We start from the raw sequence: 57,671 nt of genomic DNA, 5'->3' as shown, positions 1-57,671 counted from the left end.
CAGAAACCGGGCTCGGCCGGGGGCGTGACGTTCATGACGATCGAGGACGAGACCGATGTGGCAAACCTCGTCATCTGGCCATCTCTGTTTGAGAAGCAGCGGCGCTTGATCCTCTCGTCCGGAATGATCGCTTGCCGCGGCCGTGTGCAGAAGGAGGGCCTGGTCATTCACGTGGTGGCGGAGCACATGCTTGATCTTTCCGATCTCCTTAGGAGCGTCGGTAATCGCGAGGAGCCTTTCCCCTTGCGGCATGGACGCGGCGATGAAACCAAACACGGCAACCGCCCTAATCCTAGTGAGGCACCGGCATTGAGGCATAAACCGAGGGATGTTCATGTCCCTGACTTAGGTTTGAGCAGCGATATCAAGATAAAGACACGAGACTTTCGATAATTAGCCCTCCTGGCAGGTGCCACCCGCTCTGCAATACCTTATTTGCTGGTCGAAACCCTGGCACGGGAGGCGTCAAAGCGGCATTTTAGACAAGGGGCAAAGAGGCGAGCCATGGCAAGGCGCAGCATCCGAGCAAAATCCAACAGCGACGATTTCGAAGCTTTCCACAAAAGGTCGCGGCCCATGCTGAAGTGGCGCCGTGGGGAGATCAGGCGGATCAAGACCGCGTTCTGGCGCCGGCTGCGGGCGAAGCTTAGGAGTCAGGATAGCAGGGACCAGGATTGAGTTGCTCAGGAGGCGCCCTTGCGGCGTATTCTCTTAGGTCTGCGTTCCAGGTTCTCTCTGGCTCGTCTGATTGATTCCTGCCGCCGTTCCCCGGCCGCTAGCTCCTCGGCCGCTTCGATCCCTGTCCTCCCAGCCTGCTCATATCGCGCCGCGGCTTGGGCATCTCTGAGCTTAGGAGGCACGGCATTAGCCCAGGTCTCGATCTGCCAGCGGTGATACCGTACTACGTGTGCCCCCATATCGACCGGCGGCACCGGACAGACCTTCCTGAAGGTTTCCAATCCGATCCCAAGATATGCGCAGACCTGCTCCTAGCTGAGCAGGAGCGGCCATGCGTCGGGAATCCAGTTTAGTGCAGGACGTTTCATACCTCTCTGGTAGCCGATCTAAAGCTTAGGCCGCAGACTCATTAACGCGTAGCCAGATACGGACTGATGCGAGCTTGATGGCGGCCAGGAAGTTGTCCGGGTTCCTGTCGTATCGCGTGGCAATGCCGCGGAATTGTTTGAGCTTGTTGAAGAAGCGCTCGACCAGATTAGCAATGCGGAAGCTTGCTAACGCTCGGCCCGTACCAAAAGCGTCTATGATGAAGGTGCCGATCCGATTTGGGCGCCTGCCCCGGTGAAGCGGATGCTGCTTGGAAGCGGTAAACCAAACCCAAGGTGCTCGAATGAATAGCGAAAAACGAAATCATCTGTTTCTTGACGATCTGCATGTCGGCCAGACCTTCACGAGCCCGTCGCACCACCTTGATGCCGAGCAGATCAAACGTTTCGCGCAAGAGTTCGATCCGCAATCCTTCCACCTCGACGAGAATGCCGCCGCCCGATCGCTGTTCGCCGGTCTTGCCGCCAGCGGCTGGCACACGGCCGCTCTCACGATGCGGCTGCTCGTGAACGGCGGGGCGCCGATCGCCGGGGGTATCATTGGCGCAGCGGTTGAGATCGCTTGGCCGAAGCCCACTCGTCCCGGCGACGAGCTGCATGTCGTCAGTGAGGTCGCGGAGATCGTACCATCGCGCTCAAAGCCGGATCGGGGTATCGTGGTTTTGCGGAGCGAGACCCGCAATCAGCGCGGCGAAGTCGTTCAGGTGCTTACGTCGAAGCTCGTGGTCCCACGCCGCCAGTCCGACGCCGAGAAGTTACAGCGATAAGTGCCAAGCTCGGCCACGCGATGGTCTGCTCGCCGCGGAAAGTGCAGACACCCTCCGGTAGACCCAGTTGGGACAGCTTCCCAGACCGATTGGCTAAGGCAACACCTAGCCACCCGGTCAGTACCCGAAAAAGGCGTTTACCGGCAGGATGAGCCATGACGTGCAAAGGAGGGTATGTCATGTCCAGTCCATCATCTGACCTCTCCCTCGATGCAATTTCGAACCGGGCTGCCGATCTCCTTGACGGTGTCGCGCCAAGGCTCGTGGCGATCCATGGCCCCAGACGCAGGTCGTCGACCGGCATCATCTGGCGTCCCGGACTTGTCCTCACCGCAGAAGAGACGTTGGAGGCGGACGAGGACATTCTGCTCACTCGCCCGGATGGGAGTCGAGCGCCCGCATCCCTCGTCGGCCGCGATCCAAGCACGGACATCGCCCTCCTGCGCACCGAGGAACGACCCATTGCCGAGGTTCCCTTCAGAGAGACATCCGGGCTCCGGGTCGGGCATCTCGTTCTTGCCGCCGGCCGTCAGCCTGATGGCTTGAGTGCTGCCCTCGGCATTGTGGCTCTTGCAGGTGGCCCATGGAGGAGCCTGCGCGGCGGCCATATCGATCGCAGGCTCCATCTGGACCTCAGGCTCGATGCCCGATCCGAGGGCGGGGCCGCTCTCGATGTCAGTGGGGAGATCATCGGAATGACGGTGCTCGGGCCTCGAGGGCGCGTTCTGGTCATCCCGTCAGAGACCATCGAACGCGTGGCCCAGCAATTGCTGGAGCACGGAAGGATCGCCCGCGGCTATCTGGGACTAGGCCTTCAGCCTGTGTCGATCGATCAGACCATTGCTGATGCGGCGGGGCTCGCTGAACCGAGAGGACTGATCGTCATCAGCGTGGATTCCAATGGCCCCGGACAGAAAGCCGGAATCAAGCAAGGCGATGTTCTGATCCGATGGAATGCCGATCCCTTGTATTCGGTCCGTCGCGTTTACGCGCTCCTTGGACCTGAGAGCGTTGGTCAATCAGTTGTGCTTGGAATGTTGCGATCCGGAAAGCAGATATCACTTACCGTCGAGATTGCGGAACGCTCCAACCCTCAAGAGTGAAGCATTGCAACGCGTGGCCCTACACATCGAAGATCCAGACCTGCTCGACCGCGTCGGCACGATGTTGGCCAGCGAGCCGAACAGGGTTGAACTCGATCCAAGGGAACCTGATGTGGTGATCGCCGACCACCTGCCCGTTCGCGAAGAGGCACCAACGATCATTCTCGAAGCCCCCGTGAATGCGCTTGCGGCCCTGAGCGCTGGAGCAAGCGGAGTGCTGCCCCGCAATGTGACCATCGCGGATCTGCTGCTGGCCATGGATGCCGTGGCCCGCGGTTTCGTGATCCTCCCGCGTCATGTCCCCGGTCCGGAATTGCCCGGCGGCACACTGAGCCACCTTCCGGACAATCCCAATGACGTCCACCGCGGTTATGCGCTCACCGTGCGGGAGCTTGAAGTCCTGCGATTGCTGGCGGAGGGAGCCTCAAACAAAGTCATTGCCCGAAGGCTCGGGATCTCGTTCCACACGGCCAAGTTCCATGTTGCCTCGATCGCCGCGAAGCTTGACGCCACCGGCCGAACGGATGCCGTCGCACAGGCTGTACGCCTCGGACTCATTCTGTTGTGAGCATTGGCGGAGGCTCCGCTTTCTTGGATCAGGACCCAGCCGCCACCACATAAGACAGAACGATATAGTCATCGGAGCTTTCCATGCTCGATCGCACACCGATCTATCTTCTCAATAAAGATGATCCGCCCTCAGGGCAGCAACCGCACTCTCCTCCTCACGACGAAGTCCTGCTCGATGCCTATTCGCAGGCGGTCACCAGCGTTGTCGACCGTGTCGGTCCCGCCGTGGTCCGGGTCGAGCCACAGATTTCGGGGCGCGTAGCCGGAATGGGCTCCGGCGTTTTCATCTCCCCGGATGGTCTCCTGCTCACCAACAGCCATGTCATGCAGGGATCCCGAGAGGCCAGGTTGGTCGGCCATGATGGGCGCCCGATTCACGCGCGGATGATTGGCGACGACCCCGACACGGATCTTGCCCTGTTACGGGCGAATGGCGATAGGCTGCCATTCGCAGCCCTCGGCGACTCCAAGCGTTTGAGGCGGGGCCAAATCGCCATCGCAATCGGCAACCCGCTCGGGTTCGAGTCCACGGTCACAGCCGGGGTGATTTCAGCCCTCGGGCGAAGCCTGCGCGCGAAATCAGGGCGGCTTATCGACGACGTGATCCAGACCGACGCGGCCCTGAACCCGGGCAATTCCGGTGGACCACTCGTCGCAACCTCCGGCGAGGTCATCGGCATCAATACGGCTGTGATCATGGGCGCCCAAGGCATCTGCTTTGCCGTGGCCAGCAACACGGCAAGCTTTGTCGTCACAGAACTGATCCGTCACGGACGTGTCCGGCGGGCCTCGATCGGTGTCGCGGGTCAGACGGTGCCGCTTCCGCGGCGTGTCGCCTACGCAGCAGGATTGCCATTCAACTCCGGGGTCGTCATCGCGGCTGTCGAGCCTGACAGCCCGGCAGCAGACGCGCATCTCGAACCGGGCGACGTGATCCTCTCGCTCAATGGCGAACCAGTTGGAGGGGTGGACGATCTCGTACGGCTGCTGAACGGCGACTGTATCGGACAGACCATGGAGGTTGTGGTTCTCCGGCGCGGCGAAATGCGCTCCGTGGCGGTCACTCCGGTAGAACGCAAGATAGCGTCTGTCCGACTGAAATAACGGAAGAGAGAAACAGGCAATCCGGGATCGCATTCCCGGCATTGTTCACGACAGGGCTTGAGCCGCCGACGGATCTCCTCAAGTCCTGTCGTTGTCCATAGACTCAGGATCAAGGGTAAAGAGTTCCTGCGGCCGCTCGACACCTCTCAACGCATACCGGCCAACCGACACGAGAGCCGCCCGATCATCCTCCGACGCCGCCGAGAAGAAGGCCGAGGAGGCCAGAACGTCTCTCTCGACTGAGCGGCAAAGGGCGGCGATCCGGCTGACCTCATTCACCGCAGGACCGACAACGGTGAAATCCAGACGATCCTGACTGCCGATATTTCCATAGAAGACCTCGCCGATGTGGAGAGCAAGATAAGCATTGGTCACCGGCAGATTGCATGACGCGCGATTTTCGTTGAGCGAGCGGATACGGGCGCGCATCCGTTTTTCAGCCTCAAGAGCGCATCGGCAGGCTTGTGCAGGGTCCTCTGCTGCAAAAATGGCGAGGATACCATCCCCAATCAGCTTCAGCACATCGCCGCCGGCATCGTGTATCGATGAGACGATTGCTTCTGCATAGTCGTTCAGGAAAGGAATGATCTGCTCGGGTCCGGTGGTCTCGGTCACACGAGTGAAGCCGTGCAGGTCACTGAACCATAGAACGGCCTGGATCCTATCCGCAACGCCGCGCGCGATCCGGCCGCTCAGAACCCGACGGCCTGCATCCCGACCGAGATAGGTTGTCACGAGGGTTTCGGTGATGCGCGCGAGCGACGCACATTTCATGGCAAGAGCCAGAGGCAGCGCCAGATCGCGTAGAAGCGATACATGATCGTCCGAAAAACCGGAATCCACATCCGTCGTCCATGACGAGTAGACGCAATCCATCTCGCCAATGGAGCCCTCGGCCGCGAAACGGTGCGCGAGAGCCAGATAGTCCGTCTGTCCCTCCTCGCGCAGCTCATCCAGAACGACGAAGTCGACCGGATGCTCCGGGCCTATCCTGCGCCGGAGCATGTCGTCACCCGTGTGAAAAAGATGATAATAGGTGCTACGGCGCCAGTTCTCGGCGGCCTCGCCTTCGTTGGTGCGACCGTACTCGACTACCGGTTCGATTTCCGCCCGGTTCTTCCGCCAACGGAAGGCACGCCCCTCATAGACGGGATGCAGCGTGTCTATGATCATGTTCACCCGATTGACAGGCAGGCCCGCCTCAACCAAGCGGTCGCAGAACCCGTGCAGGATCTCCGGCTCCGTCATGCCGTTCAGCCCTGCCTCCATGACCCATCTCGTCAGGCTTGCTACTCGTGCTGCATCCACGAAAAACCTCCGTTATGTCTCGACGGCCCCAGCATCAGCGCAGGCGCGATCGTTCCATTCGCACTGTCTCCACGGCTCTGACGTCTCCCTCTCCTATTCGGCGGCAGACGGCTGAGCCCCCATCGTGCGGGATGTTTCCGGAATGGGGCGCCTGAACACCCGCAGCACGAAGAGCCGCAGGGTGACATAGAACACGGGGGTCAGGAATAGCCCGAACAGGGTCACGCCGAGCATCCCGAAAAACACGGCTGTCCCCAGCGCCTGCCGCATCTCGGCCCCTGGCCCTGTTGCGATCACGAGCGGCAGCACGCCGAGGATGAAGGCAAAGGCCGTCATCAGGATGGGGCGCAGCCTCAACCGACACGCCTCAACGACCGCTTCCACCGGTGTCCTCCCTTCGAACTCCGCCTGCTTGGCGAACTCGACGATAAGGATGGCGTTCTTGGCCGCCAATCCGACGAGAACGACGAGGCCGATCTGAGTCAGGATGTTGTTATCCTGCCCTCGCAGCATCACGCCGAGAAGGGCGGAGAGAACGCTCATCGGAACAATGAGAATGATGGCGATAGGCAAGGACCAGCTTTCATACTGCGCAGCAAGAACAAGGAACACGAAGAGCACGGACAGGGCGAAGATGAACACCGCCGTGTTGCCGGTCTGCCGCTCCTGGAAGGCCAGCTCCGTCCACTCGAAGCCCATGCCGGGCGAGAGGTTTTGACGAACCAGCGCCTCCATGGCATCGAGCGCATCCTCTGAAGACACACCCGGGGCCGCATTGCCCTGCAGCGCTACCGAGGTGAACATGTTGTAGCGCTGGATCAGGTCGGGACCGGAGACCTCCCGCATCTCGACCAGCGTGCCCATGGGCACGAGGGCGCCCATGGAGGAGCGCACCCGCAGCCGGTTGATATCCTCCTGATCGATACGAAAACGCTGATCGGCCTGAGCGCGAACCTGATAGACGCGGCCGAACGCATTGAAGTCGTTCACGTACGCCGTGCCGAGATTGATCCGGAGTGTTTCGAAGATGTTAGGGATCGGCACGTTCAGCATGCTGGCCTTCTGCCGGTCGATCTCGAGATAGACCTGCGGAGAATTGGCCGAGAATGTCGTAAAGACGCCAGCGAGGTTCGGGTTCTGCTGGGCCTGCCCCATCAGCTGGAAGGTGGCCGCGAGGATGCCGCGCACATCGTCGCCGGTCCGGTTCTGGATCTGAACCTTGAAGCCGCCCGAATTGCCGAGGCCACGCACGGGCGGTGGCGGGATGGCTATGATGAACGCCTCCTCGATCGGCTGCATGCGGGCGAAGAGATCCTCAACGATCTTGCTACCGGAATCCCCGGTCTCGATACGCTCTTCGAAAGGCTTGAAGACAGCAAAGATCGCCGCAGCGTTAGTCGCATTGGTGAAGGTGGCACCAGAGAAGCCAGAAAAGGCCGACACGCTCTGAACACCCGGCGCTTCCTGAATGATCTTGGAAGCCCTTTGCACCACCGCATCGGTGCGCGATAGGGAGGATCCATCCGGCAGCTGAACGACGACGATGGCATAGCCCTGATCCAAGGTCGGAATAAAGCCGCGCGGCACGTGGTTGACAATCCACACGGTCCCGGCAAGCAGGCCGACATAAATTGACAGTACGATCAGTTTGTGTTGCGCGACGACCTCAACCACTCTGGCATAACCATTGGACGTCGCATCGAAGCCTCGGTTGAAGCCGTTCGCCAGTGCTCTCCCAAACCGGGCAATCGGATTCCCGGAGTGCTCGTGGCTGTGCGGCTTCAACAGCATTGCGGCGAGAGCCGGTGACAGGGTGAGAGAGTTGAAGGCCGAGATCAGCGTCGACACGGCAATGGTCAGCGCGAATTGCCGGTAGAACTGGCCGGAGATGCCGGGAATGAAGGCGGTCGGCACGAAGACCGCAGCCAAGACCAGCGCGATGGCGACAAGAGCAGTGCCCACCTCGTCCATGGTGATATGGGATGCATCCCGCGGCGAGAGCCCGAGCGCAATGTTGCGCTCTACGTTCTCGACGACAACGATGGCGTCATCGACCACGATGCCGATGGCCAGCACCATGCCGAAGAGGGTCAGCGTGTTTACGGAAAAGCCAAGAGCCGCCATGAAGGCGAAGGTGCCGACCAACGAAATTGGGATCGCCACGATCGGGATGATGGCCGAGCGCCAGCTCTGCAGAAACACGAACACCACAATCACCACGAGGACTGTGGCCTCGATCAGCGTCTTGTAGACCTCGTTCACGCTCGCGGCGATGAACTCCGTGGGGTTGTAGACGATCTTGTACTCGATCCCGGGCGGGAAATTGGCCTTGAGCTGCTCCATGCTCGCGATAATCTGGTCTGCCGTCGCGAGCGCGTTGGTGCCGGGCCGGTGGAAGATGCCGAGCGCAACCGCCGGCTTTCCGTCGAGGTAGGAATTCGTCACGTAATCCTGAGCGCCAAGCTCAATGCGGGCGACATCCTGGAGCCGGACCAGACGCCCCTCGCGCGTGGCTTGCACGATGACCGACCGGAACTGGCGCGGATCCTCGAAGCGGCCCTGCGTGGTGACCGTCAGCTGAAAGGCCGCATCTGAAAGCGTCGGCTCCTGCCCGAGCGCTCCGCCCGAGACTTGGACGTTCTGCTCCTGAATGGCGCGGACCACATCGCTGGACGTCATGCCGTAAGCTGCGAGCTTCTCGGGGTCGAGCCAAATGCGTATGGAATATTGCCGCTCTCCCCAGATGATGAGATCCCCCACGCCATCGAGGCGCAGCAGGATGTCGCGCACATAGTTGCGGGCATAATTCGAGACATAGAGCTGGTCGTACGAGTCATCCGGCGAGAGCATGTGCACGACCATCATCAGGTCGGGTGAACTCTTGAGGGTTGTGACACCAAGGCGTCGCACTTCTTCGGGAAGCCGCGGCGTCGCGATGGCGACGCGGTTCTGGACAAGCACCTGGGCTTTGTCCAGATCCGTTCCCAGCTTGAACGTGATCGTCAAGGCCATGGCGCCGTCACCGGTGGAGTAGGAGGACATGTACAGCATGTCCTCGACACCGTTGATCTGCTGCTCCAGCGGGGTCGCCACCGTAGCCGCGACCGTCTGCGCATCGGCTCCCGGATAGCTGGTCCGGACCACGACTGTGGGTGGCGTGATTTCCGGATACTGCGCCACCGGCAGCGTCACGTAGGCAATGCCGCCGACGATCAGGAAAATCGCCGACAGAACGGTGGCGAAGATGGGACGATCGACGAAAAAATGAGCCATTCGCATGGGAGCGTCCTCTTGGTGAGGAATCAGGTGCCGTTCCGTTCCCGTGTCGGGGGCAACGTCGTCATCTGCGGCGTGATCGGCGCTCCGGGCCGCACCCGGACAAGGCCGTTCACGACCACCGTCTCATCGCCGGTCAGGCCGTCCCGGATGACCCTGTAGCCGTCGATCCTCGGGCCGACGCGGACTGGCTTGAGGTTGACGACATTGTTGTCGCCGACAACGTAAACCACGCGCCGGTCCTGATCGCTGCCGATCGCCTCGTCGGGCAGGAGAATGCCCCTGTAGGGATCTGAGGCTCCGACCGTCACGCGCCCGAACAAGCCGGGCGTCAGCAACATATCCTTGTTGTCGAAGACAGCTCGGGCGCGGATCGTGCCGCTTGCCTCATCCAGCCGGTTATCGACAAAATCGAGCTGCCCCTTGCGCTGTCCGAGGCGTTCGTCCGTCAAGGTGAGTAGAACTTCGTTGGTCTCCCCATTGACGGTGGTCTTCGTTCCTCCGTGGGTCTGGCGCGAAAAGGCCAGAAACGAACGCTCGTCGACGTCGAAATAGAAGTGGATCGGTTGGAGTGAGAGGACATTCGTCAGGACTGTTTCGTTGGCATTGACGAGGTTGCCCTCGGAGACGATCTTGCGGGAGATCTTCCCCGACAAGGGAGATTTTATCTCCGTGAATTCCAGATCGAGCTGGGCCTGTCGCAAGGCTGCCTGTGCACGATCGAGCTCGGCCTTCGCAGTCAGGAATGACTGCCGCCGCTGGTCATGGAGCTGGTCGGTGATATTGCCGGTGCGGCGCAGCTGCTCGGCCCGGTCGAGGTCGCTCTGCGCGAATTCCATGCGGACCTGGGAGGAGGTAACCGCAGCCCGCGCCTGCTCCAGAGCATTTCGGTAAGGCCGCGGATCGATGGTGAAGAGGAGGTCTCCCGTCTTGACGAAGGTCCCGTCCTGGAAATGCACCTTGTCGAGATAACCCGAGACCCGCGCTCGAATATCGACCTGATCGATGGCCTCGAACCGTCCGATAAAATCAGTTCGCTCGACAATGTTCCTAACTACCGGCTTCGCAACAGTCACAGGCGGTGCTTGCGCCGGCCCCCCTTGAGCGAGAACCGGGCTGAAGACAGCCAGCCATCCAATGACGATACCCAGAACAACCACAGACCGGAGACAACGCATGCAAACCTCCTGATCGGCATTATCAATGCAGCATTATACGTCCACTTTTGTTCGTGGCTTATCGCAATGGGGAGAAGACGAGCTTCACTTACCTTACATTGTCATACCATGCATTTTCGTGACGGCGGAAGGTAACGCAATGATCGTGCGCATCTATAGCGCAATCAAACGTTTACCTTGCGCCAGGAAGCTGAGCAGGAGAACCAGCCGAAACGTTGTTGTTGATAATAGAGCCCTGCCTGATGCCAGTCACCTGCTCAATTGGCTAGGGTTTTCAATAGGGCCGCTCTCCATTTGCTCGACGGCGGGTCATAGAGCTTTGTCGCCGGCGGGCTTGCGACCCAGCACTCCGTCCTGGTGGTGAATGTCCTTCTTCGCGCCAAGATTCACATTGTGAACTTGTGTAAGCTAGCGGAGTTACAAGTCGACAAGCTTCGCTTCGCGTCAGGCTGCAAAAGCTCCCTGCCCTCTTCAAAGGTCCACTTACCGCCCGCAAGCTGATCAAGGCGCAAGGTCCGGGAAGTGCCGTCAGGAAACCTTTCGGCTTCACATCGTTCGTCGCGCTGAGCCCCGGCGGCTTACACGTGGAATTCGGGGGACGGCTATGAACTTTCAACCAGGTACGGGCCACGGCCTCCGCCGCCACACCAGAGGATCACACAAAGGATTCTGCTTGGCAGGAACAATCAAATGGATAAGGATGCCATCCGAATGGGAAAATGATCTACAATGACGATCCTGCCGCAATTCGAACAATTGCTTCTCGTTTATGCTGCCTATGCCATCGCGACAGCTAGCCCTGGTCCGAGCAATATGGCGATCATGGGAGTTGCCATGAGCCGTGGCCGGGCACCCGCTGTTGTTCTCGCAGCAGGGATTGTCACCGGCTCCCTCTTCTGGGCCATCCTCGCAGCAACCGGCATCTCTGCCATTCTGTCGGCTTATGCTGGCGCTCTGTTCGCCCTCAAGATCGCAGGCGGGTTGTATCTGCTGTATTTGGCCTACAAGGCCGCCCGCTCGGCTTTGTCTGCGAAAGAGCCTCAAGCCTTGTCCGTTGCCGATGGCGCGCGGGCTAACTACAGCGCCGTCTATCGTCGCGGGGTCCTGCTGCATCTGACCAATCCGAAGGCCATCCTGGCTTGGATCGCAATCATGAGCTTAGGTCTAAAGCCTGACGCATCCCCCTATGTTCTCCCGGCGATCCTTGCTGGGTGCCTCATGCTCGGCGTTATCGTTTTTGGCGGATACGCGCTGATCTTTTCTACAGGCCCTATGATTTACGCCTATCAGAAATCCAGGCGCTGGATCGACGGAACCCTGGCCGTCTTCTTCGGATTTGCCGGGATCCGTCTGCTATCCTCAAGATAGCGCCACCCCTGTTCAATCTGTCCCGTTGTCTGAGAGGGTCAGCATCGGGTCAAACTCCGAAATTGCCCTGCCCGTCAGGAACGTCCGGCGATTCCTCGTAATTCGTACTTGTCGTCCCGTTTGACCTGAGAATTGATGTAACGCGCGAGACCGAGCCGGGGCCCACCAGCGGCAGACGAGCGGAGTGCCGGGCTTGGGTTGCCAGGGCTTACGAGCGCTTTGTGCGTGATCCTGCGAGGAAACTCCAGTCGCCGAACGGACCTGGAACGTGTCTACAGTTCAAGCCGAGGTCCCACCCGACAGGTTCGGGGCGAGATACCGTGAAGGTAGAGTGGCGAGATGTCCGATCCGTCCCCAAAGGGGGGACGGTATTCTGTGAAGAGGATCTCGGCAGCGTTTGGAAGAGAAGTCCCTGAACATGCGCCCTCCGGTTCGCGAAAAGCTTGGTCAGACGCGAGAGCAGAAATAGGACGAATAGCGTCACCAACAACCCATTGTCCCGCAGGAACCGCTGCCCAAGCCTGACCTCACTCTCTGAACCTGTCAGAGGTGGTAGCGCCGCGCGCATCAGGGGCGCCGCATCTGCGACGGTTAAGAGCAGCCTGAGACCCGCTTGGTTGCAATTTCACGGAGCCGCGCCGTTGCATAAAAATCGCTCGAATGCACTGCTTCAGGTCATCTCCTGAGTTTCCCCGGCCCATATTGAATATCCGCTTTGCCACTGCAAGCAGACCTTTACGCTCAACCGTTTGAAGGTCCACTTACCCGCACGAGTTTGGACGTTCTGCCAGCTACCGCTCAGTGCGATCGACCGACTCCGCTGCCGAGATCCGAGGAAGGGTGTCGGGACTATTGCGACGCGCGACAAATCCGCCACTAATCCCCGTTGTCCAAACGACGCTCTTGTGCTGCGACAAGCCGCGCCATCTTTCGAAGGTCCTGCTCGGCTAAATTCATCGCAGCCTCAAGCCAGATATCGACAACATCCCGCAGTTCCTCATGCGTCACGGGGTCGATGCGTCTCTTGGAACGGTAAATGGCCTTATGGGCATTATACTTTCGCCTGTTACGAGCGATGTAGTCCCTTACCGCGTTCTCTCCTTGGCCGTCTTCGGCGAGCACGTCAACGACGCCGAGATGATGCAGTTCCTCAGCCGTATAGACCGTTCCGCTCATAATGAGCCTCTCAGCCGCAGCTGTGCCGATCTTACGAGAAAGGAAGCTATAGGCTCCCATTCCCGGAAAGAGGTTGAACAGCACCTCGGGCAGACCCATCTTCGCGCTCTTCTCCGCAACAAGAACATCAAAAGAGAGCGCGCATTCAAATCCGCCGCCCAGTGCATCGCCTTGAACGAGCGCGATTGTAATCAAAGGAGTGTGAAACGCCATTGCGTTTCCGTACACCACATCGATGCACGCATAGGCATATTCCCGCAGGCCTACATGATCTTTGCGCCTGATGCAGTCCGCAAAGTAAGCTAAGTTACCGCCAAAATTATACACGCCCGGCGTCTGAGACGCGGCGACGAAGTACTCCAGGTGCTGACGCTGCTCGCGATTTCCCTCCTCTATGACCGCGCGAACGGATTCCTGCACACACATCATGTCCCGCAGGAGTTCCATCGTGATCATTGGGTGCTGGCTCGGTCGCATAGCCGCCCAATAGATCTTCTGCTCGAAATCGAGCTTAACATCAATGTAGGGCAGAAGGAGGTTTGTCTGGTTTGGCTGCGCCGGCCCATGCAGTGGCTCCGCCGGCAGAGCTGCAGGAGATGGCACTTCCCGGTAGTCGACGGATTGAACGTCAGAATAGATACGGTCATCGGATTTGACCAACGGGGATAGCATCCTGCTCTCCATCATAGAGAATTCATGTACGCAACGAGCCTAATCTCATCGCGGAACGCGTCGTTCTTTAAGGATAATGATCCTTTAACATCGATAGGGATAGTACCTCACAAGCTCTGGTGTGCGACTTGGTTAATGAAGCCACGGCTCGCTGGTCGAAAATAGCCGTAACTCACCTGACGATGGCCTCCCGCAGATTTCGCTGTCCCAGGCAAGAACCGTGGATTAACCACAATCATAAAAACATGAAGCAATATGGCATGCAGCACCTACGTTATTGCGGTATGAACGGTGCGTTCAATGCGAACGCCATACGATATTTCTCCAGGTTCGATGACAATATGTGGTGGCGTTATCTCTGCGAACGAACAGATGGTCTCAAACGAGGAACAATAACGGCGCTTTGCGTCAGGACACACCGCACGACCCGCAGAATGCCAGCAACGAAGCAGGTCCAACGCCAGAGGCGGCAACTGAGCGAACTCAGTTACGCCAGAGAATCGACGTCGCTGTAAGGCCGGGGGATGCCGGGGGGCAACATATGGCAGTTATTCTGATCCTCGATGATAAAAGCACGAACCGCAATATATACTCCCGGTTGGCCCAGACGATCGAAGACGGCGCGGTAGTGCAAGCGTTTGCCTCGCCATGTGAGGCTATCGAGTGGCTCAACGGCAACTGCCCCGATCTGATCGTGACCGACTTTCGAATGCCCGGCATGGACGGAGCGGAGTTCACCAAGCATGTCCGGAACACCGCCAATGGTGTCGATGTTCCGATCATCGTGATAACTGCCTACGATGACAGAGCCTTCCGGCTTCGCGCCTTGGAAGGCGGAGCTACGGATTTTCTGAGATCCCCTGTCGATCAATATGAGTTCATCACTCGCGCACGCAATCTCCTCAAGCTGCAACGCCAGCAGCAACAAATCAAAGGCCGCGCGCAGGCCTTGGAGCAGCAGCTTCGCATCAGCGAACGCTCTCAGGAAGAATTAGTCCGCAGCAGCCGAGAGGCACTGGCGCAGGTGATTGACACAGTGCCGGCAATGATTAGCGCAACCGACAAAGACAGTCGCATCGTGTTCGTGAATGCGTACTTTGCAGAGTTCGTCAACTCCACCCCCGAAGCTCTGACAGGAAAGTACCTGAGTGACGTCGTTAGAAGCAATAAATCGGAGTTCAGCGGGCAGGTTCAAAAATCGATCCTGAAGAACCAGCGAGCCTCTGTGAGCTTCGAAGAAAACATCACTGATGGCTCTGGTTCAGAGCGGGCGTTCATGACAACAAAGACGTCCATGCGCGAGTTTGCAGGTACTGCGACAAGTGTTCTGACGACGTCAATCGATATCAGTGAACGAAAGCAGGCGGAAGTCACATTGCGGCATATCGCGCTGCATGACACGCTGACCGATCTTCCCAATCGAAGAATGCTCAACGATTGGATCCAGAACGAGCTCTCGGACGAAAAATCCAAGTTTGCAGTGCTTTTGATCGATCTTGATCGCTTCAAAGCGGTCAACGACGCCCTCGGCCATGCTGGCGGCGACCGTATCCTCCAGCAGGTGACGAGCCGCCTGCTTGGAACCGTTTCAAGCACCGACCTCGTCGCGAGAATGTCTGGAGACGAGTTTGTTGTTGTAAAGGCAAACCTGGAAGCCACAGACGATGTCGAGAGCCTGGCGCGCAAGATCATCGACTCCCTGTCCGCACCGTTCCTGCTTGAGGGGAATGATATAAGGATAGGCTGTACCATTGGAGTAGCATTGGCTCCTCGCGATAGCCGAAGCGCTGAGAAGCTCCTGAGATACGCTGATTTGGCGATGTACCAAGCAAAGGCTGAAGGAAGGAATACGCTTCGCTTCTACTCACCTGAGATGGATACCATCTCGTGGAACAACATCGGCTTGGAGGCCGATCTCCGCAAGGCGATTGCCCAGGAGCAGTTTGTGCTTCATTATCAACCCCAGATAGATTTGGAGACAGGATCTATCGTAGGGGCTGAAGCGCTATTGCGATGGATCAGGCCGGAGTTCGGTCCTACCTCCCCGAACGTCTTCATTGACGTTGCCGAAGAAACGGGACTGATCAATGAACTCGGCGCCTGGGTTCTTGGAAAGGCCTGCACACAAGCGGCAGCTTGGCAGAACCTCGGGTACGGACCGCTACGGATCGCCGTCAACCTGTCACCCGTTCAGTTCTTGCGCCAAGATATCGTACAGCTTGTTGAAGACACCCTTAGGACAACTGGCCTGAGACCAGAGTGCCTTGAACTTGAACTCACTGAGGGCAGCCTTCTCAAGGACGTCGAACGAACCAAGCTGATACTCCAGAATGTCAAGAAACTTGGGGTGAGAGTAGCCATCGATGACTTCGGGGTGGGCTTTTCTTCCCTTAGCTATCTGAAGAACTTTGCGGTCGACACGTTGAAGATTGACCGATCATTCATCTCGAGTCTCTTGGCTGGAAGCCGTGACGAGGCAATTGTCAGAGCAATCATCTCCTTGGGAAAAAGCCTTGACCTGAGAGTGGTTGCGGAGGGCGTTGAGTCCAGCCCTCAGCTTGCGTGCTTGCTCAGTCATTACTGCGACGAGGCACAGGGATATCTGTTCAGCCGGCCTGTACCGCACGACGTATTTGAGGCTCTGCTCAAAGAGAGCCCACGATATCTGCTACCTAAACAGAGCGTACCAGCTCAGAAGGTACAGGGCTTGTGATCGTCAGAATTCTATCGCGTCTGAAGAGCAGTCCCGATCGTGAGCATGAGATGAGCCTCAACAGGCTCATCTTTCTGAGCTTAATCGCGGCTTACACTTTCTGGATCAACCCTTCCGTGCCACGCGAGGCACTGATCAGCGCAACGATCTTCGCAATCATTTCGATTGGAATCGTCGTCCACATTCTACTGAGGCCTCATCAATCAACAGTCCGGCGGATTATCGCCATCGTAAGCGACCTTGCCACCGCGTCGTTTCAGCTCCACTACGTCGGCGAGACCTCATCTGTTCTTTTTCTGCTGTATCTATGGATCACATTTGGAAACGGATTCCGCTTCGGAGTGCGCTTTCTGTATGTTGCTATGGCGGTCTCGGTCACATGCTTCATAGTTGTGATCTTCACGACACCGAAATGGCACAACGATCTCTATCTGTCCGCAAGCCTGTTGCTGAGTCTGATTGTTCTTCCCCTCTATGCAAGCACGTTGATCCGCAAACTTTCCAATGCCAAGGCACAAGCGGAGGCTGCCAATCGGGCAAAGACGCTTTTTCTTGCGAGCGTGAGTCATGAACTGAGAACTCCGCTGAACGCGATCATCGGTCTGTCGAGCCTCATGTCTGGTACGAATCTCGACGCAGAGCAGCGTGGCATCGTTCATACGATTAGCTCTGCTGGTACATCCTTGCTCAGGCAGATCAACAGTATCTTGAACCTATCCCGCATTGAAGCGGGAAAGATGCCAATAGATCAGATCGACTTCGACTTATCGGAAGTGCTGTCCACCGCCCGAGCGATGGTCCTGACGCAAGCGCTCCAGAAAAGCCTCCGGCTGACAATTCATATCGCTCCGCAAACACCTTTACGACTTCACGGCCCAAAGCATTATCTTGAAGAGATCCTGCTCAACCTTCTCGGTAACGCAGTCAAATTCACAGACAAGGGATATGTCACGCTCGTGGCGCATCTCATGACTGGGAATGACAAAACCTATATTCGTTTTGTCGTATCTGACACCGGCATTGGCATTGCGCCACACGCGATCGGGAAAATTTTCGATAGCTTCACCCAGGCAGACGAAACCATCATCAATCGCTATGGCGGAACCGGGCTCGGCCTCTCGATCTGCCGACAATTAATAGAAGCCATCGGTGGCAAGCTCGGGGTCGACAGTCGAGAAGGTTACGGCAGTTCCTTTTGGTTCACCCTTCCGGTGAGTCCCTTGAATCAGAACGGCTCGGACCAGCATTTGCCATATCCATTCCAACCTCTTCTGGTTTGCTCTGATCCAGGTCTTGCAGATCTTATCGCACCCCGCCTTGGCAAGGATGGCGATGTTCCCGTCACCAAAGCTCTATCCGATGCGAATAACTGGACGCAGCAACACAGCAACGTGCAACCGATTCTGTTCTACTACAGCGATTTACAGGAGGATCTCCTCGCTGCGGAGATCGAGAGAGCAGACCTGCCTGTCACTCCAGTTCTGATCCGGCCGGATAAGTCTCGGAACGTTGCGGCATCAGGATTGATTCATGTCTCCAGCAGCGTGCTGCCCCTCGATTTCACGCGAGAGGAGGCAAGAACCGCCTCCATTGCAGCGGCCTCGCAAACGTCCTGGGCTCGGTCTCTATGGGGCGAGCCAGCCGAAATCGAGCTTCCTAAGGCATCTCGGCCTCTCTCGATCCTTGTAGCGGACGACAACTCGACAAACCGCTTGGTGATATCGAAGATTCTGGAGCGTGGAGGGCACACCGCCCGTTGCGTATCCAATGGAGAGGAGGCACTCAACGCACTTGAGATGGAACCATTCGACCTGGTCATCATGGACGTCAACATGCCCGTGATGACTGGCATCGAGGCAGCCGAGCTGTTCAGATTTACCGAACCGCAGGGTACCCGCACCCCTATCATCGCCTTGACGGCCGACGTGACGCCAGACGTTGCTGCCCGAACCCGCGAGGCAGGTATGGATGTCTGCCTGACTAAGCCGGTGCAACCTGCGGCGCTTCTCATTGCTGTCGAGGAGCACACTAGCCGCCGCCCAACCAATGTATCAGTCGCCGACAGCTTGAACCTTGCCAGTCCCTCGAGCGAACCTGGTTTAGCGATAGACGTGTCCCTGCTCTCAGAACTGGAGCAATTGGGAGGGAGAGATTTTGTACTGAATTTGGTTGATGAGTTTTTCTCAGATGCCAATCATCTCTTGGACGAACTACGGGATGCGGCAGCCGTGGGAGATTCTCAAAGGTTCCGTCTCGAGGCTCATGGATTGCAGAGCGCATCGGCCAATGTTGGAGCGAAGACAGTGCATGATATCTGCGTCAGCTGGAGAAAAATCACGAGCGCTGATCTTGTGCGGAACGGAACAGGGCAGATTGAGTATCTGGCACAAGAGCTCGAACGAACTCATAGCGTTCTGAAGAAGCATCTCTCGAAGGAACCCGAGAAGCCAACGCCGGTCCTTAACATCCTGAACTAGCGCATCGTGCGGAAAAGTGGACCGGTTTTCCGCACCATGCGCTCATCATAGAGGAGAGCATTGGACCCAAGAGTGCCCTCCACTTTTGGGTCCAATGCTCTATAAAATGAGCGGCGCCCTCGACCCCACAGCGCACTAATCTACCTTTTCGACAGTTCTTCTCAGAAGGCCTTTCGGTCGAGGGCTGCGCCGCCTTTCGGTCGATCGGAAGTCCGCAGCTCCTATGGCCAAGCCTGCGGACTTACGGGCAGCTATGTAGGTGGAGCGATGCCGAAATCCGAGAGGGACTCAGGGAGCCAGGAATTGGCACCCGGCACGCGGCGGTCTCGAGCGACCATGCGACTGCGGAATATGTGGCTGTCCTTGAGCCCAGCGGCGACCTCGCCCTCGGCTTGGCCGATATGGCGATCTTCGACACCTTCACCCCGTCCCCGTTGCATCGGGTCTGGTCCGAGGTGTCGGCCTCTTGGATCTTCGCTAATTGCAACCCGCCGTCACAGCCCGTGCATGAGCGCGTCAAGGCTCATCCTACTCTTCCCGAGCTTGGCCTGGACACTAGCGCGGATTGCTGAAAAATGTGTCCTCGGCCGCCAAGTCAGAGATCAGACGTGCCAAGGCTCGGGTGGCGGAGAGTAACTCCTGTTTCTCTTTCTCAGTCAGTTTTCCAATGGGAGCGCTCCACCGCCGGTCAGACTGGTGGTTCTCGATTTCCGCAGTCTGCAGTTCAGACCCATCCTCGTCCCAACTCACCGTAAGCTTGGGCATTGGCAGTCTCCTGATCGAGCCGTTCTGTCGAAGACAGCTTAGAAGCATACACGATGCGGAAGCGATCCTTAACAGCTCACGAGTGATGCTTGTCGGAAAACTTGGCGAAGTAATCCCTCCGAAAGATCGCCGGATGCAGCTGGAGTGATCTTCCGGCGTCACGATGTCTGGACAGGCTCCCAGGCGCTGGACCTCCCGGATCGGAAGAGTGCATCGGAAACCCGTATGCTCATGATCGCATCGCCTTGGCGCCGATACTGGGCCGCCGGGGCAAACTTAACTGTCTCGACCCCTCCCCGAGCAGATCCCGTCCCTCGTCGAAGATAAGGCGTGTCGGCCAATCGCGCCTGGCACTGTGCAGAGGCCTTTCGCTACGCCGAGCGCTGATTATCGCTCGTCCACGGAACCTCTTCAGAATTGACAAGGATGAGAGTGCTTCGACGGGATGCTCATCATATTTGCATTGTCTTGATGCAGAAGCGCGTGTCACTGTTCTCCTTGAGAAAGCGAGAGCATGACGAGGACCCACGTGGCAGATTTGATTTATGTTCCTGAGCAGATACTGGATGCGAGGACCTTTGATGCCCTGCGCGATGCCGGTGCGGATGAGAACTCGGCACGGGCGGCCACACGTGCCATGCTCCACGCATCGCGCCTTGGAGTCGACAGCCATGGCGTCCGCCTCACATCCCATTATGCGAAGGTTCTCCGCGGCGGGCGTGTGAATCCGACACCTCGGATGGAGACGCGCCGCACGGCTGCCGGCTCCGCCATTCTCGATGCCGACAATGCTCTTGGTCATGCGGCAGCCTATGCCGCCATGGACCTTGCCTGTGACATGGCGAAGGAAGCCGGCGTTGCCGCTGTCGGAGTCGTCAACTCCTCGCATTATGGAGCGGCCGGGGCCTATGCTCTTGCCGGAGCCGAAGCTGGTCTAATCGCCATATCGATGACGAACACCGACTCCGTTGTTGCCTTGCACGGAGGAGCGCAGCGTTTCCACGGCACTAATCCCATTGCGGTCGGTGCTCCCGTGCCGGGTCAGAGGCCCTGGCTGTTGGACATGGCGACCTCTTCCATTCCGTTCAACCGGGTTCTGCTCTACAGAACACTTGGCTGGGCTCTGCCGGAAGGGGTTGCCGCTGATCAGTCAGGTCAGCCGACACAAGACCCCAACGAGGTCGAAATGTTGATGCCTCTCGGCGGCATCGACTTCGGTTTCAAGGGAGCGGCCCTGGCAGGCCTCGTGACCCTTCTGGCAGCCGTCCTGACCGGCAGCACCCTGGATCACCTGATGATCCGAATGGCCGAGACCGATGATTTCGCAACGCCCCGGCAGATGGGACACTTCTGCCTTGCCATCGATCCGGATCGGTTCGCGGGCCGGGCCCTCTATGACGCGGCAATCACGCGCTACCTGGCTGATCTCCGGGCGAGTGCAACCCGTCAGGGACAGAGCGTCATGCCCCCCGGAGACAGGGAATGGGCTGTCGAGGCCGAGCGCCAGTGCACCGGCATTCCAGTGGATTCGGAAACCGCAAAATTTCTTGGTGTCGGGTAGGTCCTCTGCCCCGGGTCAGGTGCACACAGGCATGCCGATCCGCTCATCGCGCTGGCGCAGCCAGGAGATGACCGGAATGCTGAGGATCACCATCCAAGCTTTGCCGATGATCTGAGGCAGCAGGAACTGGAGGCTCCCGAAGGCCAGGAACAGGAACACCATGCTGTCGATGACCAAGCCTACGACGCTGCTCGCGACCACCGCAAGGACGAGGCCACGCTTCTGCAGAGGCGTGTAGACTGCCAGATCGGTCATTTCGGACAGCAGGAAGGCCGCCGTCGACGCGAGAATGAGAGACGGCGGAGCAAACACTACGGATAGGATTGCCCCGATACCAATGGCAGCCAGAGCCCAGTAGCGCCCCAAGCGGCGCTGCACGAGGTCGCGCAGAACGAGCGCGAGACCGACCACGAGCACGCCGCTAGGGGCCGAGATACCCGGTGCGACAGGGATAAGACAGGGACCATCCGGAACGCAGGTCGTGCCGACATTGCCGATAAGCCAGTTTGCTGCCGGAATACAGGCGGCAAAACCTATCAGAACGGCAATTCCCTCGATCCTGCGGCGCCTATCCGGAGTCATGGTTAGGGTCATCCCCGTGTGAGTTCACAATAAGCGGTTCGAAGTGACAGTTTATCACCTTAATGCGCCAGCACCGAGCGCCCCTCATCTGCCAAGGTCGAGGTATTGAGTGTCGGCTCGGCCGGATGCTGCATGGGACGCACGATCTGTGTCGGCTCGAACGCCTGCACGGCGAAACGCGGCCTGTTGCGCAAATCCATGAGAGCGCGCAATTCGGTAGCCGGAAGATCCATCGGCTTTGCATCACGCCAGCGCCGGCGGAACTTGGGCTGCCGGGAAAAGAGGCTCCAGCCGCTCTTCACCTCTTCTTCGACCTGCAAGATGATCCGTCCGGAAAAGGATTTCCGAAGATTGAAACGCCCCGTCAGAGCCATTGTCTTATTCCTTTTTGAGTTTCTTCGACCCGCCGCCTGACTAGCCGAGCGAGGTCGCCAAAGGCTTAAGACATAAGGTAAACGACAGCGAATGAGAGCGTTGAAAGCGCCCTCCTCTCTACATCCTCTGTCGCGCATTGAGATGTTGTGGCGAGGGCTATTCCCCTGCGCTTACATCACCGCGCCGACCTGCCAGGGGACGAACTCCAGGTCACCATAGCCAAGATCCTCGGATTTCGTGTGCTCGCCCGATGCCACACGCAGAAGCGTGTCGAAGATTTCCGCACCTTTCTGCTCGAGAGAAACTCCATCGAGGATATCGCCGCAGTTGATGTCCATGTCGTCCTGCATGCGACGGTAAATGTCGGAGTTGGTTGCGAGCTTCAGCGATGGCACGGGCTTGGCGCCGAAGGCGGAGCCGCGTCCGGTAGTGAACGCGATGAGGTTTGCCCCACCCGCCACTTGGCCGGTGGCCGCCACTGGGTCATAGCCGGGCGTGTCCATATAAACGAAGCCGTGCTCCTTCACCTGCTCGGCATATTCGTAGACGGCGCGCAGGGTCGAGCGCCCTCCCTTCGCCGAAGCGCCCAGCGACTTCTCGAGAATCGTGGTGAGGCCGCCCGCCTTGTTTCCGGGAGACGGATTGTTGTTCATCTCGCCGCCGTTGCGTGCGGTGTAATCCTCCCACCAGCGGATCCGGGAGACGAGCTTTTCGCCCACTTCCCGGGTCGCGGCGCGCCGGGTCAGGAGGTGCTCGGCGCCATAGATTTCCGGCGTCTCGGACAGGATCGAGGTGCCGCCATGGCGCACCAGCAGGTCGGATGCGACACCGAGAGCCGGATTGGCCGTCAGGCCCGAATAGCCGTCGGAACCGCCGCATTGAAGCGCGAGGACCAGTTCGGAGGCCGGACGCGTCTCACGTTTCGCGCGGGCGGCGATGGGCAGCATGTCACGGATGCCGGCGGTGATCGCTTCGACGGTCTTGCGCGTGCCGCCGGTCTCCTGGATCGTCAGGGTCCGGAAGGTATCCGTCTCCTCCAATCCATAGTCTTTCTTCATGCGCCCGATCTGGAACACCTCGCAGCCGAGGCCGACCATCACGACGCCGGCAAAGTTCGGATGGCTGGCGTAGCCCCATTGCGTGCGGCGCAGAATGTCGAACCCCTCGCCATAGGCCGCATGCCCGCAGCCCGTGCCGTGGACAATCGCCACCACACCGTCGATGCTCGGATAATCCTTCAAGATGCCCGAGCGCTCGATCTCCGCCGCCGCGAACCGGGCGACCGAGGCCGAGCAGTTCACAGAGGTCAGAATGCCAAGATAGTTGCGGGTGCCGGTTCTCCCCGACTCGCGCCGATAGCCCTCGAAGGTAGCCCGCATCTCCGGCGGCAGCAGATCGTCATCGTGAGCGTCCGCGCAGAAGGCGTAGTCGCGCTCGAAGTCGTGGAGGCCCACATTGTGCTCATGCACCCATTCGCCAGGTGCGATGTGAGTTTTGGCAAAGCCGATGATTTGGCCGAACTTGCGGATCGACTCACCTTCACGGATCGGCTCGATAGCCATCTTGTGGCCGCGCAGAATGCGTTCCCGGGCTGTGAGACCCGAAACAGTATCGCCCTGGTTCACGAGATCGATTGCGATGACGACGTTGTCGTCGGCGGAAAGGCGGATGGTACGGGGGGATGTCATGGTCATCTCATAAATCGTTTGATTTCGTCACATTTCCTTATCGCCCGAGCCCCATCTGCCGTGGCAGCCAGAGGGTCAGCTCAGGAATGTAGGTGATCGCGATCAGCGCGAGCATCAGCGGCACCAGCCAAGGCAGGATTGCCATGGTCGTGCGTTCGACGGAGAGTTTCGACACTCTTGCCAGCACGAACAGAACCATGCCGAGCGGCGGATGAAGCAGGCCGATCATCAGGTTCAGGGTCATGATCAATCCGAAATGGACCGGATCAATGCCGAGCTTGAGCACGATGGGCAGCAGAATCGGCACCAGGATGGTGATTGCCGCGATAGTGTCGATGAAGCAGCCGACGAACAGGATGAGGATGTTGGCCAGCAGCAGGAACACCCACTTGTTCTGCGTGAAGCCAAGGATGGCATCCGACAGAAGCTGTGCGGCTTGGCTGACCGTCAGAAGCCAGGCGAAGATCGATGCAGCCGTGACGATGAAGAGCACCGAGGCGGTGGTCTCGATCGTGTCGAAAGTCGCCTTGGCGAGACTCCTGAACGTCATCGACCGGTAACGCACGAGCCCCAGGAACAAGGACCAGATCACGGCGGCCACAGCCGCCTCTGTCGGCGTGAAGAGGCCCAGTGTCATGCCGCCGATCAGGATGACGGGAGCCATGAGGGCCATCACGGCCGAGAAGTCGAAATACCAGTCGAGGGCCAGGAGCACGACAAGCCCGATGCCGATGGCGACGTTGGTGGAGAGCCCGGCCTGAACCATGAGCCAGACGGCGACCGGAAAGGCGAGCACGATGATGACTTCGATGCTGGCGCTACCGAGCTGACGCCAGGAGAACGGCGTATCCGAGCCCCAGCCGTTCCTGTAGGCGAAGTAGGCGACGGTCGCCATCATCATGAGCGTCATGAACACGCCAGGGATGAGCCCGCCCAGGAAGAGCGCGCCAATCGAGACATTGGCCATCATGCCGTAGATCACAAAAGGCAATGACGGCGGAATGATCGGCCCGAGGGTTGCAGACGCCGCCGTAACGCCGACGGAGAACTCGGTGGAGTAGCCATGATCCTTCATGGCCTTGATCTCGATCGTGCCGAGCCCCGCCGCATCGGCAATGGCAGTGCCGGACATACCCGAAAAGATCACGGAGCCGACGATGTTCACCTGACCCAGCCCGCCCTTCATCCAGCCGACGAGGGCGACGGCAAAAGAATAGATGCGGCCGGTCACGCCAGCGATGTTCATCAGGTTGCCGGCCAGGATGAAGAACGGGACCGCCAGAAGCGGGAAGCTCTCGACGCCGGCGATCATGCGCTGCGCCACGATCACATCCGGCACCACGCCGGTGGTGAGAATGTACAAGAGGGAGGCGACCGCCATCGAAACGGCGACGGGCAGCCCGAAAACCATGAGGATAAGAAAGGAGCCAAGCAAAATGAGCATCAGGTTTCTGCCACGAGAGGAGCATCAAAAGCTTCAGGCCGTTCAAGAACGGAGTAGCCGCGCCGCCAGTTGGCGACAGCAACCTGGATCGAGCGGAAGCACATCAGCAGGAAGCCGATGAAGACGAAGGCATAGGTCAGGTTCTTCGGCAGATTGATCGTCGTCATCTGCTCGTCCGCGACAATGCTCATGAAGCGCCAGATCAGGATCGCGCCATAAGCAAAGAAAGCAAGGCGAGCGAGATCAACAACCGTCGCCAGGATGCGCCCGACCCGAGGTGGGACATAACGATAGACGAAGTCCACATGGATGTGCCGGCTCATGCGCACACACATGGCGGAGCCGATGAAAACGAGAGCCACATTGAGGTTGGTCGCGATCTCTTCAGTCCAGGCGAAGGAGTCGTTCAGTACGTAACGGGTGAAGAACTGCACGAAGACGGCCAGCGCCATGGCCCAGAACAGACCGAGCGCCAGCCAGTCCTCGAAGGCATATTCCGACAGATCGACGGGCGCGTGCTCGCTCTCGTCAAAGGTTTGCGCCAGCTCCTCGGCGCTCACTTGGGTATGAACTTCAGTCGTCATGAAACGATGATCCTCGTCCTCGAAATCAGGGCGCAGCAACGCGGCGGGTCAGCCTGCCGGACAGGAGAACGGGGCCGCCTCACGACGGCCCCGGAGATGTCACAGCCCTTCCGACTTCAGCGCCTGGATCTTGTCGTAGTCGGCCTTCCGGTAGCCGAGGGACTCGAGGCTGACGTTCTTCATCACCGCTTCTTTAAACTCGTCCTTGTTCACTTCGGTAACTGTGAGTCCCTTCTGCTTGAAGGTTTCGATCAGCTCCTTCTCCTTGGCCTGGATCTCGGCGGAGGCGCGCACAGCCGCCTCCTGGGCGACATCGTTGAAGATCTTCTTGTCTTCATCCGAGAGCTTGGCCCAGAGCTGCTTCGAGATGATGGTGGCCAGATGGTCGACGATGTGGCCGGTGAGCACGATGTGCTTCTGGACCTCGTAGAACTTCTTGGCCTCGATGGTGGTCAGCGGGTTTTCCTGTGCATCGACAGTGCCGTTCTGGAGGGCGAGATACACCTCGGCAAAGGCGATCGGCGTCGTGTTCGCACCGCAGGAGCGCGGCATCGCCAGATAGGCGGGAGCATCGGGCACGCGGATCTTGAGGCCCTTCATCTCAGCGCAGGTTTTGAACGGCTTGTTCGTCGAGGTGTGGCGCACGCCGTAATAGGTCAGCGCGACCATATGATGGCCGGTCTTCTCAGTGTACCCATCGGCCAGTTCCTTGAACACATCGCTCTTCGCAAAAGCGAGCAGATGGGAGGCGTCGCGGAAGATGTAAGGATAGTAGCCGATGCCGACCGGCGGATAGCTGCGGGCAGCGAAGCTTGGGCCGGAGATGATCATATCGACGGTACCGAGCGACAGGCCCTGGTTGATATCACTCTCCTTGCCGAGCTGCGAGGCAGGGTAGACATCGATCTGATAGCGGTTGTTGGTGCGCTTCGCGATTTCCTGCGCCGCCCAGACGGACTGCGTATGGAACGGTTCCGAAGTTTCGTAGACGTGGGCCCATTTGAGCTTCGTCTGTGCGCTGGCGGGCAGCGCAGGCAGGCTCAGGGCAACGGCGGCCGTCAGGCCAAGCATAAGGCGGCGGGTCACAGAAGACATTCTGGCATTTCTCCCAAAGCATCCGGCTCTTCGTCCGGTTGATGAGCATGAACGAGCGGCTTCACTCGCAGTGGGCCCGACAAGACGGTGGCGTCAGCCTGCCGGATCGACTAACATGTTAGCGTCATGAAAATGATCGGCAAGATAGAACAATATAGCTTTCTTCAGCCCCTCGAGCGAGGGCCACGCGGGAACACGACGGAGCAGGTGGAGCGATCGCTTCGTTCCGCCATCGTCGCTCTCGACTTCGCGCCGGGCGAGTTCATCGACAAGGGCCTCGTCTGCGCCCGGCTTGGCGTTTCGAAATTTCCGGTTTCGGAGGCTCTCGCGCGCCTGGCAGCGGAGGGGCTGGTGGAGATCCTGCCCCAGCGAGGCACGCGCGCCGCCCGCATCCGCCTGTCCGAGATCAAGGAGTCCATGCTGATCCGCAATGCGCTGGAAGCGATGGTGGCGGAGACGGCGGCTCGACGCCTGCCCTCGCCGGCGCTCACTGCGCTGAAAAAGAATCTGCAGGCACAGGAGAATGCGGTGGCGAAGGGCGACAGAGCCGGCTTCCACGCTCTCGACCTCGCCTTCCATTCGGTTCTCGTCGACAGCCTGGAAATGCCGCGAGTCGCAGCCGTGATCGAGGCTTCGCGTGCCAATATCGACCGGGTTCGCCGGCTTCTCTCGTCCCCGCGTCGTCATGCCGTCACGCTTGCCGAGCACCGAGACCTGCTCCAAGCGCTGGAGGCTCACGATGCCGGGGCCGCACGCCGCGCAATGGAATCCCATCTCGAAGCCGTGATGGACGAGTTGGAACACTTCTCGTCCGAATACCCGGAGGTCTTCGCGCCGCAGTGATGGCAGGCTCCTGCACTCACCGCCGTCCTCGACCGCCAAGATAGATCCGGGCCGCATTGCCGCCGAGAATGGCGGCTTTCTCCGCATCGGAGAGGCCAGCGATCAACTCCTGTGTTGCGTCCCTCCAACGATCATACCCGCCTGCAAGATTGACGACGGGCCAATCGCTTCCCCAGAGCAGCCGCTCGGGCCCGAACACCTTGAGAAGATGGTCGACATAGGGGCGCAGATCATCGATCGTCCACTCCGCTCGGGCTTCCGTCACCAGACCGGAGAGCTTGCAGACAGTGTTGGGGCGGGCCGCCATGGCAGCCATGTCCGCCCGCCATGGATCGAGCAGTCCCTCCCGGATGAGGGGCTTTGCTCCATGGTCGATGACGATGGAGAGATCCGGATAGCGATCCGCCACCACAAGCGCGCGGGAGAGATGACGGGGTAGGACAAGGGCATCGAACACGAGCCGCTGTTCGACAAGGGTGAGAAAGGCAACCGTCAGATCCGGGCGCAGAAGCCAGTCGTCGTCGGGGATATCCTGCACCATGGGACGAAAGCCGACGATCAGGGGATTGGTGGCCAGCCGTTCTATTGTTTGTGCGGAGTCGGGATCGGTGAATCCGACCCAGCCTACGACTCCGGCAACAAAGGGAGCTGCCTCAGCGATCTCCAGCATGAACTCGGTTTCCGCCACACTCGGCGCCGCCTGCACGAGGATCGTCCGATCGATATCATGGCGAGCCAACAGAGGCTGGAGATCCTCAGGTCCGTAGTCGCGATAGAGCACCTCGACGTCAGGACTCATCCAGAAATAATCGCCGCGGCTGACGCGCCAGAAATGCTGATGAGAGTCGATCCGCATCGTTGAGCCTTGCTAAGCTGCCGAACCTACGGGGCGTATTGTGATGATCTGCATCATTCGGGGCGAACGACACCTTTCTTCAGGATGATATTGCCATAGAGCCTAGCCTCCCCTGTCGAGACGATGGCATAGGCAGCCTTGGCCCGGTCATAGAAGGCGAAGCGCTCAAGGGCAGCGAGATGAAAGCCCGCCCCCTCGTGACGGGCGATGATGGTGCGAAACTCATCGAAGATCGGCTGTTCGGCCTGGGGATCCCCCACGACCTCCATGCGCCATGCGGCCTCGGGCACGAAGTCGTCGAGAGGCATCACCGACAGGATCGCGTCCGTCACGGCCGTCACGCTCAACCCATCGAGCCTCACGAGGCGTTGCGCCATGGAGGCTGCGGGAAAATTGGCATCGACCACGGCAATCTCGTCGCCATGCCCCATCGAACGGAGCACCATCAACAGTTCAGGGGACAGGAGAGGATTGAGGTTCTTCAGCATGGCGGAGGCTCCACGAACTTCGACTATCCTGGCTTGTACTCGCGTGTCGCCTCAGGATCCTCGGTTGAGAAGGACAGGGAGGCCAGCTCATCCCAAACCTCTTGCGGGATCGGCCAGCGCGCCCATTCAAGCGTCTGCTCAACCCGCTCAGGCCGGCTCACTCCGCAGATCGTGGAGGTGATCCGTGCATCCTGCATCGAGAACTGCAGGGCTGCGGCACCGGGGGGAACATCGTGCTTGGCGCAGACCGCCTCGACACGCCGGATCGGATCCAGCATCTCCTCGGATGCCTCTTGATAGACATAGCGCTGGTACGAGCTCGAGCCCTTGGCCAGAACGCCACCGGCATAGGGAGCCGCATTCAAGACTGCGATGCCCTTGGCGCAGGCAAAGTCGATCATGGCATGCGCGTTGCGATTGGTCAGGGTGAACCGGTTGTGCGTAATCAGCACGTCGAAATCCCAGTCATGCAGGAGCGGCATCATGATGTCCACCGGTCCGGCGGCAAGCCCGACGGCGGTCGCCAATCCCTCCTCCTTCATCCTGAACAATTCCGGAAGGGCTCCCTGAGGGTCGGTAACTTCCTCCAAAGAGGCGGCATGCTCCGGATCATGGAGATGCAGGACATCGACGCGGTCAAGCCCAAGCGCCTTCAGGCTCTCTTCCAGCGAGCGCCGGGCCTGGGAGGCATCGAAGCGATTTGTGTCAGGGTCACGATCCAGTTTGGTCGAGACGACGAAGCCCTGGGGTAAGCCGCCCCGTTCACGAATGGCCTCGCCGATCCGCTCCTCGCTTCGCCCGAACCCGTAGATTCGGGAGGTATCGAGAAAGTTCACGGGGCTCTCGAAAATGGCCTGGATCGTCTTCTTGGCCTGCTCCTCGTCGACGCCATAGCCATAGGTGTCGGGCATATCCCCCAAGGATGACATGCCGAAGCAGATCTTCGATACGGCCAGATTCGTGCGTCCCAGCTTGGTCTTTCCGATGGGGTCGTCTGCCATACGATCACTCCGCGCTTCCCTGGCCCTGTTGATTGTGACTCAAGCTATAGCGTATGCCCGAACAGGCAAGGCGGGGAGGCGTCGACGGACGAATACATCCCGTTATGAAGGCTGCTGTCGCCCTGTTCCGCTCACAGGTTTGTCGCTGATGTGGTGCAGAAATCATTTCGGTTGCCTCCCTCCGCTCTTCATGAATATCATCCTCTCAAAAGAAGAAGCCACCCCGGTTACAATCCAATCCGGCTCCTGCGGGGCCGAGAAAATGGGTGAAGAGGCTCTAGGTCGTCGGGGCCGACGGGCGGGAGGAACACATGCGGGTCCAGGGCAACGTCCTGCTCTTTACCGCAACAGCCTGGTGTCTTGAGCACACCTGCGTAGTCACGCGCCGGTGTTCCGGTGCTGTTGATCCCGCATGGGGGGTGCCCACCAGGTTTGACTGGGCGAGAAACGCCTCATGACCGCGCTCGTCACGATCCGGAATCTGGACAAGGCCTTTCCCGGCGTACAGGCGCTGAAGCAGGCGCGCTTTGAGCTTCTCCCCGGCGAGGTCCACGCTCTCATGGGGGAGAACGGCGCGGGCAAGTCGACTCTGATGAAGATCCTCGCGGGCATCTACCAGAAGGATGCCGGCGAGATCCACATCGAAGGGGTGTCCATCGATATTCCCTCCCCCCGGGCGGCACAGGATCTCGGCATCAGCATCATTCATCAGGAACTCAACCTGATGAATGATCTCACCGCCGCACAGAACATCTTCATCGGCCGCGAGCCCAAACGAGCCTTTGGGCTCTTCCTCGATGAGGAGGCTCTGAACCGGAACGCCGCAGCCATTTTCGAGCGCATGCATCTCAGGCTCGACCCACGCGTCGAAGTCGGCAAGCTCACGGTCGCCAAGCAGCAGATGATCGAGATCGCCAAGGCCCTGTCCTTCAGGTCCAAGGTCCTGATCATGGACGAGCCAACGGCGGCCCTGAACAATGCGGAGATCGCGGAGCTGTTCAGGATCATCCGGCAGCTCAAAGCCGAGGGCGTGGGCATCGTCTACATTTCTCATAAGATGGACGAGCTGAAGGAGATTTCCGACCGCGTCACCGTCATGAGGGACGGTGAATATATCGGCACCATGCCAACAGCTTCGACCTCCGTCGACACCATCATTTCCATGATGGTCGGGCGAAGCCTGACTGAGACGAAGACGGAAGTTCCGGACCTGCTGGAACACGAGGTCGTGCTCGAGGTGAGAAACCTTCGGCGCGACCCAGCAATCCGAGACGTGAGTTTCAGTTTGCGTAAAGGGGAAATCCTCGGGTTCGCGGGTCTGATGGGAGCCGGACGCACCGAAGTCGCCCGCGCCATCTTCGGCGCCGATCCGCTCGACAGCGGCGAAATCATCGTCCGAGGCCGACCGGTGAAGATCCGCTCCCCAAGGGACGCCGTGCGCTTAGGGATCGGCTATCTTTCCGAAGACAGAAAGCGCTTCGGGCTCGCGACCGGCATGGATGTGGCAACCAATATCGTCATGCCTTGCCTGAACCGCTTTCTCTCCCTCCGCGCATTTCTGAAAACGCGCGAGATCAAGGAGACGGCACGCTCCTATATCAAACAGCTGCGGATCAAGACGCCCTCTGAGACCCAGGAGACCCGGCTTCTTTCGGGCGGCAACCAGCAGAAGATCGTAATCGCGAAATGGCTCGCGCGGGACAGCGAGATCCTGTTCTTCGATGAGCCGACGCGCGGGATCGACGTCGGGGCCAAGAACGAGATCTACAAGCTCCTGAACACGCTTGCCTCCCAAGGCCGCGCCATCGTGATGATCTCGTCCGAGCTGCCGGAAATCCTGCGCATGAGCCATCGCATCGCCGTCATGTGCGAAGGACGACTGACGGGCGAGCTGCCGGCCGAAGGAACTACTCAGGAAGATATCATGCGGCTGGCGACACAACGGCGTAGCGTAACGGCCGACCCAGCGAACACAGTGACCAAAGGGGTAGCGACGTGACGACCATTGCAGAGCAAGAAACCCGGCCCGTCATTAAATCCGCAGTGTTCAGCCAGGGGACGTGGCAGAAGATTCTTGCCTTCGCCAGCCTGATCGCGCTCATGGCGGTCTTCAGCATCGCCTCCGAGAACTTTCTTCAGAGAGACAATCTCATCGGTATTCTTCAAGCGACTGCGGTGAACGGCGTCCTCGCGGTTGCTGCTACCTTCGTGATCATTACGGGTGGGATCGATCTCTCCGTCGGCACGCTCATGACCTTCTGCGCGGTGATCGCCGGCGTCTTCCTGACCTATTGGGGCCTTCCGATGCCTGTCGGTGTTGTTGCGGCCATTGCAGCGGGCGCTCTCTGCGGCTCCATCTCCGGCACGATCATCGCCAAGATGAAGGTGCCGCCGTTCATCGCGACGCTCGGCATGATGATGCTGCTGAAGGGACTGGCCCTCGTGATTTCCGGGACCCGGCCGATCTACTTCAACGACACGCCGAACTTCCCGATGATCTCACAGGAATCCCTCATCGGCACTATCCTGCCGTTCCTTCCCATTCCCAACGGCGTTCTCATCCTTTTTGTGGTTGCAATCGCCTCGAGCATCGTTCTCACACGCACCGCCTTGGGCCGTTATACGTTTGCCCTGGGCTCCAACGAGGAAGCGGTGCGCCTGTCCGGCGTGAACACGGATTTCTGGAAGATCATCGTCTACACGGTCTCCGGTGCAATCTGCGGTATTGCCGGGCTCATCATCGCTTCACGCCTGAACTCCGCGCAACCCGCGCTTGGACAGGGATATGAGCTCGATGCGATTGCCGCAGTGGTCATCGGCGGCACATCGCTCAGCGGTGGCCGCGGCACCATCCTGGGAACGATCATCGGGGCGCTGATTATCAGCGTTCTCACGAATGGACTGAGGATCCTCTCGGTCGCCCAGGAGTGGCAGACCGTCGTGACGGGGATCATCATCATCCTCGCCGTTTACGCCGACATCCTGCGCCGCAAAGGCCAAGGGTAACCCCTCCCCTCAAGTCACTGAAGGAGAACAAGCCCGTCTGAACCAATGACAATCCGGCACACCTACCCCGACAGAATGCCGGAACCACCAAGCAATGATGTCCAGGAGGAAAACATGTTGAACAGACGTACACTGATCGGTGCCATCGGCATCGGAGCTCTTGTCGGTCTCGCGGGGCCAGCAGCCGCTCAGGAAACCTATATTCCACTCATCTCAAAAGGGTTCCAGCACCAGTTCTGGCAGGCCGTCAAGGCAGGAGCCGAACAGGCCGCAAAGGAACACAACGTACGCATCACCTTCGAGGGACCGGACAGTGAGACCATGGTCGACAAGCAGATCGACATGCTGTCGGCGGCTCTTGCCAAGAATCCGAAGGCCATCGGCTTTGCGGCTCTCGACAGCCAGGCGGCCATTCCCCTTCTGCGGAAGGCGCAGTCCGCCAAGATCCCGGTGATCGCTTTCGACTCCGGCGTCGACAGCGATATTCCCCTCACCACAGCCGCGACCAACAACATCGCGGCTGCGGCACTCGCAGCCGACAAGATGGCTGAGCTAATCGGCGGCGAAGGGGACATTGCCCTTGTGGTTCACGACCAGACCAGCCGCACCGGCATCGACCGGCGCGACGGCTTCGTCAACCGGATCAAGGAGAAGTACCCGAAGATCAACATCGTGAGCGTCCAGTATGGCTCCGGCGATCACCTGAAATCGACGGAAATCACGAAATCGATTCTGCAGGCCAATCCGAAACTCAAGGGTATCTTCGGTGCCAACGAAGGATCCGCCATCGGTGTCGTCAATGGCGCCAGGGAGATGAACCGCAAGATCGTCATTATCGGCTACGATTCCGGCAAGCAGCAGAAGCAGGCCATTCAGGAAGGCCTGATGGCAGGCGCCATCACCCAGAATCCGGTCGGCATCGGCTACAAGACGGTCGAGGCTGCCGTGAAGGCACTCAAAGGAGAGAAGCTCGACAAGGTGATCGACACCGGCTTCTACTACTACGACAAGTCGAACATGAACGATCCGAAGATTTCGGCTGTCCTCTATGATTGAGACGCGGAAGTCGTGGAGAGGGTCAATGTCCTCTCCACGATTGTCCACCCGAGAGGGTTCCCCAGATCACCTCCGCGGACAGTCTGGTGCGCTCTCGCACTTTGATTGGGGAACCGCGCCTCCATAATCGGGCTCCTCCAAGCTGAGCCACTTTTGCTCAGCCGACTGAGGAGCTGATGATGATTGCAGCGATCGTGCGCTTCCCCCTGCCTCAGGATCTCTCACCTGAGACTGTGAGAACCGTCTACGAGCACTCCGCGCCCCAGTTTCAGGGAGCGCCCGGGCCTTATCCGAAAATACTACCTGTACGGAGCGGATCAGACGGGAGGTGGCGTATACCTCTGGGAGAACCGCGTGTCTGCCGAGAACATGCACTGTGCGACTTGGCGGCAGCAAATTGCTGAGCGCTTCGGTGCTGCTTTTCGGGCGACGCACGCGGCCGTCAGCCAGGGGTGACCCGGGCGGCCCCTATCCGAATTTTCACATGCGTTCTTGCCGAGCTAAGAGCAGATAATGTCCCTGGAGCCGGTGATGAACAGGGAGGTGCCACATGACACCCCGATCGGTCGGCGATGGAACCAGCGCCTCCTGGTTGAGAGGATGGTTGATAATGGTTGCTGCTTTGGGAGGCTTCCTCATCCCTGTCCAAACTCAGGCACAGGTTTCTGGATGCACGCTGCAGCGTTCGGGCTCTCCCACCAGACAAGTGTTGCGCTGCCAGGACGGCTTGCAGCTTGAGGCCGAATCCGGCGCCGACTACGCGCTCGTGGACCGTGACAGAGACGGCCGTCCGGACGAGGTCGACCTGCGTGATCGGGCGCTTCTCATTGAAGCGGAACCTTCGTCCAAAGGAGTCGGATTTCAGGTCCGGACACCCGTGGCCATCGCTGCCGTACGCGGCACACATTGGGCTGTCGATGTGGCGGAGGGGAAGACAGCCGTCTTTGTGTTGAGCGGCCGCGTGGCAGTCCGGCGCTCCAATGCTCGTACAGGTGTCGAGCTGGGACCCGGCGAAGGCGTTGACGTGGACTCTGGAAGAGCGCCACTGACGGTCAGGCGCTGGTCCACTGAACGAGCCAATGCTCTCTTGAGGCGTTTCGGACGGCAAATCCGGTGATGGACGCCAGACGCCAGTCATCCACTCTCTTGGCAATGGTTTTGGCAATCCTGTGGGGTGGCAGCCTGGCCTTGGTTCACTGGCGCGGTGACATCTCGGTTCTCGACCGCATCGAAGCTCCGCTCGCCGATCTTCGCTTTCTCGTCCAAGGGCCGAGGATTGCTCCGGATTCGGTGGTCATTTTAGCCATTGACGACGAGACGGTACAGCAAGCGGGCGCGTACCCGCTCCCTCGTCGCGTGATTGCTCGGCTCGTCGAGGAGCTCGGACGGTTAGAGCCGAAGGTTGTTGCCATGGATCTTCTTTTCCTTGACCCCGGTCCGCGAGAGATGGACCAAGCCCTTGCGACCGCTCTTGCGGGAACACGGGGCGTTCTTGCGGCTGCCGGCATTTTCGACCGCCCGATCCAGACTGTCTTCAGCTATGGCAGCAGTGAACTTGATCGCATACCGATAGCGCGGAACCTGTTCCTTCCTATCTCCCCTCTGCGTCAGGTTGCAGCGGTTGGCGCAGTCAACGTCGCGACGGATCCTTCGGGAGTGCCGCGGCATGTCCCCCTCCTCGTCCGTACAGGCGATCAGCTCCTGCCATCGTTTCCCCTGCGAGCAGCGTCTATCGCATCCGACCAGAACCCTGTGATCGAACCCAATCATGTCGAGCTCGACGGCCGTTCGGTCAGAACGGATCTTGGATATTCGCTACCGCTTCGTTTCTACGGCCCACGCGGTTCGATCCGCACAATCTCCGCGACCGAGGTCCTCGCGGACGAATTCAAGGCAGAAGCGGTACGCGGCAAGATCGTGGTGGTGGGGGCAACGATTACCGGAGGCGGGGACGTTTTCCCGACACCCTTCGACCCCGTGCTGCCCGGCGTGGAAGTCATGGCGACCGCCATTGCGCATCTGACGACCGGCGATGGATTGATCAGAGACCGGCGTGTGCGACTCGTTGACGTGGCAATAGCCATCATTCTGCCTGCGCTTGCTGTGCTGCTTCTGGCATGGCGGCGCAGCACACTCAGCTTTACCATCATCGCACTGATTGCTCTCCTCTGGATCGGGCTGACCACCGTCGCCTTCACCTACGGCATTTGGCTCAGCGCGACCCTCCCTCTGGCCGCCACCGTACCACCGGCTGTTTTGTTCGGTGCCACGCGCCTTTGGCTTGATCGCCGGCATGCGGAAGATCTCGCCCGAGAAAGCCGCACGTTGCGGCATTTCCAGCCGCCGAGCCTTACCGATCGACTGAAGCGCGATCCGAACTTTCTGACCCAGCCCCTCCAGCAGGAAGCGGCTCTCATCTTCATTGATTTGTCCGGCTTCACAGGCTTGAGCGAGACTCTAGACCCCAATGAACTCCGGGAAGTCCTCAGGGAGTTTCACGAGCTGGTCGACGAGGAGGTCGTGGGGTGTCACGGCCTTGTCGCGAGCTTCATGGGAGACGGCGCCATGATCATATTCGGTCTTCCCGAGCCTGATCTGCGAGATGCCTGCCATGCCGTCGAGGCCTGCGTTCGCTTATGCTCTCGCACAAATGCATGGCTCGCAACATTACCAAGGTCGATTTCCTCCCAACTCGGCTTCAAGATTGGAGCGCACTACGGACTTATCGTTGCCTCTCGCCTTGGCGGTGACAGTCATCATCACATTACAGCCACCGGTGACACAGTGAACGTGGCAAGCCGGCTCATGGAAGTCGCAGCCCATTACCGAGCGGATGTTGCCCTTAGCGAGGATCTTTTCGATGCGGCGGGAGACGCTTGTTCGGTCTTCGATGCAGGCATCCTCGACGAGGCGTTCCAGACGTCCATCCGTGGCCGCTCCGGCCCTTTGCGAATCCGGCTCTGGAGAAGCGCAAGGCCCGAGGTGAGCCGCGAGGCTTGACTCATGCGCCGCCCGTTGATTGAGGCGAGGAGACGAGAAGTGCATTGACCCCAGCGCCTCGTGCGGAACCGAAAGGTCCGCGTCAGCGACCCGAAGGGCCACGCCCGTGACCCGAAGGGCCGCGTCAGCGAAAAGCGGACCCGGTTTTGCGCCGCTCTAGCGCATCGTGCGGAACCGAAGGTCCGCGTCAGCGAAAAGTGGCCCCGGTTTTCCGCCCCGGACGATGCTCCCTTCGAAGGAGAAAGCATCGGACCCAAAAGTGCAAATCCACTTTTGGGTCCGATGCTCCAGCGTGAGCGCTCTTTGAGGGTTTATGACTGCCGTTGATCTGATGGCGCGGAGGGAGAGTCTATGTGAAGCGTGAGCGATTCAAACAGGTGATGACCGTTCGAAGACTTACCTGACCGCACCAGTTCAACGTATTTCACGAACTCTGAATAAGGGATCATGATGATCGGGTGGAGATCCTCTCCCCTCACCTCGATCGTAATTTCATCGTAGTAGCTGGGGAGCATTCCGCTCCAACTGCTCAAGAGTTCTTCGGCAATCCTAAGCGCTTCGCTCTGGGCCGCGGCTACATCGGGCAGCTCAGTTCCAGAGAGATCCTCTCTTATTCCAAAATGACCTCGAAGATCGATGTAAAATCGAGGCATGGCAGCACCTGAGGTCGCCATCTTGAGGCCTGAACTCTTCCTGCCTCTTATTCCGATAGAATAGTCTCATGCCTTCGTCTCAGAAATCTCCTCTGAATCGCTACTCACTTTGCGTTAGCGGCCAAGGTTGCCGTATGCAAGATTGCTGTTGGGTGGTGCTTCGATCGCAAGCGCAACCCTCCCAGGACAGGCACAATGTTGCACGAGGTCAAGATGCTGAGGGTTGCCGTTCTGACCACCTTGGTCATGGCCTGCGCAGGAGCGGCTCATGGCGCGGGGCAACAATGCTATTCCCGGTTGGGTACCATCTCGTCCCCATATGAAGGGAAGTGCCCGAATTCGGAACTGAAGCGGGTGACGTTCGAGAATGATCTTGGGGCCCTTGGCCGGAACTGCCAAGACGAACCGTGGACCTATAGCCGGCGTGACAGAGCGATTACAACTACAAGAGCCAAGCCACACTTCTCATGACCGATCGTCCGGTCACACGCTAGAGGCTCGGACCTGAAAAGCGGCCTTGCACTCTTGGGATCAATCCGATGCTTTCTCCTTGAATGAGAGCATCGTTCAGGCGGAAGACCGGGGCCACTTTTCCGCACGATGCGCTAGGCTGGCATCCCGTCACTTCTCCACACAAAACTCTCCACCATGACTTGGCTGATATCCTGCCGGTCAGGCTGTCTTGATCCTGACCCATTCCTTCCTGGGAGCGAGGACACGATACACACCGTCGTCCCGTGCTGACGTAATCCTCAGGACATGTTCCAGGATTGCGCAGAGAGCCGGGAATGTTGACCAGACAGAGTGGGCCGCTCGGGCGAGTGTCGGGAGGACAATCGTTCCGAGTGCCCCAGCCTTGCGCCTTGGCCGGTGCCAGTGAACAGCCGATTATTCCAACAGCTATCAATAGAAAACGCATCCTGCTGCCCGTGCCTCTTCTGTCGAGAGGTTTGCCCCCTCCTGGCACGGCTTGGCCGTATGCACCTCCCCTTGCGGAATCACAAGAAGAAGAAAGTATCGTTCAGCCATAGACCAGCATGACCGTAATCAGTGCTCCAAGAGCAAGTACGCCGGCAGCAAAGCCTGCTACGGTCAAGATGTTTGTACGATGCTCCGGATCCATGAGGGCCTCTGCGTTTGCTCATAGCCAGCACAACGCACTCCAGGGCCTTTTGTCTCAGCCCGCCCAATCGAACAATGCACCATGGAAGGAGGCCTACGTTTCTGGCGACGACTTGACGTTGCGAGCAAAGGCTTTGACCATCCAAGTAAAGCTTGGCCGTCTTGCAGAAAATGCCCCAAGAGCATGCAAAGCGTAGCAGTAGACTACGTAGTTTCACCTAATTCTTTCGGGTGAGTTTTCAGCTACAACCACACTATCGATAGGGGCCAATTCAACCAAACTGACCAATCGAATGAATAAAAACACTGCCGTGTATGGGGGCTTACACGGCGTGAGCCGCGTTCTTGGATTTCTCCGGGACGCGGCTTTTTCGTTTCAAGCCAGGCTGTCTGACAGTGGCCGACAGGAATGCCGCAGCCGATCTTGATAAGATAGTCCGTTAGAACCATCCCGTAGGCGCGGAGTTGACGCTCCACAGAAGGAGACACTCATGCGGCTTCGATTGATCCTACCCTTCGCTGCGATGCTTGCCCTTGCTGCCTGCGGTGAGGATGGTCCCGACAAGACCGGCAGCACAGACACCAACAATCCCTCCAACAGCGCGCCCGCCAATCCACCTCCTGGAGGCGCACCAGCCAAGCCTGCATACTAAGCCCGATCTTTCCTATGATTGGCCCGGAAAGGCAGGATCCTGCCTTTCTGCATGACACCCGTCTGCCAAGAACTAGCCTATGTGAATGCAGGCTCGATGCCTTCACGCTCTCCTGATCGGCGTCGGATGAGAATGCGAATCGTGCGACGGTTTTAACCATTGCCATCGTGTCGCCACAGCGATCATCCTTGATCCGACCTGACACGGGACTTGAAGCAGGCCTGAGCGACCTCCGCCTCATTCATGCCCGTGCCGTCACATCGACAATGATGTAGGAGGCGCTGATGCAGCAGGACACGTTTCACATCGGCCAGCTTGTGCGGATCACCCGCCCCTCCTCCGGATACGCGGATCACCGCACCTATTGCATCGTTTGCCTGATTTGTGAGAATGAAGACGAACGTCTCTATCGCGTGAAGAACACGGTCGGCGTTGAGCGTCTGGTCAGGGCAGAGGAGATCGAGCCCGCGGCCCTCACGGCGGTGCCATAAGCCTGAATCAGGCTAAGGGGCCTGCCCGAAAGCACGCCTGGCCGTATATTAGTCCATGGTATTGGTGGCCTGCGCCTTGCCGACGCCGAACCGGCACGACAGAATACCTCCCATAAAGCTCGACAAGGGCAGCCGGCGATCGACCGGATAAAAGCGCGGGCCACAACAACCGCGCGATAGAGGAAACGAGGCCAACCCGCAGGCTCCTGGAGCCATGCGGTGTCCAGGGAGGAGACGTCGGTGACGGCGGCTGCGGACTCGCGCGAAGATACGTTCCCCAAATTGCTGGCGCGGAATGCTCGCATTCGCCCGCAACGAACTGCATTCCGTCACAAGGATCTCGGGATCTGGCAATCCTGGACCTGGGCGCAAGTTTACGACATCGTCCGTGCCTATGCCTCCGGCCTTCAGGCGCTTGGGGTTCAGCGTGGCGGCAAGATCGCCATCATCGGCTATAACCGTCCCCATCTCTACTGGACCATCGCCGCCGCCCAATGGCTCGGTGCCATCCCGATCCCGGTCTATGCGGATTCCATCGCCGAGGAGATGGCCTATGTGCTTAGCCATGCGGAGGTGACCCATGCCGCCGTGCAGGACCAGGAGCAGGTCGACAAGCTGCTCGCTGTCTCGGACCAGCTGCCGCGCTTGGCGCATGTCCTGTACGACGAGGACAAGGGCCTGCGCGACTACGACCACGGTCGCCTGCACTCCATCGCTTCCGTGATTGAGGAAGGACGTGCGCGGCTAGCCGATGCTGGGGAAGCCGAAAAGATCGAGAGTGAACTGCAGAACGGCAAAGGCTCGGACCTTGCCATTATTCTCTACACCTCCGGCACCACGGGCCGCCCCAAGGGCGTGATGCTCACCTCCGATGCGGTGATCGCGGCGGCCCGAATCGGCTGCGATTTCGACAATCTGAACGAGACGGACGAGATCATGGCCTACCTGCCCATCGCGTGGGTGGGCGATCACATCTTCTCCTACGCCCAAGCCTTCCTCGCGGGCCTCTGCGTGAACTGCCCCGAAAGCCCTGAAACGGTGGCCGAGGATCGCCGGGAGGTCGGCGCCACTTACGTCTTCGCCCCGCCGCGCGTGTTCGAGAGCATTCTCACGCTCACCATGGTGCGCATCGAGGATGCGGGCGCGCTGAAGCGGCGGATGTTCCATTTCTTCATCAAGCACGCCAACAAGGTGGGCGAGAAGATCCTGAACCGAGAGCCCGGCGTCAGCGCGTGGGACCGCCTGCTCTGGCAGATCGGCAACGTGCTGGTCTATGCGCCCTTGCGCAACCGCTTCGGCATGACGCGCGTGAAAGTGGGCTACACGGCAGGCGAGGCCATCGGGCCAGAGATCTTCCGCTTCTACCGCTCCATCGGCGTGAACCTGAAGCAGCTCTACGGACAGACGGAAGCGTCCGTCTACATCACCATGCAGCCGGACGGCGAGATCCGCGCCGATACCGTGGGCCGCCCTGCCCCGCAGGTCGAGATCCGCATCGCCAACAATGGGGAAGTGCTCTACCGCTCGCCCGGCGTGTTCATCGGCTATTACAAGGATGACGAGAAGACCGCCGAGACCAAGACACCTGACGGCTTCGTGCATTCGGGCGACGCCGGCTTCTTCGATGCCAATGGGCATCTCAAGATCATCGACCGCGCCAAGGACGTGGGCAAGATGCGGGATGGCGCGCTCTTCCCGCCCAAATACGTCGAGAACAAGCTGAAGTTCTATCCCAACATCAAGGAAGCCGTCTGCTTCGGCGATGGAAGGGATTACGTCTCTGCCTTCATCAATATCGACCTCGTGGCGGTGAGCAACTGGGCCGAACGCAACGGCGTCACTTACGCTTCCTACCAGGAACTCGCCGGTCACCCGCGCGTCTACGAGATGATCGAGAAGCACGTGGACGAGGTGAACCGCTCGCTCGCCGCGGAACCGCGCATGGGTGGCGCGCAGATCAAGCGCTTCCTCATCCTGCACAAGGAGCTCGATGCAGACGACGGCGAGTTGACCCGTACGCAGAAGGTGCGCCGCGGCTTCATTGCCGAGCGCTATGCGCCTCTGATCGAAGCTCTCTACGACGGCTCGCCCGAGGCCGACATCTCCACCGAAGTCACCTTCGAGGATGGCCGCAAGGGCGTGATCTCCGCGCGCGTGAAGATCAGGGACATGAAGCTCTATCCCATTGAAAAGACCACTCTCATCCCGGAGGCCGCCGAATGAGAGCGCCCGAACATCCTGTTCTGTCCAAGGGCGATGTGCTGCTGGCCGTCGAGAACGTGTCTCTGGCTTTCGGCGGCGTGAAGGCGCTGACGGATGTGTCCTTCGACATCCGCAAGAGCGAGATCCGCGCCATCATCGGTCCGAACGGCGCCGGGAAGACCTCGATGCTCAACTGCATCAACGGCTTCTATTATCCCACCGAAGGCCGCATTACCTTTAAAGGAATAAAGCGCCCGAAGATGCGGCCCTACGAGGCCGCGCGGGGTGGCATCGCGCGCACCTTCCAGAACGTCGCGCTCTTCAAGAGCATGTCGACGCTCGACAACATCATGGCGGGCCGCTCCATCAAGATGCGGTCGAACTTCTTCTGGCAGCTCTTCCGCCATGGCCCGGCCATGAAGGAGGAGGTCGAGCACCGGAAGTTCGTGGAGGAGATCATCGATTTCCTCGAAATCCAGCACATCCGGAAAACTCCCGTAGGCCGCCTCCCCTATGGCCTGCAGAAGCGCGTCGAACTTGGCCGTGCGCTCGCCATGGAGCCGGACCTGCTGCTCCTCGACGAGCCCATGGCGGGCATGAACCTCGAGGAGAAGGAGGACATGTCCCGCTTCATCCTGGAGGTGAACCAGCAATACGGCACCACCATCGCGCTGATCGAACACGACATGGGCGTGGTGATGGACCTCTCGGACCGTGTGGTCGTGCTGGAATATGGCCGCAAGATCGCGGACGGCACGCCGGACGAGGTGAAGCGCGACCAGCGCGTGATCGACGCCTATCTCGGCGTGGCGCATTGAGGGGCAGTCGATGGACATTCTCTACAAAGTCTTCGTCGAACCCTTCGTCTTCATGGGCGAGGCGCCGGATCTGCTGATCCAGACGCTCTGGGAAGGGCTGGTTTCGGGCGTTCTCTATGCGCTGATCGCGCTCGGCTTCGTGCTGATCTTCAAGGCCTCGGGCGTGTTCAACTTCGCTCAAGGCATCATGGTGGTGTTCGCCGCCCTGATCCTGGTGGGTCTTTACGAAAAAGGCGTCCCGGCATTCCTGGCACTGATCCTTGCGGCAGCAGCAATGCTCGTTCTCGCCATCGTGGTGGAACGGGTGGTGCTGCGCCCCCTCGTGAACCAGCCCGACATCATCCTCTTCATGGCCACCTTCGGCCTGACCTATCTGCTGATCGGCTTCGGCGAACTCATCTTCGGCGGCAATCCGCGCGAGATGATCACGGACGCCCTCCTCCTGCCTCAAGGAACCACCGAGATCGATGCGCTCGGCGGCTCCATCCGTCTGCAGCATCTCGACATCGCCGCAGCCGTGATCGCCTCCATCATGATCGGCCTGCTCGCGGTGTTCTTCTCCAAGACCCGTATCGGACGGGCGCTGCGGGCAGTGGCGGACAGCCACAAGGCTGCGCTTTCCGTGGGCATCTCGCTCAACCAGATCTGGGTCATCGTGTGGTTCGCCGCAGGCCTCGTGGCTTTGGTCGCCGGCATCATGTGGGGCGCGCGCTCGGGCGTGTCGTTCTCGCTCCAGATCATCGCCTTGAAGGCGCTGCCCGTTCTCATTCTCGGCGGCTTCACCTCCATTCCAGGCGCGATCATCGGTGGTCTCATCATCGGCGTCGGCGAGAAGATCGGCGAGTTCTATTGGGGGCCGCTGGTCGGCGGCGGCGTCGAGACATGGCTGGCCTATGTCATCGCCCTCCTCTTCCTGCTCTACAGGCCGCAAGGTCTGTTCGGCGAGAAGATCATCGAACGGATTTAAGGGAGATCTGACGTGCTCTACCGCGAAGCCGGTCAATTCAAGACGAATTACGTCAGCGACTCCGCGATCTTTCCCCTGCGCGAGGACAGGATCGGCCTCGGCATCATCATCCTGGCGGCCTATGCCCTCGCTTTCCTTGGCAACAGCTTCCTCCTCCAGGCGGTCATGATTCCCTTCCTGGTGTTTTCGCTCGCCTCCATCGGGCTGAACATCCTCACCGGGTATACCGGCCTGCTCTCGCTCGGCACGGGCGCCTTCATGGGCGTGGGGGCCTACGCCTGCTACAAGCTGATGACGGCCTTTCCGGAGGTGAACGTGATCGTCTGGATCTTCGTCTCCGGCTTCTTCTCCGCCGCCATCGGCGCGCTGTTCGGCCTGCCGTCGCTGCGCATCAAGGGCTTCTATCTCGCGGTCGCGACGCTCGCCGCCCAGTTCTTCCTGCAATGGTGCTTCATCCGCATCCCGTGGCTCGTGAACTACAACGTCTCGGGCGCACTCGATGCACCGCTTCGCACCCTCTTCGGCATTCCGATCGTCGGCGCCACCGCCACGCCCCAGACACGCTATCTCGTGGTGCTCACCATCGTCATCCTGCTCACCTGGCTCGCCTCGAACCTCGTTCATGGCCGCATCGGGCGCATGTGGATCGCGATCCGCGACATGGATCTGGCGGCCGAACTCATGGGTATCCGTCCGCTTCAGACGAAGCTCCTCGCCTTCGCCGTCTCGTCCTATTACTGCGGTGTCGCGGGCGCGCTCCTCGTCTTCCTCTGGTACGGTGGCGCGGAATACGACGTGTTCAACATCAACCAGTCCTTCTTTATCCTCTTCATGGTGATCATCGGCGGACTGGGCAGCCTCATCGGCTCTTTCTTCGGCGCAGCGCTCATCTTCATCATGCCCATCGTGCTTGGGCTAGTGCTGCCCGCCCTGCTCTCGCCTTTCGGCATCTCGGTGGGGGCGGACACCATCGAGCACCTGCGCTTCATGATCGTCGGTGCTCTCATCATCTTTTTCCTGATCGTGGAGCCGCACGGCCTCGCGCGGCTCTGGCAGATCGGCAAGCAGAAGCTCCTGGTCTGGCCGTTCCCCTACTGACGGCAGGCTTGAAAGGAGACGGGAACTGAAAAATCCGGCGTGAAGCCGGACAACAACGGGAGGAAACGAAAACATGTCGTTTCGCAAACTGAGCCTTAAACTGATCGCCGCGACCCTTCTCGCCGGAACCGTGCTGCCTGCCTTCGCGCAGGATTCGATCTACGTTCCCCTCTTCACATATCGCACGGGTCCCTTCGCGGGCTCCGGCACCTACATCGCCGACGGCATGCACGATTATCTTCAGATGCTGAACCAGCGCGATGGCGGCATCGGCGGCGTGAAGCTCGTCATCGAAGAATGCGAGACGGGTTACGACACCAAGAAAGGCGTCGAATGCTATGAGGCGGTGAAGGGCAAGAACCCGGTCATGGTCAATCCATGGTCGACCGGAATCACGCTTCCGCTCATCCCGCGAGCATCCGTCGACAAGATCCCGATCCTCTCCATGGCCTATGGCCTCTCGGCTTCGGCGCGCGGCGATATCTTCCCCTGGGTGTTCAACCCGCCGGCCACTTATTGGGACGGCATGTCGATGATCATCAAGTACATCGGCGAGAAGGAAGGCGGCCTCGACAAGCTGAAGGGCAAGAAGATCGGCTTTATCCATCTCGATGCCGCCTTCGGCAAGGAGCCGATCCCGCTGCTACAGGAAATGGCGAAGGATATCGGCTTCGAGGTGGCGCTTTATCCCGTCGCCGCGCAGGACATGCAGAACCAGTCCTCGCAATGGCTCAGCGCCCGTCGCGACCGGCCCGATTACATGATCATGTGGGGCTGGGGCACCATGAACGGCGCAGCCGTGAAGGAAGCGGTGCGCTCCGGCTACCCCATGGACAAGTTCTATTCCGTGTGGTGGCCAAGCGAGGATGACGCGCGCAGCGGCGGCGCAGGCGCCAAGGGCTTCAAGATGCTCAACTGGCACGCGGTGGGCACCAACTTCCCCGCGCTCCAGGATATCCAGAAGCACGTGGTCGACAAGGGCCTCTCCAAAGCCGGCAAGGACAAGGTCGGCGAGCTTCTCTACAACCGCGGCGTCTACAACTCGCTGCTGATAGCGGAAGCCATCGCCACGGCTCAGAAGCTCACGGGCAAGAAGGCCGTGACCGGCGAAGACGTGCGCCGCGGCATGGAGAACATCAAGCTCGATCCCGCCCGCCTGAAGGAGCTTGGCCTTGAAGGCTTCACCGATCAGCTCGTTCTCTCCTGCGCCGACCACAACGGCCACCGTCCGGCCTTCATGCAGGAATGGGACGGCACGAAATGGGTGAAGATCTCGAACCCCATCGAGCCGATGACCGATCGCGTGAAGGCTCAGCTCGATGCCGCCGCGAAGGACTATGCCGAGAAGAACACCGGCTGGCCCAAGCGCACGGAAGCCTGCGACAAGGCAAGCTGATTTAGCCCCTCGTCATCACCGGCCTTGTGCCGGTGATCTCGATCGGCAAGGCGTTGCGCTTTTCTTTATCGAGATGGCCGGGACGAGCCCGGCCATGACCAAGAAAGCGCCTTACAAGATCAAGGCACGGCCCTCTCCACAAAGGGGAGGAAAACCGAAAAGGATTCGTCGATGTCGAGTGCCGCTCAAATGCAACCACAAGGCCAGCCGCAAATTGTGGGAACTGTTCTGGTGGTGAACAACATCGAGGTCGTCTACGACCACGTGATCCTCGTGTTGAAGGGCGTCTCTCTCACCGTGCCGAAGGGCGGCATCGTCGCGCTGCTCGGCGCCAATGGCGCGGGCAAGACGACGACACTGAAGGCCGTGTCCAACCTGCTGCGCGCCGAGCGCGGCGAGGTCACCAAAGGCTCGATCGAGTTCAAGGGCGAACGCGTCGACAAGCTCTCTCCCAACGAACTGGTGCGGCGCGGCTGCATTCAGGTTCTCGAGGGCCGCCATTGCTTCGGCCACCTCACCATCGAGGAAAACCTTCTGACCGGCGCCTTCACGCGCAAGGACGGCAACGCCGCCATCCGCCGCGATCTGGAGGCGATCTACGAATATTTCCCGCGCCTGAAGCAACGGCGCACATCCATGGCAGGCTACACCTCCGGCGGCGAACAGCAGATGTGCGCCATCGGCCGGGCGATGATGTCCCGCCCCTCCATGATCCTGCTCGACGAGCCATCGATGGGCCTTGCGCCGCAGATCGTGGAGGAGATCTTCGAGATCGTGCGTATTCTCAATTCAAGCGAAGGCGTGTCCTTCCTGCTCGCGGAGCAGAACACCAACATGGCGCTCAAATACGCCACCTACGGCTATATTCTGGAAACTGGCCGCGTGGTGATGGACGGTCCGGCACAGTCTCTGCGCGAAAATGAAGATGTGAAGGAGTTCTACCTCGGCGTCTCGGAAGGCGACCGCAAGTCATTCCGCGCCGTGAAGAGTTACAAGCGTCGTAAACGCTGGCTGGCGTAAGCCCACAGGAATGACATACCACATGCTTGACCTAAGAGAGACCATATTCTTAGCATCCCCAGGACTGCGAATATCCAGATTCACAGCGCAAATCTTTCATTCCTAGGGGGCACGCCGGGTGCCAACCGCTTCGGCGAAGCTCCGGCTCAAACGCCTGCCCTGCCAGGCACGCAGTCTGCCACTTGATCAAGACAGCCGCGCTGCACGCCTTTCGTCGTGCCTGGCTGCGCATTGTGAAAGTCGCTCAGCAAGGGGAGTTCGATCAGTCACATGACAGACCATCACGATCATCTCGAAACGCGCAACCCGGCCGATCGGGAGGCCGATCTGTTTCGTCGCCTCCCGGATATCCTTCGCCGCGCTTCAGCCGCTCCGGCTTATGCGGAGCGGCTGAAGCGCATCGATCCGGCCAGCATCACGAGCCGTGAGGCCTTGGCCACCCTTCCCGTGCTGCGCAAAGGTGAACTCTCCACGCTTCAGAAATCCGCCCTGCCCTTCGGGGGGTTCATTGCAGAGGCGCCCGGTTCATTCGGACGGCTCTTCACATCCCCGGGGCCAATCTTCGAAGCGGAAGCGGCTGTGACAGACCCCTGGCGCACTGCGCGCGGGCTTTTTGCTGCAGGCTTTCGCCGCGGTGACGTCGTTCTCAACACCTTCAGCTATCACCTGACGCCGGGCGGCTTCATCATGGATTCCGGCGCCCGCGCCCTCGGCTGCGCCGTCATTCCCGCTGGTCCCGGCAACACCGAGCAACAATTCGAGCTGATCGAGGCCTATCGCCCGAATGCCTATTGCGGCACGCCGGATTTCTTGAAGATTCTTCTCGACAGCGCCGCGACCTCCGGTCGAGACCTCTCGTCCATCAAGCGGGCGCTCGTGTCGGGTGCCGCCTTTCCGAAATCGCTCCAAGAGAAATTTTCGGAACATGGCATCGAAGCCTTTCAGGCCTATGCCACGGCGGATCTCGGCTTCATCGCCTACGAGACCTCCGCCCGCGAAGGTCTTGTGGTCAACGAGGACATCATCATGGAGATCGTACGTCCTGGCACAGGCGATCCCGTATCCGAGGGCGAGGTCGGCGAGATTGTCGTCACCACCCTCGATCCGCATCATCCGTTCATCCGCCTGGCGCTTGGCGATCTCACCGCTGTGTTGCCGGGGTTGAGCCCATGCGGACGCACGAACATGCGGATCAAGGGCTGGCTGGGCCGGGCCGATCAGGCGGCCAAGGTGAAGGGCATGTTCGTGCGCCCAGAGCAGGTTGCGGAGATCGGCCGTCGTCACCCGGAACTCGGGCGCCTGCGCCTCCTCGTCGAGCGGGAGCACGAAACCGATGTGATGACCCTTGTCGCGGAATGCACAGGACCCTCGGACGATCTTGTCGCAGCCGTGACAGCCACGCTTCAGTCCATCACCAAGCTCAAGGGCATCGTCACGCTTGTCGCTCCGGGAACTCTTCCCAACGACGGCAAGGTCATCGCCGACGAGCGGACCTACGGCTAATGTGCAGCCCACGAAGCTTGGCTTTTTCATGGAGGATCAGAGATATAGTGGAAAAAGAAAGAGCACCCGGAGGGTGCTCTGAGGTGTCCGGCCGTAGGGGCAAAAAGGACCGGAGTTGCATATCAACGCACGTTTCCCGATTTTGTTCCGAAAGTTTTTGAAAAAATTTTATTCCTAGGCTGCGCCTCATTCAGGTCACCTTTCGCCGGTCTAGGGCTTAGCTTCCGTGGGGGCAAACACGGGCCGCGGCCGCGACCAGGATCCCAAAATGGACCGGTCGCGGCCGTTTTGTTGAGCATGCCTCAAGCAGGCAGAATAAAAGGCCCGGGTTTCCCCGGGCCTTGTCTGTCGCGGCCGCGACGGATCTTAGTAGGTGCCGAACTTGAAGTTCAGCTTGGCACGAGCCACGAAGAAGTCGCTGTCGTCGTTGTCTCGGGGCAGAAACACATCGACTGGCGCTCCGCCAACCGGAGTAAAGGTCCCGATGCGGCCGTCATCATCGTCTTCATCGATGCTGACCCACAGCCCTTCCACACCGAAGGTGACCGCCGACGAGCCGAACCAGGTCACCGGCAGGGCCCACTCAACACCACCGCCGGCCGTCCAGCCGGTATTCTCGTCCGTGAAGGCCAGACCGCCGGTGGCGTAGATCAGAACGCGGTCGAACGCGACACCGGCGCGGGCGCGCACCGTGCCGAACCAATCCTCATCATTCTCGAACTCGCCGGGCACGAAGGTGCCGGCAAAGCCCGGGCCCGGGACGAACACCGCATCTCCGCCATCGTCGCTATCGACCCACTGGATGTCGGCCTCGAGACCGACCACGAACGAGCCAAATTGATAGTTGTAGCCGATCTGGGCGCCACCGACGAAGCCGCCATCGCCATCATCGAACTCCAGCGTACCCGTCAGGCCTGCCGGAATGCCAGGGCCCGTCAGAATTACGGATTCTTCATCGTCGTCGCGCCAGCCCCAGCCGGCGTTCACACCGGCATAGAAGCCCGTCCAGGTGAAGATTGGAGGAGCCGCCACAATCGGTGCTGGCGGCGCAGCGCGCGCCGGCAAGTCCGCCGCGGAAGCAGCCGACGCTAGAAGCGCGGCGGATGCAGCCCCGGCAAGTAAACTAACAAGATATGTCCTCATAACCGCCATCCTTTGTGCGAGGGGATAACCAGGGCAGTTTATGGAGGCACCACAGAAGAAGGCTATGACAGATCTGCAACACCCTGTAGCAGCGCGACAATTCTGAAAGATAAAAAAGTAGTACTACTTTTGAGTAGACTATGGCGGTTTACGCTTATATTCCTTGAAATCGAAGATTTTCAAGGGCGATTACAATAAATAATTTGACAAGTTCTTTACGATGTGTCCCACTTACAATGTTTTCGGATAGTTTCCGAAGGCGAGGAGAATCCTTACCCTGCCCTCCGGGCAGGGTTTTTTCTGGCAAAGCTCATTAAATCCATGAGGAGATGGTGCGGCACGACTGTGCTCTCCGGTGAGCTTCGACCTAAACCGAATTACAGATCGCCGAGGATAAGCTGTGCCTGATTAGGACTGGCACCGTTCTTCCGTTTCTTCGCACCGGAGAATGAAGCGGCATTGGTTTTCTGCCCCTTGGACGTATTCCGTGCGGTTGCCCTTGTCATCCTGGCTTTCGCGCGGTCCCGTGCAACGGCCTCAGGAGCCTCAGGATCCTCGCTCAGCCACTTACCGCGCTTGATGACTTCATTGACCCGCCCCTGGTTGACCCCAAGCTCGAAGGCGATTTCCTGTTGGGTCATTTCCGTGGTCGCATGGAGTTCGAGAATGCGGCGGGCAAGTTCAGGTGTCATCTTCCGACCGGCGATGCGGCGCGCCGGTGCCACTGAGCGTGTCACTCGGTCCCGCTCACGCAGTTTCTCCAGAATAGCCAGAGCCATGTGCATGCCCTGCTCGCGAAGGGCGTCCTCGAATTCCTTGAGCGTCGTCACCTTGGGCCCACTCCAGTCAATCAGAGAACTCGCATTTCGAATCCTCGCGGAATCCAACGGTTAAGCTGACGCTTTGTTTCAGCTTGTGGGTCTTTCAATCCTCGTCAGTGTGACATGGCCACGTCCTCGGAGCCGAGAGGCCCGTGGGGAGCTTCGTTCGCTCATCGCCGCAGGCCATGTCGATCTGCGCCTGCGTCAGGCCTTTTACAGCGGTCAAATCAGCACCACCCAGCTGCGTCAGGTAAAGGTAGGCCCCAGACACGGTCACATCCTGAAGCGCCAAGCCTTCCAAATGCGCCCGGGAAAGATTGGAATAGCTGAAATTCACGCCTCGCAGATTCGCTTGCTGAAAGATTACTCGGGCCAGTTCGGCCTTCGACATATCGGCGCGTTCGAGATTGGCGCCGCTGAAGTCCGAGCGATTCAATTCCGACTTCAGGAAGTTGGCGCCCGAGGCTTGAACCTTTGCAAAATTCGAACGATTCATGTCGGCGGAAGCGAAATTCGCTTCAGTCAACACGGCCTCGGCAAAGTTCGCTCGCCATCCTAGTGCTTTGGTGAAATTGGCTTTCGACAGATCGGCTTTCTCAAAGCGGGCACGACTGATCTCCGTCTCACTGAGATTGGCTCCCACCATCTTCGAGCCTCCGAAATCGCTCGCGGTCAGGAGCGATCGCTGGAAAATCGTGCCGGTCAGGTCCTCTCCGCTCAGCATGACGCGTGCCTTGGAACATCCCGACCAATCGGCGCCGGGCCCAGGCGAGTCCTGGCACTTGGCTTCGGCTGCCCCGCCGAAGACCGCAAGCATCAACGCCGCTCCCGCAAGCCGGCCTATCTCTTTGCCAGATGACCATGTGCGCACCGTCCAGCAATGAGGCCCCATGTGCTCCTCTTTGGTTGCGGAATTGAAACCACTCTTAAAAGTAGGTCTCGCTGCTTTGCGGGGGAGCCCCATTCAAGGAATATCGGATGCACGCCAGGACTCGACTTAGCGCATCTACGGCCTAGCTTATGCAGCGGAACTGGGGAATATATCATGCGTCAGAAAATGATCTTTTCTCTTCTTTGCTTCGCCGGGCTGGCACTGGGTGGATGTTCGATCTCCCCTGCACCCCAGGGCGTGCTGCCTCGCACGGACGTTCCTCCGCCTCCATCCGCGACAGGCAGCGTGCCGAACCGTACCGCCGTGGGCCCAACCACGAATGCGCAGCAGCCTCAGCGTCAGGGCTTAAGCGTGCCTGACCGACTTGTGCCTCGGCGCCCGGCGGCGAGCCCCTGAGCATCGCCTAAAGGCAGATCCATGAAAGACCCAAGGCTCCCAGCGGGGCCTTTTTCATGGGCGAAACACCGATTGAGCTACCTCCAGGTGCGCCAAAGCACAGCTGTCGCCACGGTGACGCTTAGTGGTATATGACGCTACGGAATGCATAAGGGGGAGCATCTCATGACATGGACCGACGCTTTGGCTTGGCTCGACGGAATGACCTGGCTCGATGGACTGGCATGGCTGGCGGCCATTCTCGCCATCACCGGCAGCGCGATGCGCACGATCATTCCCCTGCGCTGCGTCGGCATTGCCACGAACGCGGTATCGCTCACCTATGCGGTGTTCATGCGGGCCTATCCGAGCATCACGGTCAACCTGATCCTCCTCCCCCTCAACACGGTTCGGCTCTACCAAATGATCCGGCTGATCAAACAGGTGAAGCAGGCATCGAAAAGCGATCTCTCCATGGAATGGCTCAAGCCGTTCATGACCCGTCGCACGGTGAAAGCGGGAGAGATCCTGTTTGCAAAAGGCGATAGCGCCACCTGCATGTTCTACACCCTCGCCGGCCGCTACCGCCTGAAGGAACTCAACATCGAGCTGGTGCAGGGACAGGTCGTGGGCGAGATGGGCTTCATGTCGCCCGACAACAGGCGCACCCAGACTCTCGAATGCCTGGAAGACGGCGAAGTGCTGAACATCTCCTACGATGAGGTTCGCCAGCTCTACTTCCAGAATCCCGAATTCGGCTTCTACTTCCTGCGACTGACGAGCGAGCGCATGTTCAAGAACATGGAGATGATGGAAGCAGAGATCGCACGACTGAAGAATGCGACGGCAGAGACTCCGTTCCTTCGACAGGTGGCCTCAGCTTAGAATGCCTCCAAACAACATCCAGTTTAGAAGTCCTATAAGTTATTGTTTTAGCTTACATTTTCCTTGACCGGACATCACCATCATGGTTCTTGCAGCCATCCGGGACAGGTCTTGAACCTGTTCTACTTGGTGAAGGATCTTGATGATGCTGACAATGCAATTTGCACGCAGCCTTGCGTTCGGCGCTGCCGCTCTCGGCACCCTGGCTGGTTCCACGTTCTCCGCCTCCGCCGCGGAAGCGCTGAACATCTACACGACCCGTGAGCCGGGCCTCATCAAGCCGGTCCTCGACGAGTTCACCAAAGAGACCGGCATCCAGGTCAACACGATCTTCATCAATAACGGCCTTGAGGAGCGCATCCGCACCGAGGGCGAGAACAGCCCTGCCGACGTGATCCTGACTGTCGATATCGGTCGCCTGCAGGCCGCCAAGGACTACGGCGTGACGCAACCGGTGAAGTCCGAAGCGCTCGAGAAGGTGGTCCCTGCCGCCTACCGCGATCCGGAAGGTCACTGGTTCGGCATCGCGCTGCGCGCCCGTGTGGTTTATGCCTCCAAGGACCGCGTGAAGCAGGACAAGATCTCTTACGAAGAGCTCGCCGATCCCAAGTGGAAGGGCAAGGTCTGCATCCGCTCGGGCCAGCATCTCTACAACATCAGCCTCATCGCCGCCGCGATCGCTCACATGGGCGAGGCGAAGGCCGAGGAATGGCTTAAGGGCGTGAAGGCGAACCTCGCCAAGAAGCCGTCGGGCGGCGACCGCGAGCAGGCCAAGGACATCCTGGCCGGCGTCTGCGACATCGGCATCGGCAACACCTACTACGTCTCGCTCATGCGCAACGGCAAGGACGAGGAGCAGAAGAAGTGGGGCGAGGCGATCAACGTGATCCTGCCCACCTTCCAGGGCGGCGGCACCCACGTGAACGTCTCCGGCCTTGCTCTCGCCAAGCACGCGCCGAACAAGGCGAATGCCCTGAAGTTCATGGAGTTCATGGTCTCCAACGACTCGCAGCGCATCCATGCCGAAGCCAACTCGGAATATCCGATCAAGGCCGGCATCGCGATCCATCCGACCATCGCCTCCTTCGGCGAGCTCAAGGCGGACAACGTGTCGATTGCGGAGATCGCCAAGCTGCGTAAGAAGGCCAGCGAACTGGTCGACAAAGTCGGCTTCGATCAATAAGGCCTAAGAGCAGTTCTTGAAGCTGCCACACTCATAGGAGGCGCCGCCGGCGACGGCGGCGCCATTTCGCTTTGAAAGCAACCGCAGAAGCATCGTCCCTCTTCCGCTTCGGCCCCTGGCGCACGGCCAAGCGCATTCCGTGGTGGCTCTCCGCCGCCGTGGCGGCGGTGGGGCTGCTTGTGTTCATGCCAATCGCGGCGCTGATCGGAATCGCGGCGGAGGGCGATGCGGAAATCTGGCCTCATCTGATCCGGAATGTGCTGCCGGCGAGCATCGTCGATACGCTGGCGCTGCTTGCAGGCATCGCCGTCGTTGCAGGCTCCATGGGCGTTACATCCGCCTGGCTCGTCACGGCGCATCGCTTTCCTGGCCGCAATATTCTGGTGTGGCTTCTGCCCTTGCCGCTCGCCGTGCCCACCTACATCACGGCATACATCTACGTGGAGCTTTTCGACTCTGCGGGCCTCGTCCAAATGGCCTTGCGCGATCTGATGGGCTGGAAATTGCGGTCCGATTACTGGTTTCCGGAAGTCCGTTCGCTTTACGGCTGCATTGTCGTGATGTCCGCCGTGCTCTACCCTTATGTCTACATCGCCGCGCGCGCGATGTTCCTGACGCAGAGCGCGAGCATGCTGGAAGTGGCCCGCGTGCTCGGCGCGAGCCGTCTCAAGCTCTTCCGCGTCATCGCGCTCCCCCTCGCCCGCCCTGCCCTGGCCGTCGGCCTGTCGCTCGCGCTGCTCGAAGCGTTGAACGACATCGGCGCGAGCGAATATCTCGGGGTGCGCACGCTGACCGTCTCCGTCTACAACACCTGGCTCAATCGCGGCAGTCTTGCAGGCGCAGCGCAGATCGCCTGCGTGATGCTCGCCCTCGTCGTCGCGCTGATCCTGATCGAACGCTATGGCCGCAAGGATCGGCGCTATGCCACCTCCGCCAAGCGTTCACGCGTGGTGCATCCTGCGCCTCTCTTCGGCGGTCGCGCATGGCTCGCGACGGTGCTCTGCACTATCCCGGTCTTCCTCGGCTTCGTCCTGCCGCTTGTCTTCCTGGTTCGTGAGATCCTGCGCGGAAGCCTCGTCAATCAGCTCGATCAAGAATTTCTCGAACATCTCCTGACGACTGTGGGGCTTTCTGTCACAGCCACTCTCGCGGTGCTGGCGGTGGCGACCCTGCTCGTCTCCGCCGCACGCATTGCCAAATCCTCACTCACGAAGAGCACCTTGTTCGTGGCAGGCCTCGGCTACACGGTGCCCGGCACCGTTTTGGCTCTCGGCCTCATGACTCCGCTGGTAAAGATCGACTCGCTGATCGGCGCGCTCTGGCGCAGCCTCACGGGCGAGCGTCTCGGCCTGCTCATCATGGGAACGGCCGGTGGCATCATCATCGCCTATGTGCTGCGCTTCCTGTCGATTGCCACGGGCTCGCTCTCGGCAGGGCTGGATCGCGTCTCGCCAAGTCTCGAAGATGCCGCGCGCACGCTGGGCGCATCCCGGAAGGAGATGGTCTGGCACATCCAGATCCCGCTGATGCGCCCTGCGCTCGCCAGTGCCGCGCTTCTGATCTTTGTGGACTGCATCAAGGAATTGCCGGCAACTCTGCTGCTACGGCCGCTCAATACGGAGACACTCGCAACCCAGGTCTATACGTATGCCTCGCGCGGCCGCTTCGAAGATGGCTCTCTGGCCGCACTGCTCATCGTGCTGATCGGCCTCGTTCCGGTGATCCAGCTCGTGCGGAGCGCAGAGGCCAAGCCAAAGGCTGCGGAAACATCCAGCTCATAAAGGAAAGGTTTCCAGCAAGCTCTCTTGAAACCGCAGAGCCGCGGGAGACAGAGAATGTCGGCTGCTATGGAGCGCCAGAGAAATCGTCGGCATCGCGGGCAGTGCTGTCTCTCTCAAAACCCTGACTTGCGAAGGCAGTGCGATTTCCAAGCGCGGTGTCACGCCTAAACCGGATCCTACGGCAGCCCATGCACCTGCAAGGCTGTGAGTCGTGAAGCTGACTCGCCATGGAATACCGGCTTGGTTGAGGGCTTCCAGACCTGCTTCTCGAAACAGGCAAGGAGGTTCGAAGAGAACCAAGGGAACGGCATCCCGGCCCTGGCGCGATGGTTGGTCGCCCTGTGGCCCAACCCAAACTATGGGTAGCGTTGCGAGAAGCTTTGCGTCGGGACGGTGACTGCTTCCAAACACCAGAGCCAGATCGAGCTTACCCGCATCGAGCGCCTCCAAGAGCGCAACATTGCGATCCACTTTCGCTTCAATGTGGACATCGGGATGAACCCGTTTGAAGCGCCCCAACACCGTGGGCATCCAGGTTTCGGCAAAGTCGCTCGGCATGCCGAACCGAACACTTCCCTCAATGGCAAGTCCTTTGACCGCACTGACTGCGTCATCATTCAAGACCAGGATCCGTCGAGCATAATTGAGAAGGACGTCCCCTGCCTCCGTCAGAACCAATCGACGGCCTTTCTTCTGAAACAACGCAGTGCCGACTTGCTGTTCCAGTTTCCGGATCTGCAAACTGACGGCTGATTGGGAGCGACCAATTATGCCTGCAGCCCGATTGACCCCGCCGTTGTCGCAAATCGCAATCAATGTGCGCAGAACATCCGTCTCAAGATTGATGGGCATGATCGTTCTGAAATTCCAAACATTCAGATCAATATAATCAATTTTTCGAAACAGTCACGCTGCCCTAATCTTCTTGAGCAATTGGCAAGACCAAGGAGAGATCCATGCCGTTTATTCGCCTGACGATCCTCGCTCCTTCCCTTCATGGCGATCAGGTTCGCGCCCTTCAGGAAGGCACAACGCGATTGATGAGCTCGGTGCTAGGCAAGAATCCGTCTTTGACGGCGGTACTGGTGGAGCAGGCGCAGCCTGGCGGGTGGAGCATCGGGAACGAAGCAGCCCCCGTAGCAGCTCATGTCCAGGCGATGATCACTGCAGGAACCAACTCTCCTTCGGAAAAGGCGCGCTTCATTGTGGATGAGATGGCCCTATTGAAAGAGGTTCTCGGCCCTGACCTTAGGGACGAAACCTACATCGTCCTCCATGAAGTTCCTGCAGAGAGTTGGGGCTATGGCGGCCGTACACAAGAGGACCGCAAGAAACGTTCAGAGGCGGCTTAAAGGACAAGCCGCCTCTGAAGAAAGTACACTGTCAGTATGATACGGATCAGGCCGCCTGCTTGCCGTTCAGCGCGACCTTGAACTCGGCTTGCGTCTTGGCCCTGATCTCATCGACCGTGACGCCGTCGGCGAGCTCGATCAGGGTCATGCCGGAGCCGCCCTTCTTGTCGATGGAAAAGACACCGAGATCGGTGAT

The 57,671-nt window shown here is 59.5% G+C and carries 47 protein-coding genes and 2 pseudogenes (1 of these 49 running past the window's edge); 28 read left to right on the top strand and 21 right to left on the bottom strand.

Annotated elements, in window-relative coordinates; genetic code table 11:
- Nucleotides 1-393, top strand: partial view of an error-prone DNA polymerase gene (locus DC522_RS06400; protein WP_116527864.1) — the 3' portion only. 2,865 nt of this gene lie to the left of the window's left edge; the window shows 393 of its 3,258 coding nt (coding positions 2,866-3,258); the start codon falls outside the window, past its left edge; it ends in the stop codon at nucleotides 391-393.
- Nucleotides 394-1,071: 678 nt separating this feature from the next.
- Here DC522_RS06400 and DC522_RS06390 read toward each other — a convergent pair.
- Nucleotides 1,072-1,233, bottom strand: a pseudogene (locus DC522_RS06390) (IS5/IS1182 family transposase); the annotation flags it as partial.
- A 115-nt stretch (nucleotides 1,234-1,348) separates the two neighbouring features.
- Between DC522_RS06390 and DC522_RS06385 the strand changes: the two are divergent.
- The 4 genes from DC522_RS06385 (at nucleotide 1,349) to DC522_RS06370 (ending at nucleotide 4,608) form a co-directional block, all read left to right on the top strand.
- On the top strand, nucleotides 1,349-1,831 hold the full coding sequence (locus DC522_RS06385; RefSeq protein ID WP_116527862.1) for a MaoC family dehydratase: 483 nt from the start codon (nucleotides 1,349-1,351) through the stop codon (nucleotides 1,829-1,831).
- A 179-nt stretch (nucleotides 1,832-2,010) separates the two neighbouring features.
- A complete protein-coding gene (locus tag DC522_RS06380; protein WP_116527861.1) occupies nucleotides 2,011-2,934 on the top strand; it encodes a S1C family serine protease in 924 nt (307 codons plus the stop codon).
- Nucleotides 2,935-3,190: 256 nt separating this feature from the next.
- Nucleotides 3,191-3,502: a LuxR C-terminal-related transcriptional regulator gene (locus DC522_RS37185; protein WP_205769529.1), complete on the top strand. Its 312-nt coding sequence runs from the start codon at nucleotides 3,191-3,193 to the stop codon at nucleotides 3,500-3,502.
- Nucleotides 3,503-3,585: 83 nt separating this feature from the next.
- Nucleotides 3,586-4,608 carry a S1C family serine protease gene (locus DC522_RS06370; protein WP_116527860.1) on the top strand — a complete coding sequence of 341 codons (1,023 nt, stop codon included), beginning with the start codon at nucleotides 3,586-3,588 and terminating at the stop codon, nucleotides 4,606-4,608.
- 78 nt (nucleotides 4,609-4,686) lie between these two features.
- Here the strand turns inward: DC522_RS06370 and DC522_RS06365 are convergent, their stop codons facing one another.
- The 3 genes from DC522_RS06365 to DC522_RS06355 all read right to left on the bottom strand — a co-directional run bounded on the left by DC522_RS06365 (nucleotide 4,687) and on the right by DC522_RS06355 (nucleotide 10,370).
- Nucleotides 4,687-5,916 carry an adenylate/guanylate cyclase domain-containing protein gene (locus tag DC522_RS06365; protein WP_205769525.1) on the bottom strand — a complete coding sequence of 410 codons (1,230 nt, stop codon included), beginning with the start codon at nucleotides 5,914-5,916 and terminating at the stop codon, nucleotides 4,687-4,689.
- A gap of 93 nt (nucleotides 5,917-6,009) precedes the next feature.
- Nucleotides 6,010-9,195 (bottom strand): efflux RND transporter permease subunit, encoded by a 3,186-nt coding sequence (locus tag DC522_RS06360; RefSeq protein WP_116527858.1) that lies wholly within the window; start codon nucleotides 9,193-9,195, stop codon nucleotides 6,010-6,012.
- Nucleotides 9,196-9,218: 23 nt separating this feature from the next.
- Nucleotides 9,219-10,370 carry an efflux RND transporter periplasmic adaptor subunit gene (locus DC522_RS06355; protein ID WP_205769524.1) on the bottom strand — a complete coding sequence of 384 codons (1,152 nt, stop codon included), beginning with the start codon at nucleotides 10,368-10,370 and terminating at the stop codon, nucleotides 9,219-9,221.
- A 729-nt stretch (nucleotides 10,371-11,099) separates the two neighbouring features.
- On the opposite strand from DC522_RS06355, the gene DC522_RS06350 reads away from it, so the two are divergent.
- A complete protein-coding gene (locus DC522_RS06350) occupies nucleotides 11,100-11,738 on the top strand; it encodes a LysE family translocator (RefSeq protein ID WP_116527857.1) in 639 nt (212 codons plus the stop codon).
- Nucleotides 11,739-12,614: 876 nt separating this feature from the next.
- Here the strand turns inward: DC522_RS06350 and DC522_RS06345 are convergent.
- Complete coding sequence (locus tag DC522_RS06345; protein WP_116527986.1) at nucleotides 12,615-13,586, bottom strand: crotonase/enoyl-CoA hydratase family protein; 972 nt, start codon at nucleotides 13,584-13,586, stop codon at nucleotides 12,615-12,617.
- A 541-nt stretch (nucleotides 13,587-14,127) separates the two neighbouring features.
- On the opposite strand from DC522_RS06345, the gene DC522_RS06340 reads away from it, so the two are divergent.
- Both DC522_RS06340 and DC522_RS06335 read left to right on the top strand, forming a co-directional pair.
- Entirely contained in the window at nucleotides 14,128-16,299 is a 2,172-nt protein-coding gene (locus tag DC522_RS06340; protein ID WP_116527985.1) for an EAL domain-containing protein, read from the top strand.
- Between the two features lie 50 nt (nucleotides 16,300-16,349).
- A complete protein-coding gene (locus DC522_RS06335; protein ID WP_116527856.1) occupies nucleotides 16,350-18,776 on the top strand; it encodes a hybrid sensor histidine kinase/response regulator in 2,427 nt (808 codons plus the stop codon).
- 555 nt (nucleotides 18,777-19,331) lie between these two features.
- Here the strand turns inward: DC522_RS06335 and DC522_RS06330 are convergent.
- Nucleotides 19,332-19,541, bottom strand: coding sequence for a hypothetical protein (locus tag DC522_RS06330; RefSeq protein WP_116527855.1), 210 nt, complete (start codon nucleotides 19,539-19,541; stop codon nucleotides 19,332-19,334).
- A 529-nt stretch (nucleotides 19,542-20,070) separates the two neighbouring features.
- Between DC522_RS06330 and DC522_RS06325 the strand changes: the two genes are divergently transcribed.
- The gene (locus tag DC522_RS06325) at nucleotides 20,071-21,102 is read left to right on the top strand and encodes an Ldh family oxidoreductase (protein ID WP_245444011.1); all 1,032 of its coding nucleotides are present in this window, start codon (nucleotides 20,071-20,073) and stop codon (nucleotides 21,100-21,102) included.
- A 15-nt stretch (nucleotides 21,103-21,117) separates the two neighbouring features.
- Here the strand turns inward: DC522_RS06325 and DC522_RS06320 are convergent, their stop codons facing one another.
- From DC522_RS06320 to DC522_RS06295, 6 genes are all read right to left on the bottom strand, one after another.
- Entirely contained in the window at nucleotides 21,118-21,684 is a 567-nt protein-coding gene (locus tag DC522_RS06320; RefSeq protein ID WP_205769523.1) for a VUT family protein, read from the bottom strand.
- A gap of 59 nt (nucleotides 21,685-21,743) precedes the next feature.
- A complete protein-coding gene (locus tag DC522_RS06315) occupies nucleotides 21,744-22,058 on the bottom strand; it encodes a hypothetical protein (protein WP_116527852.1) in 315 nt (104 codons plus the stop codon).
- A 171-nt stretch (nucleotides 22,059-22,229) separates the two neighbouring features.
- Nucleotides 22,230-23,747: a UxaA family hydrolase gene (locus DC522_RS06310; RefSeq protein WP_116527984.1), complete on the bottom strand. Its 1,518-nt coding sequence runs from the start codon at nucleotides 23,745-23,747 to the stop codon at nucleotides 22,230-22,232.
- 37 nt (nucleotides 23,748-23,784) lie between these two features.
- Nucleotides 23,785-25,191, bottom strand: coding sequence for a TRAP transporter large permease (locus DC522_RS06305; protein ID WP_116527851.1), 1,407 nt, complete (start codon nucleotides 25,189-25,191; stop codon nucleotides 23,785-23,787).
- Nucleotides 25,191-25,775 carry a TRAP transporter small permease gene (locus DC522_RS06300; RefSeq protein WP_116527983.1) on the bottom strand — a complete coding sequence of 195 codons (585 nt, stop codon included), beginning with the start codon at nucleotides 25,773-25,775 and terminating at the stop codon, nucleotides 25,191-25,193. Before DC522_RS06300 ends, DC522_RS06305 begins: the two co-directional genes overlap by 1 nt.
- 99 nt (nucleotides 25,776-25,874) lie before the next feature.
- Nucleotides 25,875-26,846 (bottom strand): sialic acid TRAP transporter substrate-binding protein SiaP, encoded by a 972-nt coding sequence (locus DC522_RS06295; RefSeq protein WP_116527850.1) that lies wholly within the window; start codon nucleotides 26,844-26,846, stop codon nucleotides 25,875-25,877.
- A 150-nt stretch (nucleotides 26,847-26,996) separates the two neighbouring features.
- On the opposite strand from DC522_RS06295, the gene DC522_RS06290 reads away from it, so the two are divergent.
- Nucleotides 26,997-27,713 carry a GntR family transcriptional regulator gene (locus DC522_RS06290; RefSeq protein ID WP_116527849.1) on the top strand — a complete coding sequence of 239 codons (717 nt, stop codon included), beginning with the start codon at nucleotides 26,997-26,999 and terminating at the stop codon, nucleotides 27,711-27,713.
- 16 nt (nucleotides 27,714-27,729) lie between these two features.
- Here the strand turns inward: DC522_RS06290 and DC522_RS06285 are convergent, their stop codons facing one another.
- The 3 genes from DC522_RS06285 to DC522_RS06275 are packed head-to-tail and all read right to left on the bottom strand — an operon-like array spanning nucleotide 27,730 to nucleotide 30,058.
- Nucleotides 27,730-28,569, bottom strand: a complete 840-nt coding sequence (locus DC522_RS06285) for an amidohydrolase (RefSeq protein ID WP_116527848.1) — start codon at nucleotides 28,567-28,569, stop codon at nucleotides 27,730-27,732.
- 53 nt (nucleotides 28,570-28,622) lie between these two features.
- Nucleotides 28,623-29,057, bottom strand: coding sequence for an RbsD/FucU family protein (locus DC522_RS06280; RefSeq protein ID WP_116527847.1), 435 nt, complete (start codon nucleotides 29,055-29,057; stop codon nucleotides 28,623-28,625).
- Between the two features lie 23 nt (nucleotides 29,058-29,080).
- A complete protein-coding gene (locus tag DC522_RS06275; protein WP_116527846.1) occupies nucleotides 29,081-30,058 on the bottom strand; it encodes an aldo/keto reductase in 978 nt (325 codons plus the stop codon).
- Between the two features lie 454 nt (nucleotides 30,059-30,512).
- On the opposite strand from DC522_RS06275, the gene DC522_RS06270 reads away from it, so the two are divergent.
- The 5 genes from DC522_RS06270 to DC522_RS06250 all read left to right on the top strand — a co-directional run bounded on the left by DC522_RS06270 (nucleotide 30,513) and on the right by DC522_RS06250 (nucleotide 37,120).
- The gene (locus tag DC522_RS06270; protein WP_116527845.1) at nucleotides 30,513-32,057 is read left to right on the top strand and encodes a sugar ABC transporter ATP-binding protein; all 1,545 of its coding nucleotides are present in this window, start codon (nucleotides 30,513-30,515) and stop codon (nucleotides 32,055-32,057) included.
- A gap of 5 nt (nucleotides 32,058-32,062) precedes the next feature.
- Nucleotides 32,063-33,064, top strand: coding sequence for an ABC transporter permease (locus tag DC522_RS06265; RefSeq protein ID WP_245444025.1), 1,002 nt, complete (start codon nucleotides 32,063-32,065; stop codon nucleotides 33,062-33,064).
- A 114-nt stretch (nucleotides 33,065-33,178) separates the two neighbouring features.
- Nucleotides 33,179-34,120: an ABC transporter substrate-binding protein gene (locus tag DC522_RS06260; protein WP_116527843.1), complete on the top strand. Its 942-nt coding sequence runs from the start codon at nucleotides 33,179-33,181 to the stop codon at nucleotides 34,118-34,120.
- Between the two features lie 610 nt (nucleotides 34,121-34,730).
- Nucleotides 34,731-35,237, top strand: a complete 507-nt coding sequence (locus tag DC522_RS06255; RefSeq protein ID WP_165820066.1) for a FecR domain-containing protein — start codon at nucleotides 34,731-34,733, stop codon at nucleotides 35,235-35,237.
- On the top strand, nucleotides 35,237-37,120 hold the full coding sequence (locus DC522_RS06250; protein WP_116527841.1) for a CHASE2 domain-containing protein: 1,884 nt from the start codon (nucleotides 35,237-35,239) through the stop codon (nucleotides 37,118-37,120). The genes DC522_RS06255 and DC522_RS06250 overlap by 1 nt, the downstream gene beginning before the upstream one ends.
- Before the next feature lie 311 nt (nucleotides 37,121-37,431).
- Here the strand turns inward: DC522_RS06250 and DC522_RS06245 are convergent, their stop codons facing one another.
- Nucleotides 37,432-37,794, bottom strand: a complete 363-nt coding sequence (locus tag DC522_RS06245; RefSeq protein WP_116527840.1) for a hypothetical protein — start codon at nucleotides 37,792-37,794, stop codon at nucleotides 37,432-37,434.
- A gap of 1,592 nt (nucleotides 37,795-39,386) precedes the next feature.
- On the opposite strand from DC522_RS06245, the gene DC522_RS34670 reads away from it, so the two are divergent.
- The 9 genes from DC522_RS34670 (at nucleotide 39,387) to DC522_RS06205 (ending at nucleotide 49,043) form a co-directional block, all read left to right on the top strand.
- Nucleotides 39,387-39,548 (top strand): hypothetical protein, encoded by a 162-nt coding sequence (locus tag DC522_RS34670; protein WP_165820065.1) that lies wholly within the window; start codon nucleotides 39,387-39,389, stop codon nucleotides 39,546-39,548.
- A 284-nt stretch (nucleotides 39,549-39,832) separates the two neighbouring features.
- On the top strand, nucleotides 39,833-40,039 hold the full coding sequence (locus DC522_RS06240; RefSeq protein WP_116527839.1) for a hypothetical protein: 207 nt from the start codon (nucleotides 39,833-39,835) through the stop codon (nucleotides 40,037-40,039).
- 240 nt (nucleotides 40,040-40,279) lie between these two features.
- Entirely contained in the window at nucleotides 40,280-42,262 is a 1,983-nt protein-coding gene (locus DC522_RS06235; protein ID WP_245444009.1) for a long-chain fatty acid--CoA ligase, read from the top strand.
- The gene (locus DC522_RS06230) at nucleotides 42,259-43,059 is read left to right on the top strand and encodes an ABC transporter ATP-binding protein (RefSeq protein WP_116527838.1); all 801 of its coding nucleotides are present in this window, start codon (nucleotides 42,259-42,261) and stop codon (nucleotides 43,057-43,059) included. Before DC522_RS06235 ends, DC522_RS06230 begins: the two co-directional genes overlap by 4 nt.
- Before the next feature lie 10 nt (nucleotides 43,060-43,069).
- A complete protein-coding gene (locus tag DC522_RS06225; RefSeq protein ID WP_205769521.1) occupies nucleotides 43,070-44,026 on the top strand; it encodes a branched-chain amino acid ABC transporter permease in 957 nt (318 codons plus the stop codon).
- Nucleotides 44,027-44,038: 12 nt separating this feature from the next.
- Nucleotides 44,039-45,124 carry a branched-chain amino acid ABC transporter permease gene (locus tag DC522_RS06220; RefSeq protein ID WP_116527837.1) on the top strand — a complete coding sequence of 362 codons (1,086 nt, stop codon included), beginning with the start codon at nucleotides 44,039-44,041 and terminating at the stop codon, nucleotides 45,122-45,124.
- 73 nt (nucleotides 45,125-45,197) lie between these two features.
- The gene (locus DC522_RS06215; RefSeq protein ID WP_116527836.1) at nucleotides 45,198-46,520 is read left to right on the top strand and encodes an ABC transporter substrate-binding protein; all 1,323 of its coding nucleotides are present in this window, start codon (nucleotides 45,198-45,200) and stop codon (nucleotides 46,518-46,520) included.
- A gap of 171 nt (nucleotides 46,521-46,691) precedes the next feature.
- On the top strand, nucleotides 46,692-47,540 hold the full coding sequence (locus tag DC522_RS06210; RefSeq protein ID WP_116527835.1) for an ABC transporter ATP-binding protein: 849 nt from the start codon (nucleotides 46,692-46,694) through the stop codon (nucleotides 47,538-47,540).
- Between the two features lie 270 nt (nucleotides 47,541-47,810).
- Nucleotides 47,811-49,043: a phenylacetate--CoA ligase family protein gene (locus DC522_RS06205; RefSeq protein ID WP_116527834.1), complete on the top strand. Its 1,233-nt coding sequence runs from the start codon at nucleotides 47,811-47,813 to the stop codon at nucleotides 49,041-49,043.
- Nucleotides 49,044-49,409: 366 nt separating this feature from the next.
- On the opposite strand, the gene DC522_RS06200 is transcribed toward DC522_RS06205, so the two are convergent.
- The 3 genes from DC522_RS06200 to DC522_RS35385 all read right to left on the bottom strand — a co-directional run bounded on the left by DC522_RS06200 (nucleotide 49,410) and on the right by DC522_RS35385 (nucleotide 51,971).
- Nucleotides 49,410-50,186, bottom strand: coding sequence for an outer membrane protein (locus DC522_RS06200; RefSeq protein ID WP_116527833.1), 777 nt, complete (start codon nucleotides 50,184-50,186; stop codon nucleotides 49,410-49,412).
- A gap of 377 nt (nucleotides 50,187-50,563) precedes the next feature.
- Nucleotides 50,564-51,016 carry a sigma factor-like helix-turn-helix DNA-binding protein gene (locus DC522_RS06195; protein WP_245444007.1) on the bottom strand — a complete coding sequence of 151 codons (453 nt, stop codon included), beginning with the start codon at nucleotides 51,014-51,016 and terminating at the stop codon, nucleotides 50,564-50,566.
- A 94-nt stretch (nucleotides 51,017-51,110) separates the two neighbouring features.
- Nucleotides 51,111-51,971 carry a pentapeptide repeat-containing protein gene (locus DC522_RS35385; protein WP_116527832.1) on the bottom strand — a complete coding sequence of 287 codons (861 nt, stop codon included), beginning with the start codon at nucleotides 51,969-51,971 and terminating at the stop codon, nucleotides 51,111-51,113.
- Between the two features lie 525 nt (nucleotides 51,972-52,496).
- Here DC522_RS35385 and DC522_RS06185 point away from each other — a divergent pair.
- The 3 genes from DC522_RS06185 (at nucleotide 52,497) to DC522_RS06175 (ending at nucleotide 56,123) form a co-directional block, all read left to right on the top strand.
- Nucleotides 52,497-53,159 carry a Crp/Fnr family transcriptional regulator gene (locus DC522_RS06185; protein ID WP_116527980.1) on the top strand — a complete coding sequence of 221 codons (663 nt, stop codon included), beginning with the start codon at nucleotides 52,497-52,499 and terminating at the stop codon, nucleotides 53,157-53,159.
- Between the two features lie 154 nt (nucleotides 53,160-53,313).
- Complete coding sequence (locus tag DC522_RS06180) at nucleotides 53,314-54,342, top strand: Fe(3+) ABC transporter substrate-binding protein (protein ID WP_116527979.1); 1,029 nt, start codon at nucleotides 53,314-53,316, stop codon at nucleotides 54,340-54,342.
- Nucleotides 54,343-54,413: 71 nt separating this feature from the next.
- Nucleotides 54,414-56,123: an iron ABC transporter permease gene (locus DC522_RS06175; RefSeq protein WP_245444003.1), complete on the top strand. Its 1,710-nt coding sequence runs from the start codon at nucleotides 54,414-54,416 to the stop codon at nucleotides 56,121-56,123.
- Here DC522_RS06175 and DC522_RS06170 read toward each other — a convergent pair.
- Entirely contained in the window at nucleotides 56,118-56,975 is an 858-nt protein-coding gene (locus DC522_RS06170; protein ID WP_116527831.1) for a LysR substrate-binding domain-containing protein, read from the bottom strand. The genes DC522_RS06175 and DC522_RS06170 overlap by 6 nt on opposite strands.
- Nucleotides 56,976-57,079: 104 nt before the next feature.
- Between DC522_RS06170 and DC522_RS06165 the strand changes: the two genes are divergently transcribed.
- Complete coding sequence (locus DC522_RS06165; protein WP_116527830.1) at nucleotides 57,080-57,475, top strand: tautomerase family protein; 396 nt, start codon at nucleotides 57,080-57,082, stop codon at nucleotides 57,473-57,475.
- Nucleotides 57,476-57,521: 46 nt separating this feature from the next.
- Here DC522_RS06165 and DC522_RS35775 read toward each other — a convergent pair.
- Nucleotides 57,522-57,671, bottom strand: a pseudogene (locus DC522_RS35775) (succinyl-CoA--3-ketoacid-CoA transferase); the annotation flags it as partial.

Origin of the sequence: Microvirga sp. KLBC 81 (assembly GCF_003075415.1) — a bacterium.
Taxonomy (GTDB): domain Bacteria; phylum Pseudomonadota; class Alphaproteobacteria; order Rhizobiales; family Beijerinckiaceae; genus Microvirga.
The sequence above is the reverse complement of the archived record's forward strand: the minus strand, read 5'-3'. Positions and strand labels throughout refer to the sequence as shown.

Excerpts from the sequence above, each read along its gene's own strand:
- DC522_RS06385 (WP_116527862.1), top strand. The coding sequence starts at position 1,349 with ATGAATAGCGAAAAACGAAATCATCTGTTTCTTGACGATCTGCATGTC.
- DC522_RS06380 (WP_116527861.1), top strand. The coding sequence starts at position 2,011 with ATGTCCAGTCCATCATCTGACCTCTCCCTCGATGCAATTTCGAACCGG.
- DC522_RS37185 (WP_205769529.1), top strand. The coding sequence starts at position 3,191 with ATGGATGCCGTGGCCCGCGGTTTCGTGATCCTCCCGCGTCATGTCCCC.
- DC522_RS06370 (WP_116527860.1), top strand. The coding sequence starts at position 3,586 with ATGCTCGATCGCACACCGATCTATCTTCTCAATAAAGATGATCCGCCC.
- DC522_RS06360 (WP_116527858.1), bottom strand. The coding sequence starts at position 9,195 with ATGCGAATGGCTCATTTTTTCGTCGATCGTCCCATCTTCGCCACCGTT.
- DC522_RS06355 (WP_205769524.1), bottom strand. The coding sequence starts at position 10,370 with ATGCGTTGTCTCCGGTCTGTGGTTGTTCTGGGTATCGTCATTGGATGG.
- DC522_RS06350 (WP_116527857.1), top strand. The coding sequence starts at position 11,100 with ATGACGATCCTGCCGCAATTCGAACAATTGCTTCTCGTTTATGCTGCC.
- DC522_RS06345 (WP_116527986.1), bottom strand. The coding sequence starts at position 13,586 with ATGCTATCCCCGTTGGTCAAATCCGATGACCGTATCTATTCTGACGTT.
- DC522_RS06340 (WP_116527985.1), top strand. The coding sequence starts at position 14,128 with ATGGCAGTTATTCTGATCCTCGATGATAAAAGCACGAACCGCAATATA.
- DC522_RS06335 (WP_116527856.1), top strand. The coding sequence starts at position 16,350 with ATGAGCCTCAACAGGCTCATCTTTCTGAGCTTAATCGCGGCTTACACT.
- DC522_RS06330 (WP_116527855.1), bottom strand. The coding sequence starts at position 19,541 with ATGCCCAAGCTTACGGTGAGTTGGGACGAGGATGGGTCTGAACTGCAG.
- DC522_RS06320 (WP_205769523.1), bottom strand. The coding sequence starts at position 21,684 with ATGACTCCGGATAGGCGCCGCAGGATCGAGGGAATTGCCGTTCTGATA.
- DC522_RS06315 (WP_116527852.1), bottom strand. The coding sequence starts at position 22,058 with ATGGCTCTGACGGGGCGTTTCAATCTTCGGAAATCCTTTTCCGGACGG.
- DC522_RS06310 (WP_116527984.1), bottom strand. The coding sequence starts at position 23,747 with ATGACATCCCCCCGTACCATCCGCCTTTCCGCCGACGACAACGTCGTC.
- DC522_RS06305 (WP_116527851.1), bottom strand. The coding sequence starts at position 25,191 with ATGCTCATTTTGCTTGGCTCCTTTCTTATCCTCATGGTTTTCGGGCTG.
- DC522_RS06300 (WP_116527983.1), bottom strand. The coding sequence starts at position 25,775 with ATGACGACTGAAGTTCATACCCAAGTGAGCGCCGAGGAGCTGGCGCAA.
- DC522_RS06295 (WP_116527850.1), bottom strand. The coding sequence starts at position 26,846 with ATGCTTGGCCTGACGGCCGCCGTTGCCCTGAGCCTGCCTGCGCTGCCC.
- DC522_RS06290 (WP_116527849.1), top strand. The coding sequence starts at position 26,997 with ATGAAAATGATCGGCAAGATAGAACAATATAGCTTTCTTCAGCCCCTC.
- DC522_RS06285 (WP_116527848.1), bottom strand. The coding sequence starts at position 28,569 with ATGCGGATCGACTCTCATCAGCATTTCTGGCGCGTCAGCCGCGGCGAT.
- DC522_RS06280 (WP_116527847.1), bottom strand. The coding sequence starts at position 29,057 with ATGCTGAAGAACCTCAATCCTCTCCTGTCCCCTGAACTGTTGATGGTG.
- DC522_RS06275 (WP_116527846.1), bottom strand. The coding sequence starts at position 30,058 with ATGGCAGACGACCCCATCGGAAAGACCAAGCTGGGACGCACGAATCTG.
- DC522_RS06270 (WP_116527845.1), top strand. The coding sequence starts at position 30,513 with ATGACCGCGCTCGTCACGATCCGGAATCTGGACAAGGCCTTTCCCGGC.
- DC522_RS06260 (WP_116527843.1), top strand. The coding sequence starts at position 33,179 with ATGTTGAACAGACGTACACTGATCGGTGCCATCGGCATCGGAGCTCTT.
- DC522_RS06255 (WP_165820066.1), top strand. The coding sequence starts at position 34,731 with ATGGTTGCTGCTTTGGGAGGCTTCCTCATCCCTGTCCAAACTCAGGCA.
- DC522_RS06250 (WP_116527841.1), top strand. The coding sequence starts at position 35,237 with ATGGACGCCAGACGCCAGTCATCCACTCTCTTGGCAATGGTTTTGGCA.
- DC522_RS06245 (WP_116527840.1), bottom strand. The coding sequence starts at position 37,794 with ATGGCGACCTCAGGTGCTGCCATGCCTCGATTTTACATCGATCTTCGA.
- DC522_RS34670 (WP_165820065.1), top strand. The coding sequence starts at position 39,387 with ATGCGGCTTCGATTGATCCTACCCTTCGCTGCGATGCTTGCCCTTGCT.
- DC522_RS06240 (WP_116527839.1), top strand. The coding sequence starts at position 39,833 with ATGCAGCAGGACACGTTTCACATCGGCCAGCTTGTGCGGATCACCCGC.
- DC522_RS06230 (WP_116527838.1), top strand. The coding sequence starts at position 42,259 with ATGAGAGCGCCCGAACATCCTGTTCTGTCCAAGGGCGATGTGCTGCTG.
- DC522_RS06225 (WP_205769521.1), top strand. The coding sequence starts at position 43,070 with ATGGACATTCTCTACAAAGTCTTCGTCGAACCCTTCGTCTTCATGGGC.
- DC522_RS06215 (WP_116527836.1), top strand. The coding sequence starts at position 45,198 with ATGTCGTTTCGCAAACTGAGCCTTAAACTGATCGCCGCGACCCTTCTC.
- DC522_RS06210 (WP_116527835.1), top strand. The coding sequence starts at position 46,692 with ATGTCGAGTGCCGCTCAAATGCAACCACAAGGCCAGCCGCAAATTGTG.
- DC522_RS06205 (WP_116527834.1), top strand. The coding sequence starts at position 47,811 with ATGACAGACCATCACGATCATCTCGAAACGCGCAACCCGGCCGATCGG.
- DC522_RS06200 (WP_116527833.1), bottom strand. The coding sequence starts at position 50,186 with ATGAGGACATATCTTGTTAGTTTACTTGCCGGGGCTGCATCCGCCGCG.
- DC522_RS35385 (WP_116527832.1), bottom strand. The coding sequence starts at position 51,971 with ATGGGGCTCCCCCGCAAAGCAGCGAGACCTACTTTTAAGAGTGGTTTC.
- DC522_RS06185 (WP_116527980.1), top strand. The coding sequence starts at position 52,497 with ATGACCTGGCTCGATGGACTGGCATGGCTGGCGGCCATTCTCGCCATC.
- DC522_RS06180 (WP_116527979.1), top strand. The coding sequence starts at position 53,314 with ATGCAATTTGCACGCAGCCTTGCGTTCGGCGCTGCCGCTCTCGGCACC.
- DC522_RS06170 (WP_116527831.1), bottom strand. The coding sequence starts at position 56,975 with ATGCCCATCAATCTTGAGACGGATGTTCTGCGCACATTGATTGCGATT.
- DC522_RS06165 (WP_116527830.1), top strand. The coding sequence starts at position 57,080 with ATGCCGTTTATTCGCCTGACGATCCTCGCTCCTTCCCTTCATGGCGAT.